The sequence below is a fragment of the Zhouia amylolytica AD3 genome, assembly GCF_000511935.2.
GTDB lineage: Bacteria > Bacteroidota > Bacteroidia > Flavobacteriales > Flavobacteriaceae > Zhouia > Zhouia amylolytica.
The window spans coordinates 1-57,671 of the sequence record NZ_AYXY01000020.1 but is presented as its reverse complement, the minus strand read 5'-3'; the positions used below and the strand labels follow the sequence as shown (position 1 = coordinate 57,671).

Sequence of the window (57,671 nt, the reverse complement as noted above, 5' to 3'; positions counted from 1 at the left end):
GTATGTAACTGAAGAGGATGCGATGGATTATGTAGCGGGATATGCCGTGCATAACGATTATAGTGAAAGAGCATACCAATTGGAACGTGAGGGGCAATGGGTGAAAGGAAAAAGTAATGACACGTTTGCTCCTATTGGTCCATTTTTAGCAACAAAGGAGGAGATTCAAGATCCACATAACTTGAATTTATGGTTGAAACTTAATGGGGAAGAAATGCAAAATAGTAATACTTCAGATTTTGTTTTCGATATTCCGAAGTTAGTAAGTTATATCAGTGAGTTTATGACCTTGTTGCCGGGCGACGTTATATCGACGGGAACCCCTTTTGGTGTTGGTCTTGGACTAGATCCGCAACGTTATTTAAAACCTGGCGATGTAGTTGAATTGGGAATAGAAGGATTAGGTTCAGCTAAACAAGTAGCTAAAGCTTATAAACAATAAATTTTTTAGAATGCAATTTAAAAGGAGAATAATATTGGCTAGTATGATCGTATTATCTTTTTCTTGTAAAAGGGAAAAGGCTATTGAAGAACGTTCGAAACCTAATATTATTTTCCTTTATACAGATGATCAAAGCTATAAAGATCTTCACGCACTTGGAAATACAGAGGTTATTACCCCTACCATGGATGCTTTGGTAGCTAAAGGGACTACCTTCACTAATGCTTATAATATGGGAGGCTGGAATGGCGCTATCTGTGTTGCTTCCCGGGCGATGATGATTAGTGGGAGAACTGTCTGGAATGCCCAACAGATCTCTAAAGAGTATAGTCAGAATAAAGCATTGGATAAAACCTGGCCCAGATTAATGGAAAAGGCAGGTTACGAGACTTACATGACTGGTAAATGGCATGTTCAGGCTCAGCCAGACTCCATTTTTAATCATGTAGGACATGTTTTAAGGGGAATGCCATTTGATACACCTGAAGGTTATAACCGACCTCAAAATGAAAATGACACCCTATGGCAACCCTGGAAAAAAGAGTTTGGTGGATATTGGAAGGGAGGAAAACACTGGAGTGAATTGGTAAAAGATGATGCCTTATCTTTTATAGACAGTGCTAGTGTTAAAGACAAACCATTCTTCATGTATATAGCATTTAATGCGCCTCACGATCCAAGACAATCACCTAAAAAATATGTAGATATGTATCCTTTGGATAGTATAGAGATACCTGAAAGTTTTTTGCCAGAGTATCCCTATAAAGAAACCATGGGAGCAGGAAAAAATTTAAGGGATGAAAAGTTAGCACCTTTTCCAAGAACCCCTTATGCTGTAAAGATTAATCGGCAGGAGTATTATGCAATAACAACACATCTGGATGATCAGTTTAAATTGATTTGGGACAAACTCAAGGATAGTGGTCTCGAAAAAGATACCTATATCTTTTTTACCTCAGATCATGGACTTTCTGTAGGAGAACACGGATTGATGGGGAAACAAAACATGTATGATCACAGTGTACGGGTGCCATTAGTTATTGTCGGACCGGATATACCTGAGGGCAAAAAAGTTGAGCACGATGTTTACTTACAAGATTTAATGGCTACAGCTATTGATATCGCAGCGGTTGAAAAGCCTAACTATATTGAATTTAGCAGCCTCCTGCCTTTTATTCAAAATGACAATAAAAAAGGAACTTACGAGGCGATTTACGGGTGCTATGAAAAGAGCTCTCAACGAATGATCAGAAAAAATGGATTCAAGCTAATAGTATATCCGCGATCGGAAGAAATATTATTGTACGATTTAGAAAAGGACCCATTAGAATTAACCAATATAGCAGAGATGCCTGAGCAGGAAGATCGTGTAAAGGTTCTATTTGAAGATTTAATAGGGCTACAGCAAGAAATGAACGACTCATTGAATCTGCAACCGATTCTCGATAAATGGACCAAGATATAATATCAATTATTTGAACTTAAAAAGGCAATATGAAAGCGTTTAGTAGTAATGTGATTTTCGATTTTAACAGGTCAGGCAAACCATTGGCTTTTGTTTCTCTTCTATTGATTTCCTTGTCGGTTAATGCTAAAATTTGGCTTCCATCCATATTGTCTGATCATATGGTATTGCAGCAAAACAGTAATGTAACCTTATGGGGGTGGACGACTCAAACGGCCGAAACAATTTCCATTTCAACTTCATGGAGTGATAGTGTGTATACGACCAAGGCTTATCAAGGAAAATGGGCACTTAGCATACCAACTCCTGAAGCAGGAGGGCCATTTAATATATCTATAAAGGGACATGAAACGATTACGCTAAAAGATATTTTAATAGGAGAAGTTTGGTTTTGCTCCGGACAATCTAATATGGAGTGGTCACCATTGAAAGGATTGGATAATGCAGAAAACGAAATTAAAGCAGCTGATTATCCGAAGATCAGATTTTTTTCGGTACGTAAGAAAAAGGCCGAATACAAACAAGATGATGCTGAGGGGTTATGGGAACTTTGTACCCCCGAAACGATGAAGGACTTCAGTTCTGTTGCCTATTTTTTTGGTCGTGAATTAAATACAAAACTTGATATACCGATTGGATTGATAAACTCTAGTTGGGGAGGAACTCCAGTAGAGGTTTGGATGGAAAAGCAAACAGTAGCATCAAATTCGGATTTGAAAAAGGCAGCCCAACAAATAAAAGATTATGTTTGGTGGCCAAATGACCCAGGGGTAACTTACAATAGTATGGTGTATCCTTTTTTGAACTTCACCATTGCTGGAACGATATGGTATCAGGGAGAATCTAACAGAGATATTGCGGATAGCTATTATAAATCGTTTCCGTTACTTATAGAAACCTGGCGCGATGCCTGGAAAAAGGACTTTCCATTTTACTTTGTACAGATAGCTCCATTTAAATACGGTGATTCTAAGACAAATCGAGAAGCCGCATTTGTAAGGGATGCTCAATTGAATACTTTGAAAACCGTTTCAAATACAGGCATGGCAGTCACAAATGATATTGGAGATCTTACCAATATTCATCCTACGAATAAACAAGACGTCGGTAAAAGATTAGCGCTATGGGCCTTGGCTAAAACCTATGGTGTTAAAGGTATCGATTATAGTGGACCTTTATATAGTGATTACGAGATCTACGGAAATAAAATTTTAGTGAGTTTTGACCATGTCGAAAAATTAATGACCAAACAACGACATATTAGCTGTTTTGAAATTGCAGGTGAGGATAAGGTTTTCTATCCTGCTAAAGCTAAGATTAAAGGAAATAAAGTACAGGTGTGGGCAAAAGAAGTGCCAAATCCTGTTGCTGTTCGATTTGGTTTCACCAACGAGGCTTTGCCAAGTTTATTTGATGAATCCGGTCTTCCTGCATCTGCCTTTAGAACAGATAATTGGTAATTGAAATAAGGTATATGAAACTTCAAATTGGACTTATGTATTTTAAAAAAGTATTTACCTCTGTGTTTATACTTTTTATGCTTATAAATGGATATGGCCAAATTTTCGTTGGCGAGCGCGTTAAAATTGCCTGTGTAGGTAATAGTATCACCTATGGAATGAATGTAGAAAACAGGAATCATAATTCTTATCCAGCTCAGTTACAGGCTATGTTGGGAGATAATTACCTCGTTGAGAATTTCGGTGTAAGCAGCAGAACCTTAACAAGAAAAGGGAATTATCCATATTGGAAGGAGGATGCTTTTAAAAAAGCGTTAGCTTTTAAGGCTGATATTGTGTTCATTAAATTAGGATCAAATGATGCCAAGGCTGTTAACAGGATTCATTTAGAGGATTATGAAAGTGATTATAAAGCATTGATAAATGAGTTTAAGGTTGCGAACCCTAAATCGCGTATCGTACTGATCTATCCATTGCCTTCTTTTCATTCAGACACCACCTATATATGGGAACCGGTTATTAGGGATCAGATCATTCCAAAAATTAAAAAGGTTGCCTACGATACCGGAGTAGAAACGGTAGATATGCATCAATTATTTATGGATAAATCCAGTTTGGTTCCCGACAAAATTCATCCAAATTCTTTAGGAGCAACCATAATGGCCAGGCGTTTGTATGAAGTTGTTAAGCAAAGTTCTGATGAAAAAATAAAGATAACGTCCTCTGAGGATGTAAAAGATATCCGCAGGTCTGATTTTCATGGTTATAACCAGTATGATTTTATATTTAAGGGAAATGCAGTAAAAATAGTTTTCCCAAAAAAGCCGGCAGTGGGTAAGCCATGGATCTGGAGAGCTCGTTTTTTTGGTCATGAACCTCAGACGGATATTGCCCTTTTGGAAAGAGGATTTTATGTGGTGTATAGTGATGTGGCCAATTTGTATGGATCGGATGAAGCCATACAACGATGGAATCGGTTTTATAAGTATTTACAGGAACAAGGCTTTGCGAAGAAGGGAGCTATAGAAGCCATGAGTAGAGGCGGACTCATCGCTTATAATTGGGCGGCTAAAAACCCGGATAAAGTAGCTTGTGTTTATGCAGATGCTCCCGTGTTAGATATTTTGAGTTGGCCAATAGGAAACGGGAAATACAAAGGAAGCTTAAAGGATACCGAACAACTTAAAAAAGTATATGGGTTAACCGCTGATGAGGACTTATATACATTCAAAGGAAGTCCAATTAACAAGGTGAAGAGAATAGTTCGTGGAAAGTATCCGATGTTGCATGTATGTGGAGCAGATGATGCAGTGGTTCCTCTCGATGAAAATACACAGCCTTTTACTCGGGATATCCGTAATTCAGGTGGCGATATTCGAACCATCTTTAAAGAGAACAACGGACATCATCCTCATAGTTTGAAGAATCCAACCGTTATTGTGAACTTTATACTGGAAGCTACAAACCAGAAGCTGAATCTCGCAGTTGTGCCAGCCCCGTCAGGCGAATTCAGGTCTGGAGCAGGCTGGACTAAAGGTACTGATTGGTGGAAACAGGCTGAAGACATAGATTCTATTTGTGCCAATACAGAGGACGCAGATATATTACTTATCGGAAATTCAATAACGCAGGGCTGGGGTAGTAATCGACCCCATGTGACTTATAAGCCGGGTAAGAGCGTACTCGATTCATTATTCCCAAATAAAAAAATAATCAATGCCGGTATTTCAGGCGACCGCACGCAAAATGTGCTTTACCGAATTAAGAACGGACACTATGAGAAGTGTCGTCCAAAGGTCGCAGTGATAACTATTGGAGTTAATAATTTCATTAATGATGATAATGCGGTTGAAATTGTAGCAGGTATTGAACGCATTGTGGAATTGGCAAGTTCAAAATTTTCATCTCAAACGAAAATTTTGCTTTTCGGACCGCTACCAACCGGTGTAGAATCAGACTCCGATCGCAGAATGAAATATAATTCCATTCATAATCATTTAAAAAAGCTATCGCTACCTGACAACGTCATTTACTGTAATCCGGTTGAGGAGCTAACTGATGCCAATGGAACGTTGAATTTGGATTTGTACAGTAATGACGGAATTCATCTGAAGCCGAAAGGATATAAGGTTTGGGGTGGATATATCGAAAATAGAATTAAAAATATTCAAACGAAATGAGACTAGATGCCCATCAACATTTTTGGAAGTTTGATCCGGTAAGAGATGCCTGGATTGATGAAACCATGGAGGTTATCAGAAAGGATTTTTTGCCAACTGACCTGGAGCCCATTTTACAAAAGAATAATATTGATGGTTGCATTGCAGTTCAAGCGGATCAATCTGAAACGGAGACGGCATTTTTATTGGATATAGCCCGGAACCATAATTTTGTTAAGGGGGTTGTAGGTTGGGTAGATCTTTTAGCTGATAATGTTGAGGACCGACTTGCACATTTTTCATCAAATAATAAATTGAAGGGTATTCGGCATATTGTACAAGCAGAACCCAACGACTTTATGTTGAGGTCTGATTTTCAAAATGGGATTAGCAAGCTAAGCCAGTTTGACCTTACCTATGACATATTGGTCTTTCCAAGGCAATTGCCGGCGGCCATTAAACTTGCGGAAAAATTTCCTGATCAAGCTTTCGTATTGGATCATATTGCTAAACCTGCAATCTCTTCAGGGATGGATAGAGAATGGCAGTCAGATATAAAGGAGCTTGCTACATGCGAAAATGTGTATTGTAAGGTATCAGGATTAGTTACCGAAACAAAAGATTTTCAATGGAGAGCGGAAGAGTTCACTCCTTTTCTGGATGTGGTTTTTGACAGCTTTGGAGCAGATCGATTATTATATGGCTCTGATTGGCCCGTATGTTTATTGTCTTCGCCATACGAGACTGTTTTGAAGATTATAGAAGATTATGTACCAAAAGAACACCATACCAAAATTTTTTACCAAAACACAGTTAATTTTTATAAACTAGATGAAAACTTATAAATATTTGATTTTTACCATGCTGGGTGCCTCCCTTTTTGGTTGCAAGAAAGAATCGATTACAGCTACTAATAACACACGCTTATGGTATGAGGAGCCGGCATCCAAGTGGATGGAGGCCTTACCGGTTGGGAACGGTAGATTAGGAGCAATGGTTTTTGGAGACACCAGGAATGAACATATTCAGCTCAACGAAGATTCCATGTGGTCCGGAGGACCTGATTGGGGTAATGCAAAAGGAAATAAAGAAGACCTTGAATACATCAGACAATTAATTCGTGACGGTAAAGTTCATGAGGCCGATAAAGAGATCATAAAGCGATTCTCTTATAAGTCCGTATTGCGTTCTCATCAAACCATGGGAGATTTGTACATCGACTTCCAAAATGAGGTTTCGGAAGCGGAAAACTATCAAAGGAGTTTAAGTTTAGATAGTGCTTTAGTGACAGTGAGTTATAAGTTGAATGGTAATAAGGTGGTAGAAAAGGTCTTTGCTTCTCGTCCTGATAATACCATGGTTGTTCATTTAGAAACGGATGCTGAAGAAGGTTTGGATTTTAATCTCAGACTTGACAGGCCAAAAGACAAGGGACGCCCAACGGTTACAGTATCTAATCCAGCCAACAATGAAATCAGTATGAAAGGGGTGGTTACCCAATTTGGCGGAAAAAAATTTTCTAATGCGTTTCCGATAGACTACGGGGTTAAGTTTGAAACGCGATTAAAGGTACTGAACGAGTCAGGATCTGTTAGTGCAGAAAACGGAAAGCTTAAATTAAAAGGGGTTCGTAAAGCCACGCTGTTTATCGTAGGAAATACTTCGTTTTACTCGGAAGATTACGCAAATGAAAATAATAATGACCTGGCAGCATTAGCGGGGAAATCGTTTGATGAATTACTGGAACGGCATGTAAATGACCATCAGTCACTATACAAGCGTGTAGCTTTCGAACTAGGAAATGATGCCCTGGATACCCTGCCAACAAATAAAAGATTAGCACGTTTAAAAGAAGGGCAATCAGACCCTGATTTGGCCGCAACCTTATTCCAATATGGGCGGTATTTGTTAATTGGTTCTTCCAGACCAGGAACTAATCCGGCTAATTTACAAGGCCTCTGGAATCAGCATATAGAAGCGCCGTGGAATGCAGATTATCATTTGAATATTAACCTTCAGATGAATTATTGGCCGTCTGGAGTTGCCAATCTGAGTGAATGTCAGGAGCCATTATTTGATTATGTTGACCGACTTATTGAGCGTGGTAAGATAACAGCCAAAGAGCAATACGGAATCAATAGAGGAGCCGTTGTTCATCATACCAGTGACTTATGGGCGGCACCTTGGATGAGGGCAGCAACGCCATTTTGGGGAGCATGGATTCATGGAGGTGGATGGATCGTACAACATTATTGGGAACATTACAGGTTTACTCAAGATGAACAATTTTTAAAAGAGCGCGGATATCCGGCTATGAAAGAGATTGCTTCTTTTTATTTAGATTGGTTGCAAAAGGATCCTGAATCAAATAAGTGGATTTCATATCCTGAAACTTCTCCTGAGAATTCTTATATCGCTGCTGACGGCAAATCTGCTGCAGTTTCTTATGGGGCTGCCATGGGTCATCAGATTATTGCAGAAGTTTTTGATAATGTGCTGGCATCGGCACAAATCTTAAATATTAATGACCCCTTCATAAAAGAAGTAGAGGAAAAAAGAACAGACTTATATCCGGGAGTAGTAGTCGGCAAAGAGGGTAGAATTCTCGAGTGGAATGAAGCCTATGAAGAACCAGAGAAAGGTCATAGACATATGTCTCACTTATATGCTTTACATCCGGGAGATGATATTACGGAAAATAATCCAGAGGCTTTTAAAGCAGCACAAAGAACGATTGATTATCGATTGGAACACGGAGGCGCGGGTACGGGCTGGAGTAGAGCCTGGATGATTAACTTTAACGCCCGATTACTGAATCCGGAAGCTGCTCAGGAAAATATTAAGAAGTTTTTTGAGATCTCTATTGCAGATAACTTATTTGATGAACACCCTCCTTTTCAAATTGACGGAAATTTTGGTTACACCGCTGGTGTTGCGGAATTATTGTTGCAATCTCATGAAGGATTTTTCAGGCTTCTACCTGCCCTGCCTTCAAATTGGAGCGAAGGTAAAATAAGTGGTATCAAAGCAAGAGGTAATGTGGAGGTGAGCATAGAGTGGAAACAAAATGCATTGACCTCGGTTGCATTAAAGGCTCCCGTGGATAAATTGATCACATTGAAATATAATAGCAAAAATATTGAGGTTGCTCTGGAGGCTAATAAAACACTGGTTTTAGACCAGAACTTAGAAATTATAAAATAAAAACATAATAAATGGTGAAAAGGTTACTGATACTGTTGTTGATTTTAGGGGTAACTCCTCTATCTGCCCAAAAAGCTAAAAAAGAAGAAGAGAATAAAATGCAATGGTTTAAAGATGCTAAGCTGGGTATCTTTATCCACTGGGGTTTATATGCGGTTAATGGAATTGATGAATCCTGGTCTTTTTTCAATGGTTACATTTCTCATCCTGATTATCTTAAACAAACCAATGGTTTTACAGCGAGTAATTACGATGCGGAACGATGGGTAAAATTAATTAAAAACAGCGGGGCAAAATATTCAGTGATTACGTCTAAACATCATGATGGTTTTGCCCTATGGGATTCGAAGTACGGTAGTTTTAATGCTGTAAAAAGTGCAGCAGCTAAAAAAGACGTACTTACTCCTTTCGTAGGTCAATTAAGAAAGAATGGATTAAAAGTAGGAATCTATTATTCACTACCGGATTGGTCTTATGATGATTACACTCATTTTAAACGCGATTCGTTGCGATATAAAATAGCTGAGGAACCAAAAAGATGGCAGAAATTCCTTGAATACTATCAAGGACAACTAAAAGAGTTATCGGATAATTATAATCCGGATCTTTATTGGTTCGATGGTGATTGGGAACATAATTCTGAAGAATGGCAGGCTCCAAAAGTGAGAAAGATGTTGCTTGACAGAAATCCAAACACCATTCTCAATTCAAGACTAAGAGAAGAAGGCGATTATGCTACCCCGGAACAAGGGATGCCTATTACCCGACCTGAGAGTAAATATTGGGAGCTATGCATTACGATGAATAATTCCTGGGGATTTCAAAAAAATGATCATGATTACAAGACAACAGATCAGATTATAGGAATTTTTTCTGATGTTATAGGTAATGGCGGTAATATGTTACTGGACATTGGTCCGAAGGCTGATGGTACCATTCCGGAGGAACAAGTTGAAATTTTAGAAGGATTGGGTCGATGGACAAACAAACACAAGGAGGCAATTTATGGTACGATAGCTGGAATTCCAAAGGAACACTATTACGGTGCCACTACTTTATCTAAGGACCGAAAGATCCTTTACCTTTTTGTAAAGGGAAATCCCGGAGGAGAGGTTGTTCTAAGAGGTTTAAAAAATAACATCAACCGAATCTGGGTGGTTGGGAATGGTACAAAATTATCGCATCAAGTGGTAGGTAAAGTTTATTGGAGTCATTATCCGGGGATTAAATATATAAAGGTACCCGAATATGTATTGGATGAGAATATGACGGTAATAGCTGTTCTGTTGGATGGGGAAGTGGATCTTTACCGTGAAGATGGAGCTGTAATAGAGAGCAATTAATTCATTTTAAAAGATAACTTGTTTTACATATATGAAAGGGAACTTGAAGATAGTTGTAGTATTAATTTTTTCAATCGTTATAGCTTGTAAAAAGCAGGATGAAAAAGTGGTAAAACCGGAACAACCAAATATTGTAATGTTTTTGGTTGACGATATGGGATGGCAAGATACTTCTGAACCATTTTGGGATCAGAAAACTCTTTTCAATGAAAGGTACCATACCCCGAATATGGAACGTCTTGCAAGAGAGGGTATGAAGTTTACCCAGGCCTATGCTACTCCCATTTGTTCTCCAACAAGGGTGAGCCTTATGACGGGAATGAATGCCGCCCGGCATAGGGTTACGAATTGGACTTTAAAGAAAAATGCGTCTAACGATGCTAATGATGATGTTTTGACATTTCCAGAGTGGAATGTGAATGGTGTGGCACCCATGCCAGGTATTGAACGAACGGTATATGCCACTCCTTTACCGCAGGTATTAAAGGATCATGGATACTTTACCATTCACGCTGGTAAGGCACATTTTGGCGCTATAGGTACTCCGGGCGCAGATCCATTGAACCTCGGATTTGATGTAAATATAGCTGGTCATGCGGCAGGAGCCCCTGAGAGTTATCTGGGTACCGAAAATTTTGGTAATGGTAAAAAAGGTAAAGAGGTTTGGGCAGTTCCCGGATTGGAAAAATATCATGGAGAGGATATCTTCTTAACCGAAGCACTTACGCTGGAGGCATTGACTTCTTTAGCTACTGCTCCGGAAAATAAGCCTTTCTTTTTATACATGTCTCATTATGCTGTGCATGCTCCTTTATATGGTGATAAAAGATTTATGCAAAAATATCTCGATAAAGGATTGGATGAAAAAGAAGCCAAATATGCAACAATGATAGAAGGGATGGATAAGAGTTTAGGAGATATTATGGACTATCTGGATAAAACAGGTCAAGCTGAAAATACCATTATTTTGTTTATGTCAGATAATGGAGGTTTGAGTGCGCATGCCAGAGGAGGGGAGCCAAATACACATAATAAGCCATTAGCGAGTGGAAAAGGATCAATGTATGAAGGAGGAATGAGAGAGCCAATGATCGTTAAATGGCCTGGTAAGGTAAAGCCTGGCACAGTGAGTAACGATAAGGTGATTATAGAAGACTTTTTCCCTACGATCATTGAAATGGCTGAAATAAACAACCCTCAGCTTGTTCAAGAGGTGGATGGAATTAGTTTTACACCAATTCTTTCGGGAGATAAAGAATGGAATGAAAATCGTCCATTAGTATGGCATTACCCTAACAAATGGGGTGGTTACGGGCCGGGTATCGGAACGGCAAGTGCAGTAAGAATGGGAGATTGGAAGTTAATTTACTTCTATAAAAACGAAACTTTTGAACTGTATAATATCGCAAACGATATAGGGGAACATACTAATTTAGCGAGTCAAAACCCGGAAAAGGTAAAGGCGTTGGCAGGAGTACTTTCTGATTTTTTGAGAGAGGTTGACGCACAGTTACCTTTAAGTAAGGAAACTCAAAAAGTAGTATCTTACCCTGACCAAAAATTAACCAAGTAAAACGTAATAATGAAGCTATTTATGAAGAAGTCTATCGTTGGTTTTAATTTAATATTATTGTTGTTTTTTTCATCGCTAATGTTTGCTCAAAACTCAACAGACGATTTAAGTTTTAGCGATCGGTTGGCACCAATAACTGAACAAAACTTCTTTAAATCATCAGATTATTATAACTGGGGTGTTTCCATTATAAAAGATGGTGACGGATTATATCATAATTTTTATGCTCGGTGGCCTAAAAAGTTTGGTTTTTACTCTTGGTTAACCCACTCAGAGGTTGCTCATGCCACCTCACCGAACCCTTGGGGTCCGTGGACATATAAGGAGACAGTTTTGAAATCGAATGGCCCCGGACATTGGGATGCGGTAACCGTTCATAATCCAAAAATAAAGTACTTCGAAGGAACATATTACCTGTACTACATATCAACTAATTTTGGCGATAAATCCTATACAGAGGACGAACTAATTGAAACTGCTAAAACGGGTTACAGGCATCCTAACTGGTCTGTTTTAAGAAATAACCAAAGAACTGGTCTGGCGGTAGGCAAAAGTATTGATGGCCCCTGGAAGAGGAGTTCGTCTGTATTGATTGAACCTTCGGGTCCAATAACAACGCTCACTGTAAATCCTGCTATTGCACAGGGTTCAGACGGTTTGTATTATATGGTGGTTAAAGGAGATAAACCCAATGAAAAACGATTTGTAAGAAATCAGGCTGTAGCGGTGAGTGAGAACCCTGCCGGACCTTTCGAAATTCAGGATAAACCCGTTATTGATTATCTGGATACGGAGGATGTTTCGATTTGGTTTGATAAATTAAGAAACCGATTTTATGGAATTTTTCATGCCCCTGAAGGTTTCATAGGGCTCATAACTTCTGAGGATGGTAAAAACTGGAATAAGGCCAAAAATTACCGGTTAATGCCCAAAGAACTAAAAATGAAAGATGGAAGTATCTTTAAGGCTGACAGGCTTGAACGTCCTTTTGTTTATACAGATAATAACGGTCAACCTGTGGTACTTTGTTTGGCGGCAAAAAAAGGCGATGATGCGTATTCGGTATTCATCCCAATAGATAAAGAATAACAGAAGATAAAAGCAATTAAAAATATTTATGAATTTAGAATTAAAAGATAAAATCATAATTGTAACCGGAGGATCCAAAGGGATAGGAAATGGTATTGTAAATGTTCTGGCAGCCGAGGGAGCATTTCCGGTTATAGTTGGCAGAAAAGAACCCGATGTTAAAAAAGCGGTTGAAGCAGTTGAAAAAAATGGAGGTAAAGCTGGCTATGTTTTGGCAGAATTAACGGACCCGGCACAATGTAAAAATGCCGTTGCAGAGATTATCGAAAAATACGGTCGTATAGACGGATTAGTAAATAATGCAGGGGTGAACGATGGAGTTGGATTAGAAAATGGCAATTATGAAGATTTCGTTCGTTCTATAAACAGAAACTTGACACATTATTATTTAATGGCCCATTATGCCCTTCCGGAGCTTAAGAAGCATAAAGGAGCCATCGTAAATATTGGATCTAAAACGGCTGAAACTGGTCAGGGAGGAACCTCAGGATACGCCGCAGCCAACGGAGGTAGGAATGCTGCTACACGCGAATGGGCCGTAGAATTATTGCCATATAAAATTCGGGTTAATGCAGTCATTGTGGCCGAATGCTATACGCCTCTGTACGATAGATGGATAAAGACTTTTGATAATCCTGAAGAAAAACTGAAGTCCATAACAAGTAAGATTCCTTTAGAGAACCGAATGACGACAGCTGAGGAAATTGCCAATATGGTCGCTTTTTTATTATCACCAAAATCCAGTCATACCACTGGTCAGCTAATCTACGTAGATGGCGGCTACACACATTTAGACAGATCTCTAACTTAAACTATACTTATGGAAGTTAATCAAACTACTCAAACAACTCAAACAAAGCAGGTGACTGAAAAAATACCTGTGGTTTCAAAAAAGGTTCTTGTTCCTTTTATACTTATTACATCATTATTTGCACTATGGGGGTTTGCCAACGCAGTTACCGATCCCATGGTTCAGGCGTTTAAAAAAGTTCTTGAATTATCAAACTCTCAGGCAGCATGGGTACAAATGGCATTCTATGGCGGATATTTTTGTATGGCATTACCAGCGGCTATGTTCATGCGTAAATATTCATATAAGGTTGGTGTCTTAATCGGTCTTGCCTTATATGCAACTGGAGCCTTACTTTTTTATCCTGCGGCACAAACAGAAAGTTTTGTGTTTTTCTGTGTAGGTCTTTATATATTAACATTTGGACTGGCCTTTTTAGAGACAGCGGCGAATCCGTACGCATTGGCAATGGGCGCCAGAGAGACCGCAACTCAACGTTTAAACCTGGCTCAGGCCTTTAACCCTGTTGGATTAATTGCCGGGCTTTTTGTAGCACAACAATTTGTATTGAAAAATCTGCAGTCAGATGATATAGAGGATTTTAGTGCGCTGGATGAGGCAGCAAGATCTTTGATCAGAACCACAGATCTTATGGTTATAAGAGATCCCTATGTGATTTTAGGGCTGACTTTAGTGGTTATATTTGTGATCTTTCTGGTTAGCAAAATGCCTCAGGCCAAAGATGAGAATGGGATGCCTAGTATTGGAAGTACTTTTGCAGCTCTTGGTAAGAACAGGAAATATGTTTTAGGTGTATTGGCTCAGATATTATATGTAGGTGCTCAAATTATGTGTTGGACTTATATCTATCAATATGCCGAAGCTATTAGTATAGACGGGGTAACCGCAGGGTACTATCAAATGGCTGCCTTTATAATATTTACAGTCGGTAGAGCTATAGGTACCTATTTACTTCGTTTCATAAGCTCTGGGCAATTACTGATGTCTTTTGCGATTCTGGCCATGGTATGTACCTTAGGTACAATCTGGATTCATGGAATTGTTGGCCTCTATTGTTTGGTGGGAGTTTCTTTCTTTATGTCTCTAATGTTCCCAACGATTTACGGTATTGCTTTAGGTGATTTAACAGAAGAGCAATCTAAGGTAGGTTCTGCTGGGTTAATCATGGCCATTGTGGGTGGTGCATTAATGCCTAAACTTCAGGGTATGATCATTGATCTGGGTGGTCATGGAGTAAATGACACTACGATTGCAGGTGTTTCTGAGGTTAATTTCTCATTTATACTGCCAAGTATATGTTTCTTGTTCATAGCGTTCTATGGAAGATTAGTTCATGTTAAATATAACGATTGATAATTATGAGTTCGAAAAGATATTGTTACGCACTTGACCTTATTAATGACGAAGAGTTAATTGCTGCTTATAAAAAATATCATGAAAATGTTTGGCCGGAAATTATTAAAGGCATAAAAGATTCAGGTATTACTTCAATGGAAATATATCATGTGGCCGATCGTTTGTTTATGATTATGGAAGTCAATGAATCCTTTTCATTTGAAAAGAAAGTGGAGATGGACGCCAATAACCCAAGAGAAAAAGAGTGGCAAGACCTGATGTGGAAGTATCAGAAAGCGCTACCCTGTGCAAAACCGGGTGAGAAATGGATTTTAATGGATCGAATATTTAAACTATAAAAGAGTTTTAGACTCAAGTACGAAAACAATGATATTATGAAAAAGTTAGCTGTTTTATTAATTACACTTGCCTTGACTTCGTGTGGAAATAAATATAAGGATACTAAAAACACAGCATCTGATTATCAGATAATACCCAAACCGGTTACTGTAACTCAAAAAGACGGAAGATTTTTGGTTGATAAGACCATTATAATGGGCGACGAAGCCTTGAGGAATGAAGCTGAATATCTTTCACAGTTGTTAACAATAGCAAGCGGTAAGAAAGTATCGTATGCTCCTGGTGGAACCAGATTAGGGAGCGTAATTCATTTAGGTATTGATGAAAGTATAGAAGGTGAAGAGGGGTATACATTAAAAGTAACTAATAAAGAGATTATTATTAGTGGTAAAACTTCTAAAGGAGTATTCTATGGTATTCAGACGCTTAGACAATTATTGCCTGCCAATTCAGAAAAACAATCAGTAGCAGAGTTAACCATACCTGCAGTTGAAATTCAGGATAATCCTAATTATCAATATCGCGGGATGCATCTTGATGTAGCACGCCATTTCTTTCCGGCAGATTTTATAAAAAAATATATAGACCTGTTAGCTATGCACAAAATGAATACATTTCACTGGCACCTAACAGAAGATCAAGGCTGGAGGATTGAAATTAAAAAATATCCGAAGCTAACCGAAATTGGAGCCTATCGAAATGGAACTATTGTGGGGCATTATCCTGGTACCGAGAACGACAATAAAAAATATGGAGGTTTTTATACTCAGGATGAAATAAAAGAAATTGTACAATATGCGGCCGACAGACACATAACAGTTATTCCTGAAATAGAACTTCCAGGTCATAGTTCTGCGGCGATTGCTGCATACCCTGAACTTAGTTGTTTTCCTGAAGAGCCTACCGAAGTACCTAATAATATGATGTCGGAGAAGAGTAAAGAATTGCAAGAAAACGGTATTAATAAAGTGGTACAGGAATCCTGGGGTGTTTATAATGATGTTTATTGTGCAGGAAAAGACGAAACTTTTGAATTTCTTCAAAATGTATTAGATGAGGTAATTCCTTTATTTCCGTCAAAATACATTCATATTGGAGGCGATGAATGTCCAAAAGCAAATTGGGAGCGTTGTCCTAATTGTCAAAAGCGAATTAACGATGAAGGTTTAGCCGATGAACACGAATTACAATCCTATTTTATTCAGCGAATTGAAAAATATTTAAATGCAAAAGGGAAGCGCATTATCGGCTGGGATGAAATTTTAGAAGGCGGGTTGGCTCCGAATGCTACCGTGATGTCCTGGAGAGGAGAAAAAGGTGGAATTGAATCGGCAAAACAACAACACGATGTAATTATGACGCCTAATCACTCGTGCTACTTTGACCACTATCAGGATAAAGATAAGGAAAATGAACCCCTTGCTATTGGAGGTTTAACAACGGTTGAGGATGTATATAATTACAATCCACATCCGGAAGAACTTTCTGCTGAAGAATCTAAATATATTTTAGGAGCTCAAGCGAATGTTTGGACTGAATATATAGGAACAACGGATTATGTTGAATATATGATTCTACCTCGAATGACTGCTTTATCGGAAGTGGTTTGGGTTGCTAACGACACTAAAAACTGGGATGATTTTAAGTCGAGGTTGTCAGCGATCAAAGACAGATATGATGCTCTTGGCTTAAATTACGCAAAGCATGTTTTTGAAGATAAACCTACAGAGGAAAAATCAACTTCAACGGAAGAATAGTATTAAAACTGAATTCTAAAGGTTGGTATTAGCACCAGTTAAATAGCATAGAATACCAACCTGTTTTTTGCAAAGATCATGGCAGGTAAAAAAGAAATTAAAATAGATACCCGTTATCCATCGGTTGATGATTTGAGAAATCGGGCTAAGCAAAAGATTCCAAAGTTTGCTTTTGAATATTTAGATGGAGGTTGTAATGAAGATGTGAATCTGCATAAGAATACCTCTGAAATAAGAGATGTGGAGCTGTCTCCTTATTATTTGAACAAGCATACCAGCTCTGATATGAAAACAGAGTTATTTGGTCATACCTACGATGCTCCCTTCGGAATTGCTCCGGTAGGATTACAAGGATTAATGTGGCCTAATGCACCTGAAATATTAGCAAAATCTGCCTTCGAACATAATATTCCGTTTATTCTGAGCACTGTAACAACAAGTAGTATTGAGCGCATCGGAGAAATTACAGAGGGAAGATCATGGTTTCAATTATACCATCCTGCTGAAAACAGGCTGAGAGACGATATTTTTAAGCGTCTGGAAGCTGCTGAATACCCTGTGCTGGTTATTTTATGTGATGTCCCAACCTTTGGATTTCGACCAAGAGATATAAGAAACGGACTGGCAATGCCTCCAAAAATGTCTGTTAAAAATATCCTGCAAATTTTACAGCGACCACATTGGGCCTATGAAACCCTTAAGCATGGACAGCCTAATTTTGAAACGTTAAAACCTTATATGCCTCCAGGTTTGGATTTAAAGCAGTTAGGGAAATTTATGGATCAAACTTTTTCAGGCAGGTTAAATGAAGAAAAAATTAAACCTATTCGCGATATGTGGAAGGGCAAATTGGTGATCAAAGGGGTCGCTAACGAAGAAGATGCAGAAAAGGCGATTAAGTTAGGTTTAGACGGTATTATTGTTTCTAACCATGGTGGTCGACAGTTAGATGCCGGTGAATCGACCATAAAACCTTTAACCAGGATAGCAGCAAAGTATAAAGACCAAATCAAGGTAATGATGGATAGTGGTCTAAGATCAGGACCGGATATTGCCAGAACGCTGGCCAGTGGTGCAGAATTCACTTTTCTTGGCCGTTCGTTCATGTATGGAGTTTCAGCTCTTGGTAAAAAAGGAGGAGATCATACGATTTCATTGTTGAAAACAGAATTACAACAGGTAATGGAACAGGTTTGCTGCGAAAATGTAGCGGATTTTCCTGACCATTTAATTAAATAAATAATTAATTCTATATGTTTAAGAATTCTATGAATAAACTAGTTACCGGAATAGCATTTTTATTTACGGTCGTATTGTTAAATGCGCAGCAAAGAACAGGTAATATTGTTGAGTATTTTGGTAAAGAGAAAATTAATGAAATTAATGAAGGTGAACTCATTCATGTTTTCAAGAAAGGCTTGGCATTACAGGTGCCTGGTTTCGGATTTAACTCATCATCATTCCCGGAAGATCCGGTCTATGACCATTTTTTAATGAATGACGATCTATTGGTGAGTGAAGGAGATGTGTTTAGTGTAGATTATCTCGGGAACGAAATGATATGGGAGAAAGTTGAAGTTGATAGTGCCAGTACTTTTTCAGATAGAAGTTTAAGATCTTCCTACGTCTATTTGGAATATAAATCGAACAAGGAGCAAATTGTACTTTTTGAAGCATCCGGACATTCATTAGTAACTATAAATGGGATGCCTCATGAAGGGGATCATTACGATTTCGGATATAACCTGATACCTACGAAGTTAAAAAAAGGAACCAATGTATTTGTACTTAAAGTAGGTCGCTTTCCTCGTGTAAGAGCTCGCATATTAAAACCGTACCAAGCGGTACAGTTTACAACTAGAGACCTTACCATGCCAGATTTATTGAAAGATGAAAATAAGGTTTATGATGGAGGTATCAGACTTATTAATGCCTCTGAAAACTGGGTGAAAGATCTTAAGGTTAGTGCGACTGTTCAGGGGAAAACGGAGACTGTTCAAGTATTAAAATTGCCGCCATTAAGCGTTTATAAAATTCCGGTTAAGATTCCTGGAGTGGATGGTACCACTGATGTTGATAAAGAAAAAGTGTCTCTGGTTTTAACGGATAAAAAGAATAATTCTGTAGCTACTCAGGATATAGAATTGAATGTTAAATCAAAGACAAAGCATCACAAGAAAACCTTTATAAGTAAGGTAGATGGGAGTGTTCAATATTATAGTGTAGCACCATCAACCAATAGTACAGATAACCAGGCATTATTTCTATCGGTGCACGGGGCTTCTGTTGAAGCGGTGAATCAGGCGAATGCCTATAAACAAAAAGATTGGGGAAATCTAATAGCGCCTACCAATAGACGCCCATTTGGTTTTGCATGGGAAGATTGGGGAAGGTTAGATGCTTTAGAAGTGTTAGAAGATGCTACACAAATTTACAGTCCTGACCCTCAGAGAATTTATTTGACCGGACATTCAATGGGTGGTCATGGTACCTGGTATCTTGGAGCCACTTACCCTGATCATTTTGCAGCCATAGCACCTTGTGCAGGCTACCCTGATCTTTTGGCATATCGCGATAGTTTTAAAGAACGAATGAAAGATCGAATTGATCCTAACGATGAACGCTTTAAACGCTTGTTCTTTGAGCCAACACCAACAGACGTTGAGCTAATGATAGCACGTGCGGGAACACCTAGCAGAACCCTTAAATTAATTCGCAATTATTTACATCACGGAGTTTATATATTACATGGTGAGATTGATAATGTGGTGCCAACCTTTATTGCCAGAGATATGAGATCTCGTCTTGGAAAATTTCACAATGATTTTACCTATTATGAATATCCTGATGGGACTCACTGGTATGGAAATCATAGTGTTGATTGGGACCCGATTTTTAATTTCTTTAAACGTCGAACTATTAAAAAAGCAGATGACTTGAAGCGTATTGATTTTAGTACGGGTTCTCCGGGAGTATCAGCAACTTCTCATTATGTTACCATCCATCAGCAAGTTACTCCATTTGAGGTAAGTAATTTTACTTTGGAAAAATCAGATAGCCTGGTTGTTACTACCGATAATGTTGCCTTGATAAGCTTTGATTTAAAACAACTGGACGGAAATGTTAGTAAATTGGTGTTAGATCAACAGGAGTTCGTACTTGCCAATAATGAAAAGTTGTATTATGGTAAAGATGATCAAGGTAAGTGGAATGTGGTAAGCAAGCCTTCATTAGAAGAAAAAGGACCGCATAGAAATGGAGGATTTAAGGATGCATTCAGAAATAATGTGGTGTTTGTTTATGCCACTAAAGGATCTGAAAAGGAAAATCAATGGTACCTCAATAAGGCTAGATTTGATGCTGAAACATTTTGGTATAAAGCCAATGGTAAAGTTGAATTAATACCTGATACCGAATTTAGTTTAAGTAAGTATAAAGATCGCAATGTAGTAGTTTACGGTAATAGAGATAATAACAGTGCCTGGAAGAAATTATTAGGCGATGCTCCAATACAAGTTTACAATGACAAAGTGGTTGTAGATGGTCGAGATTTAAGAGGCGAGCAATGGGGAAGCTATTATATAACTTCACGAAAAGACAGTGATATAGCTAGTATTGGTGTAGTAGCAGCAACAGGAGAGAAAGGAATGAAAGCGATCTACGAAAACCATTATATGGTAAATGGAACTACGTTTCCTGACGTTGTAATCTTCGATGATACGGTTTTAAAATATGGAACCAAGGGTATTAAATGTACCGGGTTTTTCGGAAATGACTGGTCGTTTAAAACGGGCGATTTTGAATGGAAATAGTAATAAAAAAACCGGAGTTTGATCTCCGGTTTTTTTTATTTAAATATTTCAGTTATTTAATTTCCACCTGTAATGGGGTGTTAGCTTTCTGAGCAAAACTTTCAATGTAATCTAACCATTCAGATTCATTTTCAAACTGCTTGCTTTTTTTCCACCCAAATCCGGCATAATAGGTAATGCTGTTATTCTTAACCTTTAAATGGCCATATAGGTTACTGGAATCTCTTGCTTCTGTAATAAATTCTTCGTAACCAACCAATTGGTTGTCAGGGATAACAATTCCCGTTCCTAATGCAGAGTCACCATGATCTTCCCAATAAGATAACCAACCCTCTTTTAGATTTGCAGTCACAGAGCCATCTTTTTCATGAAGTGTAAGGCCAACAGATAAAGTATCTGTTCCTTTAACCTTAATGGTATATTTTGACAAATTACTTCCCTTATCCAGGGAAATATGTTTCTCCTCCGATATTTGCTGACCATTGGCATCCCAATTTGCATACTTTAAAACGAAAGAAGTTCTGATCGGACCTGTGGTTATGGTTTTCCATTCAGTAAAATTTCTCGAAATAAAATAAGTGGTGTCTTTTTTAACAGCAACACCGCCAACACCTCTGCTGGCGCCTACATGAAAATTGTCAAGGCCTTCACCAGTATCCTGATGATAGGATCCATCGGTTTCCAGTTCTTTGTGGTACCATTTATTGATGATTGGATAATCTACCCGTTTTAACCAGGCATCAATTCCACTTGAAAGTGTTCCCCCGGGTATATTTTCTTCTATCATTTTTTGAGCTCTTGGACCATAGGTTCTAAAGGCTACCCGATCGTTTTCCCATGCGTAATCGTCAGTTCTTTCAGGAACAAAACGTGAGAAGCATGTTGGAATACTGTCATTAGCTGTGGAATTGGTAGAAGTAACTAATACATATTTTTTGCTACTATTGGCTTCCAAAATGGGTTGAAACAGTAATTGATCATTTTCTCCATCACCATCAATGTCTACATATTGTATCGTTAGCATTTGGCCACTTTTGAAATCTTTAATACCATAACTATCAATAGAAGCGTTCTTTAAGCCCAATTGAGCTTTGCTTAATGTTACCGTTTCATTTTGACGCTTAATATCCAGGGTGTTACTTACAACTATTACCGTGTCTTTGGTACAACTAATACTAAACAAGGCGGGAAGTAGGAGTCCGGCAATTAATTTGGTTTTTATCATATTAATCTTCATTTGCAGGTTTACCTATGGTGGCTAGTATACCACCGTCAACATATACGATTTGACCATTAACAAAGTTACTGGCTTTCGAGCTTAAAAAAATGGCCGTTCCCTGAAGATCATCTGGATCTCCCCAGCGCCCGGCAGGGGTTCTGCCAACTATAAAATCGTTAAAAGGATGGCCATCTACCCGAATTGGAGCCGTTTGACTCGTGGCAAAGTAACCTGGGCCGATCCCATTCACCTGAATGTTGTGTTTTGCCCATTCTGTTGCCATATTTTTAGTAAGCATTTTCAATCCTCCCTTAGCTGCCGCATAGGCTCCAACAGTGTTTCTGCCAAGCTCACTCATCATAGAGCACATATTAATAATTTTACCCTCACCACGAGTTATCATGCCTTTAACAACATGTTTTGCCATAATGAAAGGAGCAACCAGGTCTATTTTTAGAACTTGTTCGAAATCTGCAACCTCCATATCAACCATTGGAGTGCGTTTAATAATACCCGCATTGTTAACCAGGATATCTATTGGTGCAATGTCGCTTTCTATTTGATTTAAAGCCGCAACAACTTCTTTTTCTGATGACACATCAAACTTATATCCATAAGCTTTAATGCCTTGTTCATTATAAAAAGCTACAGCCTTATCTATTTTTTCTTGAGATGAATTACCATTAATAATAAGGGTTGCTCCGGCTTTGCCAATTCCTGTGGCTATGGCCATTCCAAGCCCATGGGTGCCACCAGTAATAAGAGCGGTCTTTCCGGTTAAACTAAATAATTCCATAGTTTTTATTTTAAATCTTTTATGGCAGCCATATCCATATCGCCATAATCTAAATTTTCACCCGCCATACCCCAAATAAAAGTATAGCTACTAGTCCCTGAGCCGGCATGAATAGACCATGGAGGAGAAATAACTGCTTCATTATTTTGGAGCCATAGGTGTCTTGTCTCATCAGGTTGTCCCATAAAATGACAAACAGACTGCTCTTTGGGTACTTCGAAATAGAAATAAACTTCCATTCTTCGATCATGTACATGGGCAGGCATGGTATTCCATACACTTCCTGTTTTTAATTCGGTCATACCCATTTGAAGTTGGCATGTTTGAACGACACTCTGAACAATTAATTTATTGATGGTTCGTGCATTTGAAGTTTCGAGAGCACCCAATTCAACAATTTCAGCATTTTCTTTGGTGATCTTTTTAGTGGGATATTCTTTATGTGCCGGAGCTGAATTTAAATAAAATAACGCCGGTTTCTTGGGATCATCACTTTTAAAAATAATGTCCTTGTTCCCTCTCCCTACATATAAAGCCTCTTTATAGTCGAGGGTAAAGATTTCTCCATCAACCTCGACGGTTCCGCTTCCACCAACGTTAATTACACCGAGCTCACGTCTCTCTAAAAAATAAGAGGCTTTAAGAGGATCAATAGCCTCCAGCTTTAATGATTTGTTTGCAGGCACAGCTCCACCGGCTATATATCTGTCAAAATGAGTATAAGTCAGATTAATTTCATCATTTTGCATTAAGTTTTGGATTAAAAACTCTTCCCTTAATTCTTTGGTGTCCAATTTTTTTACCTCTTTAGGTGAAGAGGCGTATCTGGTTTCATAATTGATACTCATAATTGTCTTTAAATAAATTTATGTGCATATAATAATTGTAAAATTACAAAATTTTATACAATCGATTGTATTTTAAGTGGATTTTTTTATATTTGTAACTGGTTAGTTAAAGCAAAATGACAAAAAGTTAGTTTGGTTGACTTCAAAGGGTTACTCTTGTGGTAGCCCTTTTTAAGTCCTTTGATTAACTTAGACGTGAATTTGATATCCTTTTAAAAATAATCGACTGTAAACATGAAAATGAAAACTAAGTTACCATTGTTTCTATTCTGTGCTATTTTAGTAAGCGCTTGTAAAAAGAAAGTAGAAAAAGAAGAAGTTAAATATTCAACAATAGAGTTGGCTACCATGCAGTATGATTCTGCGTATAATAACGTAGTATCTCATATTGATAGTAAAAAGTTTATTCCAAGAACAACAAAGAATGATACCTTAAGATTGGTTGGAGCTTATGATTGGACGAGTGGATTTTATCCGGGTACCTTGTGGAATCTTTATGCTTTAACCAAAGATCAGAAATGGAAAGACCGTGCGAGCTTGTATACCGAAAAATTGGATACAATTCAATACTGGGAAGGCAACCATGATGTTGGATTTATGATTGAATGTAGTTATGGAAACGGATTAAAGTATATGAATTCTTTTCAATACGATTCTGTTATTGTACAAACAGCAAGATCCCTTTCAAAGCGATTTAAACCTAACGCAGGGGTAATTCAATCATGGGAGTGGAGTAAAAAATGGGATTGCCCTGTAATTATTGATAATATGATGAATTTGGAATTGTTGTTCCATGCTACCCGAATTACTGGTGATTCTACTTTTTATAACATAGCGACGACTCACGCTAATACAACGATAAAGAATCATTTCAGAGAAGACAACAGTTCGTACCACGTGGTAGATTATAATAAAGAAACAGGTGAGATCATACAAAAAAACACCCATCAGGGATTAAGTGATGACTCAGCGTGGTCCAGAGGTCAGGCTTGGGGTCTGTATGGTTATACGTTGTGTTTCAGAGAAACTAAAGATCAGGCATATTTGGATCAAGCCAATAAGATAGCCGCGTTTATAAAAAATCATCCAAATCTTCCTGAAGATAAAGTGCCATACTGGGATTATAATGCGCCTGCAGGTGAGGAAACCCCTAGAGATGCTTCGGCCGCTGCTATTGCAGCTTCTGCACTTTATGAATTAAGTCAGTTTGTTGAGGGTGAAATGAAAACAGAATACATTAATTTTGCGAACCAGATTGTGGAAAGTTTAAGCGCTCCTAAATACCTGGCAGAAATTGGATCAAATGGAGGATTTATATTGAAACATTCTGTTGGTAGTAAACCGCATGGAGTAGAGGTAGATGTACCTCTGAATTATGCAGATTACTACTTTCTAGAAGCCCTGATAAGAAAAGATAAACTAAATTAGTAAAAGATCAGTTTGATTAGCTTCGCAAGTAATTAAATCAGGCATTTGAAAGTTCGTAATTATCCTGTATAGTATTTATGGGTATAATTACGGACTTTTTTATTACTTTGAGCAACTGATGAATTTTACGACTTAAGACATAAATGAAAAAAGGAAAGGCGACAATACACGAAATTGCAAAAGCCCTTGGAATTGATAGTTCTACGGTTTCCAGAGCCTTAAATAATAGTGATCGTGTAACACAGAAAACTAAAGATAAGGTTTTAGCAAAAGCAAAGGAGTTAGGGTATCAAAGAAATTTAATTGCATCTAATCTAAGACGCAATAAATCAAATACCATAGGTGTCATTGTGCCTAGAATTTCAAGACACTTCTTTTCTTCAGCAATTGCCGGAATTGAGGAAGCAGCATTTTTAGCGGGTTATAATGTAATTATAAGTCAATCCATGGAAAAGCTGGATCGCGAAAAGAGTAGTCTGAATAATTTATGGTCAAACAGAGTCGATGGAATTTTAATTTCCGTTTCTATGGAAACCGAAATCTGCGATCATTTAAAATTTCTCAGGGATAATGATGTTCCATTGGTTTTCTTTGACAGGCATTGCCCGGATATGGAGCAAAGCAGCAAGGTACTTATCGATGATTCCAGAGCCTCATATGAAGCGGTAACCCATTTAATAGAGAAAGGATGCAAGAAGATTGTTCATTTTTCTGGTCCTCAATCACTTGAAATCTATAAAAACCGATTAAAAGGATATAGAAGAGCCCTGGATGAACATGGAATTCCATTTAACAAAGATTTGGTCATTACTTCGACACTAATGGAAGTAGATGGTAAAGACATGATCAAGGAGCTCATGGATAAGCATAAAGATATAGATGGCATTTTCTCAGCCAATGATGTAGCTGCGATTGGCGCAATGAAGTATTTGAAAAAACAGGGTGTTCGAATACCTGAAGATATTGCTATTGTAGGATTTAGTAATGAACCCATTGCTGAAGCTATAGAACCCTCACTTACAACCATCGATCAGTCTGGTTTTGAATTGGGTAGAACTGCATGTAACCTCCTAATTGAAAATATAAATTCTAAAGAAAAAGTACTCGATCGGACACTAATTTTGAATCCAACTCTAATCAAAAGAGAATCCACAAACAGAAAATAGTAGTACTGAATTTATTTGAAAGGGCTTGTAATCATGGGGTTATAAGTCTTTTTCATTTCCTTGCGATTCATTAGGACAATAGCACTAAAAAAATAAACAAATGATAAAAATAACTTTCGATAAATATCATTTTATTATTTTTTTTAAATCCAAACGATTGTATTTTTAAACTATATTTTTTAATATTGTCAAGTGATTAACCATTTTTTAACTTAATAATTAAATAATTATGAACAAACTGTATAGTTTTAGAGTAAAACCTACTATAAGTAGTAGTATTTTGCTCTTCTTTTGTCTTATATCTGTAAGTGTTCAGGCGAATTCTTCTTTTAAAGATGAAATACAATCGATTGTAAAAGGTCAGGTAACCGATGAAAGTGGTGCGCCAATTCCCGGGGTAAACGTCCTTCTGGAAGGAACAAGCACTGGTGTGGCTACAGATTTTGATGGTATGTATGAAATTAATATTAGCGGAAATAACCCGGTTCTTACATTCAGTTACGTTGGATTTATAAAACAATCTGTTCCCGTTGCCGGTCAAAATACGGTGAACGTTAGCCTTAAAGAAGATGTTTCACAACTAGATGAGGTGGTTGTCGTAGGTTATGGTACCCAGAAAAAAGCCTCCATGACTTCTGCGGTTTCTACGGTCGATTCGAAAGCTATAGCGGACAGACCTGTTACCAATGCCATTAACGCCCTTCAGGGTACAGCAGCTGGTCTTAATGTAACCAGAACCTCTGGTCAACCGGGTGATGAGAACTTAAGTATCCAGGTTAGAGGGGTTTCTTCAGCGAACGGGGCCGTTGACCCTCTATTGGTCGTTGATGGAGTATCAATGTCTTCCCTGGCACCTTTACAACGTATGAATCCTGATGATATTGAATCGATTACCATCCTGAAGGATGCAGCAGCTGCGGCCATTTATGGTGCAAGAGCTGCCGGAGGGGTTATTTTAGTGACTACAAAGACAGGAACCGAGGGTAAATTTACGGTAGATTATAACGGTAGAATATCGGCACAATGGGCATTAAATGTTCCTGAGCGGTTATCATTGTTAGAAGAGGCTGAGTATTCAAACCTTGCTCGAACGAATGCTGGTGTTGGTTTGGAATACAGCGATTTTGATTTGGAGAATATTCGAAACGGTGTTGAGTTTGTTGTCGATCCGAACAATCCAAATAAGTATCGTACTTACAATCAGAAAAGTATAAGAGATCAAATATTGCGCGACCAATACTTTATGCAATCTCATAACTTGAATGTTAGTGGAGGTTCAGAAAAAATTAAATATCTTTTTTCTTTAGGTCATCTAGACCAGGAGGGTGTGTTTAAAGTTGGGCCGGATGCCTATAGAAGATGGAACCTGCGTTCAAATGTAAATGCTGAAATTTCAGACCATGTTAGTTTTGATTCGAAAATCAGTTATTCTACAGAATCAAAAGACAGACCTGCTGTAGGAGTAAGTGGCTATGGATTATTACAACAAGTCTATCAGGCCAGACTTAGATTTCCAATCCATACACCGGACGGAAAATTGTTCGGAGGAGCAGGAACCTCGGGTAATAATACATATGCATATTTAACCGAAGGAGGATATCAGGATGATAATTATGATGAGTTAAACGGTACGTTTACCCTTACCATCAAAGACATCGTTAAAGGTTTAAAACTTAGAACAATTTATGGTCGTCAGATCGATAGAAAAGATTTCAGGTCTTTTAGAAGAACGGTTGAATTATGGGATTTAGATGATTCTAAACCCGTTTACTACCTAAACAGACCAAACAATTACTACAGGTATTCCAGAAAAAGAACAACCGATAACTTCCAGTTTTTAGCAGATTACGATCTTACCATTGCCGAAAAGCATAAATTTCATGCCTTGGTTGGTTATCAATGGGAAGATTATTCATCATCTTCATTCGGAGCCTCTGTAAAGAATTTGGTGAGTAATGATTTACCGACTCTGGAATTAGCAGAGGAAGGATCAGAAGCCGTTGAAGAAGGCCTTGTAGAGTATGCGAATCAATCTCTTTTAGGTAGGATAAATTATAATTATGATGATAAATACTTGATTGAGGCAACCATTCGATCTGATGAAAGTTCAAGGTTGGCTCCAGGAGAAAGAACAAAGTGGTTCTATTCCGTATCAGCCGGATGGAATATGCATAGAGAAGGATGGTTTAAAAATACATTGCCATTTATTTCACAATTTAAGCCTAGGTTCTCTTGGGGACAATTAGGAAATGCTAACGCAAATATTATAGGGTATTATGATTATTTACCGCTTATCAGCAATGGTAGTGGTATGGTTTTCGGAGAAGCTGAAGACCGTGCGATGTACTTTTACCAAGGTTCAATTCCATCATCAAGTTTAGGTTGGGAGACCCTCGAAACTACAGATTATGGATTTGATTTTGGGATTCTTAAAAACAAGATAACCGGAAGTTTCGATTATTATAAGAAAACAAATAACAACATGCTGGTACAGGTAAGAAGACCTGCAACACTGGGGGTTGGAGCTCCACGTACCAATGAAGGTGAATTAAAGAGTTGGGGATGGGAAGCCGCATTATCCTATCGCGATCAAATTGGAGATGATTTCAATTTTACTTTAGGATTTAACATCTCTGATAATCAAAATGAATTGATAAATTACGGTGAAGGATATAATCTTGTTGGTGGTGGCGTTAATGGTAAAATAACAGGATTACCGCTGAATACCATCTGGGGTTATGAAACAGTTTCGGGGTATATAGAAACTCAGGAACAACTGGATAATGCTCCTTTCTATAGCAGTAGAACAGGTCTAGGTGATATTGAATATGTTGATCAAAATGGAGATGGCAGGATTAACAACGGTGGAGGTACTGTTGAAGATCATGGAGATTTGGTGAAATTAGGAAGTACCCAACAGCGATACATCTATGGGATCAATTTAAATACCAATTGGAAGGCTTTAGATTTTAGTATTTTCTTACAAGGAGTAGGGAAGAGAAATATAATTCCTTCCAGGTATGTGTCTCAACCTTTAATTTATTCATGGATACAGCCAATGTCAATACACACAGATTACTATACACCTGATAATCCGGATGCTGCATTTCCAAGGCCTTTTATTGGTGGGCATCATAATTTCGCAACCTCAGACAGGTGGGTTCTTAATGCTGCTTACTTAAGAATAAAGAATATGCAGCTTGGATATTCTATTCCGGAACAATACATAAATAAAATGAATTTATCTCGTGTTCGACTTTATTTGTCTGCAGAGAATGTAGCTACATTTTCTAAACTAGGCGTTTTTGATGGCGTGTTAGATCCTGAGCAAAGAAATAATGCCCATGCAGATTATCCGTTAAGTGGTTCTTTAGCTATAGGTGTACATGTATCATTTTAATGATTAAAAAGATAATTATGAAAATAAGTAAAAGTATAAAAGCAATATTGTTTGGTGTATTTGCAATAGGCACCATTTCATGTGATGTAGATCGAATTCCGGAAACAGTAATCACAGATCCTGCATTTTGGAATAATGAAGGAGATTTAAAAGCAGCAGCTAATGTATTGTATTTTGCATTACCTGGGTTACCGGAAACTGGCGATGTATGGTCGGATGATGCTTACGGTACCGGACCTAATTCTATTAGTGACGGAACCAGACTGACCCCGTCTTCTGATGGAAATTATGGTAGTCAGTATACCGCTATTCGACGAGCAAATAATATTATAGAAAAATCTCAGAGAGTTCTGGAGGCAGGAGTAAGTTCGGATATTGTAGACATATATGTGGCTGAAGCAAGGTTTTTTAGAGCATGGAGTTATTTTAATTTATTAAAAAGGTATGGAGGAGTACCACTTATTCTAAAAACCTTAGAAGAAAATGCTCCTGAACTTCAAGAACCGAAAGCTTCAAGAGAGGAAATTTTAACAGTTATATATGAAGATTTGGATTTTGCGGCTTCAAAATTACATGCACCAGGCGAATTGAGTTCTTCAGATTATGGGCGTATAACAAGTACGGCTGCTCTTGCGTTTAAATCTCGGGTGGCACTTTTTGAAGGAACGCGTTCAAAGTTTCATAGCTATGGAGATGCTCAAAAACACTTGCGAATTGCCAGACAATCTGCCAAGGCAGTAATGGATAGCGGAGAGCATGATATTTATCCTGAATATTTTGACCTCTATCAATATGAAGGAGAAGGGCCTGATAATCCTGAAAATATCATTGTGAGACAATACGGAAAGAATATTGATGAATCCATTACCTCTCATGTTACACAAAGGAATTTAGAAACAGGTGCAGCAAATCCAACCAAAGCCCTGGCAGATGCCTATGTAATGACGGATGGATTACCATTAGATAAATCACCTTTGTATACGGAACCTACTACCACAGTAGAAGTTTTTGAAAACAGAGATCCGCGTATGCTTGCTACTTTCTTCAAAGAAGGTGATGAATATATAGGAACAAAACCAGTTTTTACCGTACCTGATCTGAATTTTCAACGTACCGGATTTGCAAACAGAAGATATGCACATATTGATGACTGGCAAAATTCAAGATCTTATATAGACAGAGCCGTATTGAGGTATGCTGAGGTGCTTTTAAATTATGCGGAAGCTACCTATGAACTTGATGATGCAATTAGCGATGGCGATTTGAATATTTCAATTAATAAGCTTAGAGCAAGAGCAAGTGTAGCACTACCATCGTTAACGAATTCATTCGTTACTACCAATGGTTTGAGTATGCGAGATGAAATTAGAAGAGAACGAAGGGTAGAATTAGCACTTGAAGGTTTTAGGTATTGGGATCTCATGAGGTGGAAAACCGCAGAAACAGAACTTCCAAAATCGATATTAGGAAATAAATTGTTTGAAGATTTTAATTTGTCTGATACAGAAAAAAATGGAATCACTTTAGACAATGATGGAAATATAATTCTTCAGGATGCCAGTTTGAGAGAATTTGACGCTTCCAAAGATTACCTGTTTCCATTTCCAACGGATCAAATTGGATTGAATCCAAACCTGGAACAAAATCCTGGTTGGTAGGTTAGTAAAATAATTTCCCTGTCAAAAGCAAAATTTTTGACAGGGGATTATAATGCCCAATAACACAAAAAAGACTTTTAAAAAATTAATAGTATTGATAAGTTGAGGCTTACAAGGTATTCTTTTTTAAAGACCCCATCAACCTGTTCATCTTATGATACATCAACGTTTCAGTTAGTAGTGAGATCAGGGAGGATGGTAAATAAAATTGGTCGAATGGTACGTAAATGTCAACATAGGTTTGAGCTTAGACCCTATTTCATTTATATTAATTTGGTTATGATAAGGCAGTGGATTCTATTCACTGCTTTATTTTTATGTAAACAATTCGTTGTCTGTAACTTTATGTGTCGGGATTCCGGGTTATTGGAAACCGGATCATCAAATTCCAATATTTTATTTTTAAATTTCAGCTGTTATAACCCTTAGTTTTATGAAAAGAGTTTTCCCTATTCTGTTTGTATTTATTTCATCATTCGTATTGAATGCTCAACAGCCAAAATTTTCAACAGCCGGATTCTTTCCCATTGAAAACTCGGGGAGAAAGGTGATGTCTATGAATGTAGCCTGGCGATTATACAAAGGAGATTTGAAAGATGGTGCCGAAAAAAATTTCAATGACTCACAATGGCCTGTTGTGAATTTACCTGATGGAATCGAATACGTGCCTGAAGAAGCTAGTGGGGGTGTGAATTATCAGGGAACAGTATGGTACAGAAAACATTTTATTCCCCTAAATGACCTAAAAGGAAAGAAACATTTTTTGCATTTCGAAGGTATCATGGGGAAATCCAAAATTTGGATAAATGGAGTTCTGGTAAAAGAACATTTTGGTGGTTATCTTCCTGTTGTTGTTGATATAACAGATCATTTAAGTTTTAATCAGGATAATGTTATTGCAGTAAAGGCCGATAACAGCAATGATCCACTGTTCCCACCAGGAAAGGAACAAAGCGTTCTTGATTTTACTTATTTTGGAGGTATCTACAGAGATTGCTGGTTGGTAACTCATAATGAAACTTACATTACCAACGAGAACTACGAAAATAAAAAAGCAGGAGGAGGATTTTTGATAGCATATGACGATGTAAGTGATGAAAGTGCTAAACTGATACTTCAACTCCATCTGCGAAATGAAACCGGAAAAAGATTCACCGGAAAGATAAGATATCGTATTATCAACGAAGAAGGAGCAACACTTAGGCACTTAGAAAAGAATATTAACCTTACAATAAAAAGTGAAGGAACCTTTCAAACAGAATCTACACTAGAGTATCCAAACTTATGGTCTCCGGAAAATCCATATCTGTATAAGGTCAAGGTAGAACTTATTGATAAAAATGGTAAGGTTGTCGATGGATATTATAAACGAGTTGGAATAAGAAGTATTGAGTTTAAAGGGGATAAAGGACTTTATCTAAACGGAAAACCTTATCGACAACCGTTAATAGGAGCGAATAGACACCAAGACTTCGCCGTTGTCGGTAATGCCGTGTCCAATAATTTACATTGGCGGGATGCTAAAAAGTTACGTGACATAGGGTTAAAAGTGATCAGAAATGCTCACTATCCCCAAGACCCGGCGTTTATGGATGCGTGCGATGAATTGGGTCTTTTTGTAATTGTTAATACCCCGGGATGGCAATTTTGGAATAAAGATCCAATATTTGAAAAAAGAGTTTATAGTGATATCCGTAACATGGTTCGAAGGGATAGAAATAGAGCCTCCTTATTTCTTTGGGAGCCTATTTTAAATGAAACATGGTATCCGGATTATTTTGCAAAAAAAGCCAAAGAAATTGTTTGGGAAGAGTTTCCCTATAAAAATTCGTATGCCGCTTGTGATAATCATGCCAAAGGGAGTGAGTATTATCAGGTACAGTTTGCCCATCCAAATTCAGGTAACGTAGGATGGGAAGCAAAAAATTTAGACAAAACAAAAACCTATTTTACCCGAGAATGGGGAGATAATGTCGATGATTGGAGCTCCCATAATTCTACTAGCAGAGTGCACAGAGGATGGGGAGAAAGACCTATGCTGATTCAAGCTGCGCATTATGCAAACCCCTCATACCCTTTTACTTCTTATAATGTTTTGTACAAAACCAAAAGACAGCATGTTGGAGGGGCCTTATGGCATTCCTTTGACCATCAGAGAGGTTATCATCCGGATCCGTTTTATGGTGGGTTAATGGATGCATACAGACAGCCCAAATACGCTTATTATATGTTTATGGCACAAAGAAGTCCTGAGGTTAAAACCAGTCTTTTCGAAACCGGACCAATGGTTTTCATAGCCAACGAAATGACTCCCTTTTCAGAAGGAGATGTAACGGTGTATTCCAACTGCGATGAAGTTAGATTAAAGGCTTTTAAAGATGGAGAAACGAAAATATATCATAAAAAGCCTGATGTTGAGGGCATGCCTTCACCTCCAATTGTATTTGAAGATGTTTATAATTTTATGGAGATCAAAGAAAGAACCCGAAAGAAAAGACATGATGAGGTATATTTGTTAGCAGAAGGTTTTATAGATGGTAAAAAGGTAGCTGTCGATACCGTTTATCCGGCCTATCGCCCATCTAAAATAAAACTGTGGCTGGATAACGAAAATACAAATCTGGTGGCGAACGGATCTGATTTAGTAACGGTAGTCGCAGCGGTGACGGATAAAAATGGAACTGTAAAAAGATTGAATAACAGCCTCGTACAGTTTGAAGTTGAAGGCGAGGCCGAATTAATGGGCGATGACCCGTTAATTCAAAATCCTCATAAACTATCCTGGGGGACGGCTCCTGTTTTAATTCGTTCCACGACCAAGGCAGGAGAGATTACCGTACGGGCTTACATAACCCCCAAAGGTGAACAAAGACCAATAGCAGGAGAACTTACGTTTTGGAGTGTTCCTGCTCATGAAACCATGCTTTTTTCCGAGGAGGAATTATTGGCGTATGATCAAAATAAAAAACAAGAGAAAACCAATGTAGCTTCAGATAAGAAACTACAAATAGAAATTCAAGCACTGCGTAAAGAATTAAATCAATTAAAGTTAAAGGAAGTTGAGAGGCAACAAGAAGAGTTCGGAGAAAAACAAAATAAATAATCAAGCATATGAATAAAGTAAGAATGTATCCTTTTAGTTTGGGTATCCTCATGATAGTGATATTCTCTTTCAATTTGAGTGCACAAACCAGTCAATCGGGCAAAATGGAGGGTAAACCCAATGTAATAATAATTCTTGTCGATGATCTCGGATATAATGACGTCGGATTTAATGGATGCCAGGATATTCCAACACCAAATATTGATCGCATTGCTTCCAATGGAGTTAAATTCACTGAAGGCTATGTAAGCAATCCGGTATGCGGTCCAAGCCGTGCAGGTTTAATTACAGGCAGGTATCAGGATCGATTTGGTTTTGGAAGAAACCCGCTATTTGCCCCTAACGACATTAATCAAGGGCTTCCACTATCAGAAGAAACGTTGGCTACCGTGCTTAAGCGAGAAGGTTATCATGGGATGGCGATTGGAAAATGGCATTTAGGAGGTCATAAAGATCTAAGGCCATTAAAGCGCGGGTTTGATGAATTTTTTGGCTTTTTGACAGGAGGACATTATTATTTTCCGGAAGATTGGGTGCTGAACGATTTGTCGGAGTTAACACATCAATACTCGGCGTACAAAACCAAACTTTTAAAAAATGATTCAAGGATAGACGAAACTGAATATCTTACAGATGCTCTTTCCAGAGAAGCGGTTAATTTTGTAAGCAACAAAAGAGAAGAGCCTTTTTTTCTCTATCTGGCTTATAATGCTCCACATACACCATTACAAGCTACGGAAAAATACTTAAAGCGATTTAGTCATATTGAGAATAAAAAAAGACGAACCTATGCAGCCATGGTAAGTGCAGTAGATGATGGAGTAGGACAGATCCTGGATGCTTTGGAAAATTACGATTTGGCAGAAAATACCATGGTTTATTTTCTTTCGGATAATGGGGGGCCTGAGAAGCATAACGGATCAGATAACGGAGTTTTACGCGAAGGCAAAGGTTGGTTGTATGAAGGGGGAATTAGGGTACCTTTTGCAATGCAATGGAAAGGGATGATCCCAGCGGGAGTTGCATATCATAAACCGGTGATCTCACTTGATATTTTTGCAACGGTATCAGCGGCGGCCAAAGCAAAGCCTAAAAATAAATTAGACGGAGTGAACTTATTGCCTTTTTTAGCAGGAACCAATAATGCAACGCCTCATAAAACGCTTTATTGGAGACAGTTTGACAAGGAAAGTTACGCCGTTCGTATTGGTGATTTGAAATTGGTTAATGCCGATGGAAACCTGGAGGAATTGTTTAACTTAAGCAAAGATACTGGAGAGCTTACTAACCTAATTAATGACAATCCTAAAATTAAAAAAAAGTACTCCAGGCTCATGGAAGCATGGATCAAAGAATTGAAGGATCCGTTATTTCTGGGGCTTTCTCACGATAAACAGTATAATAGTGCCCACCCTAACAGGTATCAAATTGAAAAGTACTAATGGAAATAGCCGTTCATCTGTTATAAATAATACATTAATAGGCTTTTTTAGGGCATTTGTATAAAAAAATGACAAACGATTGGATAAAGCATACTTTTTTAGTACTATTGTTACATAAGTAAAATAGCAACCGAGGTTGGTAAAGATGTAATATTAGTTTATAGAGTCGCTCTATAAATATGTTAAGATAGTTATGTTTTGTTTTGAGTTTTTAATTAAAAAAGAGGCTGGTTTAACTGGTCTCTTTTTTTTAAAATTCCATTCATAATGATGATTAAATTAAAACCACAATACTTACTAATAGGATTACTCTTGTTTATTTGTTCTTGCATTTCTAAATCAAAGGAACAGCAACAGGAAAAAAAGCCGAACATCCTTTTTATTGCTATTGACGACTTAAGACCCGAATTGGGTTGCTACGGAAATCAAATCATTCAAACCCCAAATATAGATAGGTTGGCTAATGATGGGGTCCTTTTTTCTAATCACTATGTTACGGTTCCCACCTGTGGAGCATCCCGTTATGGACTCCTTACGGGCAAACTGCCTGCGGCTGTTGAGGATTTGAATAATAATGTGATGGTACATAAAATTACCAAAAACAAGGAAAACAAATCTCCGGAAACATTTATTCACCACTTGAGAAATCATGGGTATTACACCGTTGGGATTGGTAAAATAAGTCACCATCCCGATGGCTTGGTCTATGGATATCAGGAAAAATCAGATAATGCTCCCTTAGAGCTCCCCTACAGTTGGGATGAAATGTTACTGAACCCGGGTAAGTGGAAGACAGGAAATAATGCGTTTTTTGGATATGCCGATGGTTCGAATCGAAATAGCTTGAATAAAAAAGTGAAGCCATACGAACAAATAGCAGAGTCAGATGATGATTATGTCGATGGGTTGTCAGCCAATTTAGCCACACAAAAATTAAAGGAATTTAAAAAACATAATAAACCTTTCTTTTTAGGAGTAGGCTTTTTTAAACCTCATTTACCTTTTAATGCACCCAAAAAATATTGGGACTTGTATGAAAGAGACAGTATTCCCCTTTCCACGGGGGCTGAATTACCGGAAAATGTTCATATGGCAAGTATGAATAATAATGGAGAGCTGAATCAATACCTGTTGGGAGATGAAAAACCTACTTTGAAAGAACCGGCTACTGATGCATATGCACGTAAATTAAAACATGCTTACTATGCCAGTGTCAGTTATATTGATGCCCAGGTTGGTAAAGTTTTAAAAGCCTTAAAAGACCAAGGCCTGTATGAGAACACGATAGTAGTATTGTGGGGTGACCATGGGTGGCAGTTAGGTGATCATCATATGTGGGGTAAACATGCATGTTTTGAAAAGGCATTGCATAGCCCTTTAATTATTAAAATGCCAGGTTCAATGAACGAGGGACAGTCTGTAAATTCCAATATAGTGAGTACGATTGATATTTATCCAACAATAATGGATATGGCGGGTCTCGAAATGCCTTATGAAACAAAGGGGAGAAGTTTGGAACCACTGTTGACAGCTACTCAGGATGAAAATTGGGAGAATGTGGCCTTTAGTTATTACCGAAAAGGAATCTCGCTGCGAACTAAAAAGTATCGGTTAACAAAGTATTTTAGAAAACAAAAGCCTGTAATAGAATTATTTAACTATGAAGACGATCCTGATGAATTACATAACATTGCAGCAGGCAGACATAAGCTAATCGATAGTTTAACCCCATTGTGGGAAGCAGGAAATACCGGTTTATACCAAAACTAATTTAACCATCGACATCAATAACTTTAAGATTAAAGATGAAAAAAAATATGAAGATTTTATACCATTTAACTCAGATACAACTCCTGATAGTTTTCTTTATACTAGGCGTGGGTTACGGACAAAGTGATGAAAAAAGAACTAATATTACTTTAAAGTATGGAGCCGAGCGCATAGGAAAAAGAACCGATCAACCAATGCAAGATTGGCGAAACTATGGCTTGGGCCAATTCATACATTGGGGAGTTTATGCGATTCCCGGTGGGCATTGGAATGGGAAATATTATGCCGGCGCAGCCGAATGGATACGGTCATGGGAAGGAATGCCTAATGAAGCCTATGATAATTTATATAAAGAATTCAATCCCAAAAATTTCAATGCTAACGCCTGGGCAAAACAGGCCAAAGAATTAGGAGCCAAATACGTTATTATTACAACCAAGCATCACGATGGATTTTGTTTGTGGCCTAGTGAGTATACCGATTATACCATCGCCAATACGCCATATAAAAAAGATATAATCGGTGCATTGGTAGAAGCCTACGATAAACAAGGAATCGATGTGTATTTATATTTTTCTATTATAGACTGGAATCACTTCGGATATAAATCGAAATTGGTGACTGATAAAGATCGTACAGATTATGAGGTGTTTAAAGAATTTACACGAAATCAATTAATAGAATTATTAACCAGATATCCTGAAACCAAGGGATTGTGGTTTGATGGTACGTGGGATGCGGCCTGGAAAGAACAAGCTTCTTATGTATATGATCTGGATAAAGAATTAAGAGAAATGATTCCGGGCTTAATTATTGGAAGCCGTTTTAGGCCTGATGACTACGGTAACAGGCATTTTGATGCCAATGGAAATATGATGGGTGATTATGAACAAGGTTGGGAACGAAAAATGCCAAATACCATCGAGGAAGTACATGGCAACGACTGGGATTGTGTAATGACAATTCCTGAAAATCAATGGGGATACCATTCCGATTGGCGTGGACATGTAAAGACAAGTAATGAGCTTATCGAAATGTTGGTAAAAGCAGTTGCTTTGGATGGCAATTTTGTATTGAATTTCGGTCCTGATGGCTTAGGAACTATTCGAAAAGAGGAAACAAAATTAGCCAAACAGGTAGGAGAATGGATGAAGGTAAACAGTACCGCTATTTATAATTGCGGTTACCTTGACTGGGAAAAACAAGACTGGGGATATTTCACAACCAATCGTATTACCCAGGAAAAATATATGGTTGTATTTAATCAACCGATATCGGGAGTATACACCGTTAAAACCAAAAAAGGAGTTTCCATCGAAAAGGCATATCTATTGGATAACCCTGGCTTGGAACTGTCCATTGAAAAGACCTACAACAATGAATTTTTAATACAGTATAATCCTGAGAATCATCCGGAAGAACCATTTGTAATGGTAATTGAAACCAACAAAGATCAAAATAACTCCGATAATCAGTATCTTCAACCTAAAATTTAGCCATTTCCATGAGAACGAAATTAAGTTATTTCTTATTCTTTTTAGCATTAATAGCTATGAGCTTCCCAAGTTGTTCAACCCAAACTAAAGAAGCAAAAACACCGAGTCGTCCTAATATTGTTTTTATAATGACCGACGATCATTCTTATCAGACTTTGAGTGCCTATGACGATCGATATATACAAACGCCTAACCTGGATAGGATTGCCAATGAAGGAGTGATATTTAACAATAGTTTTGTTTCAAACTCTATTTGTGCTCCCAGTAGAGCAGTTATGTTAACAGGGAAGCATAGTCATATCAATGGTCAGATAGACAATTTTACAACCTTTGATAACACACAACCAAATTTTGCCAAATATCTTCAACAGGCAGGATATCAAACATCATTGATTGGGAAATGGCATTTGAGAAGTGATCCAACAGGTTTCGATAATTGGGAAATACTTATCGGACAGGGAAATTATTACAATTCTACTTTTATTGAAAATGGCGAAAAAACCCCATCCAAGGGTTATGTGACAGATGTAATTACCGACAAGGCCATGCAATGGCTTGACGGCCGAAAAAAAGATCAACCTTTCTGTTTATTAGTACATCATAAGGCAGCACATCGTATTTGGCAACCAAACATAACCATGCTTGATTCCCTGAGTGAAAAGGAATATAAGGTACCGGCTAATTTTTTTGATAATTATGAAGGAAGGAAAGCGGCGAAGCTCAATAAGATGAGTATTATTAAGGATATGGATTTGGTTTATGACCTTAAAATGAATGACGATGCGCTGCCTAGTAAATATAGGAACGCTTACAAAAATATGTATAACCTAATGACTCCTGAACAAAAGGAAATATGGGATGCCTATTACACGCCTATCCTGGAACAGTTTAAGGAAGCAGGTTTAACAGATGACGAATTAGCGATCTGGAAATATCAGCGATATATGAACGATTATTTAAAAGTTATCAGGTCGCTGGATGATAACGTGGGAAGGCTATTGGATTATCTCGACCAAAATAACCTTAAAGAAAATACCTTGGTTGTTTATACTTCAGATCAAGGATTTTATATGGGTGAACATGGTTGGTTTGATAAGAGATATATGTATGAACAATCTTTACGTACCCCTTTATTGATGAGATACCCTGAGGGAATTAAAAATAAAGGTGCCATAGAAGAATTGGTGCAGAATATAGATTATGCTCCTACTTTTCTGGACTTTGCAGGAGTTGACATTCCCGAAGATATGCAGGGTGCATCCTTAAAACCACTTTTGAATAATGAAAAAGTAGATTGGAGAGAGGCTATTTATTACCATTACTATGAATCGCCGAATGAACATGGGGTTAAAAAACATTACGGAATCCGAACAGACCGTTATAAATTAATTCACTTCTACGAAGATATGGATGAATGGGAATTATACGATCTGCAAAAAGATCCGGAAGAAATGCATAACTTGTTTCACGATGAGCAATATTCATCCTTGATTAAAGAATTGAAAAGTAAATTAGAGGAATTACAAAAACAATATAAGGTGACAACCTACTAAATTTGCCAGAGGAAATCCTGAAACACAAAAAGAGGGAATTGTAAAATGAGAATATACCCATTCTCCATTAAAGAGTACTAAATAAAACACCAGTATAATGAAAAATCCATTGTTGTTTGCCTTCATCCTATTTATAAGTTTGTTGAATGTTAACTGTAAGCAAGCTGATAAAAAAGAAAAGGCCGATCAAAGTGTGAGCAATCAAAAGCCTAACATTTTGTTTATTCTTTCCGATGACCATACCTCTAAAGCCTGGGGTATTTATGGCGGGCAACTGCAAGATTATGTAAAGAACGATAATATCAAGCGTTTGGCCAATGAAGGAGTAGTGCTCAACAATGCCTTCTGTACCAATTCGATTTGTTCCCCTAGCCGGGCAACCATTTTAACCGGACAATACAGTCATCTAAATCAGGTTTACACCTTAAGAGAACCATTGCCTCAGGGACATCCTAATATTGCGAGAACACTTGGTGAAAATGGTTATCAAACGGCCATAATCGGAAAGTGGCACTTAGATAAACAGCCGGAAGGTTTTGATTATTTTAATGTATTACCAGGACAGGGACGCTACTGGGATCCGATTCTTAAAACAAAAGAAACCTGGACGGATGGGGCTGATGGTAGTAAAGGGAAAGTCTATAAAGGATTTTCAACAGATGTGATTGCCGATCTAACGGTAGAACACCTTAAACAAAGAGATACCACCAAGCCATTTTTTATGTTGTGTAGCTTTAAAGCAACCCATGAACCTTTTGATTATCCCGAAAGATTTAAGGATCTCTATACCGATCTGGAAATTCCTGAGCCGGAATCATTATTAGATTTTGGTAAAGGAAACGGAGGCAGAACCTTTGTTGGACAAAAACTGGAAAAACTGGCTGCCAGATGGAAAGAGGCTACAGAGCATCCTGAGACATTCTGGACCGATTACCCGGGTTTGCCTTATCCGCTTGAAGGGTTAGACAGTATAGAACTTCGTAAAAAGATTTATCAAAAGTTAGTGAAGGACTTTATGCGCAGTGGAGCTGCTATCGATGATAATATCGGTAAGTTACTCGATTACCTGGAAGCGGAAGGAATAGCCGATAATACCATTGTGATTTATACGGCCGATCAAGGATATTTTCTCGGAGAGCATGGATTTTTTGATAAAAGGCTCATCTATGAAGAGTCTTTACGAATGCCTTTTGTTATCAGATATCCAAAGGAGATTAAAGGAGGAAAGCGTATAGATGATATCATTCTAAATATTGATTTTGCTGCACTGATGGCCGATTATGCGGGAATTGAAAAGCCAGCATATATTCAGGGAGAAAGCTTTAGAGAAAACTTAGGTGGCAAAACACCCGAAAGCTGGAGAGATGCCATGTATTACAGGTATTGGCTGCACCATCCCGACAGGCCGGCACACTTTGGTATAAGAGTTGATAAGTATAAACTGGCATTCTTTTATGGTCAAGGTTTAGGGAAATACGGTTCTAAAGAAGATGAACCTTCAGAACCAACCTGGGAATTTTATGATTTGGAAAAAGATCCTAAAGAATTAAATAATGCTATCAACCAGCCACAATATGCAGAAAGAATAGCCCAAATGAAAGAAGAATTATTGAAACTAAGAGCGCAATATGGTGATACAGATGAAAGTTATCCGATCATGCAAACAATAATGGATAATAACGGGCTTGAATAGCCTTATAAACTTATGTTAAAGTAATATGGAGCGCTTTTAATTTTTCTAAAACTATATACATTTATCAAATAATCTAAAATGAGCGTAATGAAGAAATTAGTTGTTGTATTATTGTTTTTTGCTGCGGCAGTGACGAAGGCCCAAATACTAGAACCCGTTAAATGGTCTACTTCCGTAGAAAAAATTAGTAAAACAGAAGCCTATTTGGTGGCTACGGCTACTATTGACGAAGGATGGCATTTGTATTCACAGGATGTTCCGGAGGGAGGTCCGGTAGCGACCACTTTTACTTATGACGATTCCTCTAAGAAATTTAAATTAGTCGAAGGTACGGTAGAAGAGGATGGTCATGTAGTTGACGATAAGATCTTTGAAATGAAGATTAAATACTTTGATACTAAGGCAGTTTTTAAACAAAAAATAAGGTTGGCACCAAATCAAAAGTTCACCATTAAAGGAAGTGTTGAATTTATGGTCTGTGACGATTCGAGATGTTTACCGCCAACAACAGAAGAACTGCAATTTGAATTATAAATAAAAATTTTATTAAATTCATGAACCTTGAATGATATTCAAGGTTTTTTTGTACCATAAATATAAATACAATCGTTTGTATTATTTAAATATTAATAGTATTATTGAAGAAATATTTAATATCATCTTGAAATGAAAAAGAATACATTACTGCTCTTGTTCACGCTTTTTATAGGGATTACTTCTTTTGCTCAAAACACCCTTGTATTTGAAATGTTGGACTATAATAATCCTGCACTGTCAAAAGTGAAAGAATTTTATGAGTCGAATGATCTTAAAAATGCAAGAAAAGCCTTGTTGGATTTTTATAGAGAAAAGGAAAATATCTATCTAAAAGTAAATAAAGATGATGTATCTTATATAAAAGACACTTTTAAAGATGAGGTGGAAACCTCTATTCGCGTGGCGGATGAAGTAAAAAGAAAATATTTCTTGTTCGAATATGAATGGGATATGGAGAAAACTACCGTTCCCTATGTGTTTAAAGGAGAAATTGATTGGCAGGTAAATCCTTTTGGTGATGAGGAATGGACTTTTATGCTCAGCAGACATCGATTTTGGTTAGATCTTGGAAAAGCATACTTGCTTACCGGAAAAGAAAAATATGCAAAGGAATTTGTAGACCAGGCTACTCATTGGATCGATAACAATGTCATAGATAAAAAGACAAAATGGACTACATGGAGACGAATTGAGGCGGGTATTCGCATGGAAAACTGGGTAAAAAGTTTTGAATACATGAAAGATTCAAAACATGTAACTCCAGAATTTTTAGAAAAATTCTTAGGTAGTATCGCTGAACATGCAACCTACTTAAATAGTCATTTTAGCGGACATTCAAGAACTAGTAATTGGGGGGTTATTGAATTTAGTGGTTTGTTTAGTGCTGCAGTTTTCCTTACAGATTTTAAAAAAGGAGAAGAATGGCAAACCAGTTCCGTTGAAAAATTGCACGAATGTATACAGAACCAGATTCTGGAAGATGGAACGCAATGGGAGCAATCTCCGATGTATCATAATGAAGTAATGCATTGCTTTATGAATACGGTTCTTTTAGCAAAAAGAGCCAATATTAAGCTTACAGACAGGTTGATGAATAAAACATTACAAATGGGCCATGCGAATCTCGATTGGCAAAAACCAAATTATAATGAACCCTTATTAGGAGATAGCGATGATAATGACTTAAGAGATATGCTTACTACCGCTTCGGTATTATTTAAGGACGAGGTTTTAAAATCGAGAGCCTACGATGAATTAAACTATGAGAACTATTTTCTGTTTGGCAAAGAGGTAAACAACTCTTATAAAGAACTCGGCGAAAAATTACCTGACTTTTTATCCGCATACCAATTTAATGCCGGCGATCTGTATTCACGATCTTCCTGGAATGAGGATGCCTTTTACAGTAGTTTCCACATGCGAAGAATAGGTGGTGGGCACTCTCATGATAACATCCTTCATTTTACTTTATTCGCACACGGACGAGATTACCTGGTAGATACCGGAAGATATACCTATGTATACAATAATTGGCGCCAATACTTCAAAGAAAATACAGCTCACAACACTTTGGGAGTGGATAACCTTACTAACTCTATATACAATGGTTCCTGGAGTAATAAGTTTGAAGCGAAGTCTGAAGGAGCTTATGCCTTGATCGAAGATGGATTTGATTATGCCGAGGCAATAAATAAAGCGTATCTTAGACTGGAAGATCCGGTATTAATGAAACGTAGAATGCTTTACTTAAAGCCTGATGTATGGCTGTTAATCGATAGCTTTGAAGCCAACGAAGAACATACCTATTCTCAATATTTTAACTTTGCTGATCAACAAGTCGAAATAGTGGAAGGAGGACTTTCAACAACCCGTGAAAAAAATAATCTAAGAATACAACCACTGAAACCAGTGGATGCTAAATTAATTGATGCATGGTACTCTCCGGATTATAATTACAAGGAAGAAATTAAAAGAGCCGAATTGTCTATAAAGGCAGAAGGTTTTAATTCCTTTATAACACTATTGTATTTTCCGGAGGATAATCAAATTACTTATGAAAGAATTCCGGTTTTTAACAGAGGTGGAAAAGAATTACCAGATAATCAGGCAGAAGCGATTAAACTGAATATAGACGATAAAGAATACATCATCATGGTCTCTCACGATATTTCAAAATCATTGGTTTCGCATAAGATAGTCGATGATCAGGTTCTTATCGGTGAAGTCGTTATGATAGAACGAATTAACGGAAAGCAAAATATTAAAGTTTTAAAATAAATGAATACGAAACATCCCAAAATAATTACATTCGGTGAGATCATGATGAGGTTGTCTACCTCAAATCATTATCGATTATCTCAAATTACATCCTTAGATGTTAATTATGGTGGGAGTGAAGCCAATGTTGCAGTCTCACTTGCGAATTTTGGGGTAGATGTTTCATTTGTATCCAGAATTCCGGAAAATGAGTTATCCGGGAGTATTGTTCAAATCCTTAAAAAACTCAATGTGAATGTTTCCCAGATGGTGTATGGAGGTGATAGGTTGGGGACTTATTATCTCGAAGTGGGAGTGTCTAATAGAAATAGTAAAGTAATATACGATAGAAAATACTCCTCTTTTTATGAAATTGAGGAAGAGCATATCGATTGGGATGAGGTTTTTAAAAATGCCACCTGGTTTCATTGGTCCGGTGTCACTCCTGCGATTTCTAAGAATGCAGCAAGGGTGTGCCGAAGAGCCATTTTAGAAGCATCAAAGAAAGGACTGACCATTTCCACAGATTTAAATATGCGTCATAAACTATGGAATTGGGGGAAGCTGCCTTCCCAGGTAATGCCGGAACTCGTCGCTTATACCCATGTACTGTTCGGCGATATGGCTGCCTTTAAAACAATGCTTGAACTGCACGCAAATTATGTAGAATTAACCACAGAAGGTATCGAGGTTCATCAAACTTCAGATACCATAACCAAATTAAAAGCGCGTTTTCCAAAACTTGAAAAGATCATTCTTAGTTTTAGAAATACCGAAAACACCAATGAAAATTTATATGCAGCTCAATTGTTCTCGGATGATCATGTCAGTCAAAGTTCAGTATATAAAATAACGAATATTGTAGATAGAATTGGTACCGGAGATGCATTTGTTGGAGGTGTAATTTATGGTCTTAATAGTTTTGATGATGACGCCAAAAGCCTTGAGTTTGGAGTGGCCGCCGCTTCATTAAAGCATAGCATCAGAGGTGATTTTAACCTGGTAACCAAAGAAGAAGTTTTTCAGAGCATGAACACGAATAAAAGAACTAATGTTTCAAGATAATTCATATGAGTATAAAAGTTGATACAATCATAAAAATAAAGGAATCTAAAATTGTCCCAGTTTTTTATCATTCCGATCTGGAAGTTTGTAAACAAGTGGTTAAAGCATGTTATGAAGCAGGACTTAAAGTTTTTGAATTTACCAACAGAGGTACTTTTGCTCATGAAACTTTTGCCGCTCTTAACCGCTATGTGTTAGAAGAATTACCCGGATTTGAATTGGGAGCAGGGTCTATTGTTGATGCACCAACGGCCGCTTTGTACATTCAGAATGGAGCATCTTTCATTGTATCACCACTCCTGAATGCTGAAATTGGGAAAATATGTAACCGAAGAAAAATTGTATGGATTCCCGGATGTGCAACGGTTACTGAAATTGGAAACGCCCATGAATTGGGAGCAGACATAATAAAAATATTTCCAGCAGCTCAACTTGGAGGACCTGAATTTGTTAAAGCCGTTAAAGCCCCTTGTCCATGGACCGATATCATGGTTACTGGTGGGGTACAGCCTACAGAAGAAAATCTTCGCTCGTGGTTCGATGCAGGGGTGTGTAGTGTAGGTATCGGATCTGCACTTTTCAAAAAAGAATGGCTTGAAGCGGGAGACTATAAAAAAATTAAAACAGCAATCAGTGAGGCAATGGCCTTTATCAAATAATTAAAAATGTTTCATAGATTAATAGTTGTTGTTTTAAGTTGTTTTTGTCTGATTACCTATGGTTGCAAAGAGCAATCAAATCAAAAAGTGCTTAAATGTGCTCATGGATTAGACGTAACGCATCCCGTACATGAAGCCATGGAGTTTATGGCAAAACGGCTGGAAGAAAAATCCAATGGAAAACTTACGATAGAAATTTATTCTAACCAGCAATTAGGATCTGAAAGGGAATGTCTGGAATTAATTCAGATAGGTGGTTTAGATATGACTAAAGTCTCAGCTGCAGTATTGGCTAACTTTGCTCCGCAATATAAAGTTTTTGGATTACCCTATATTTTTAAAAATAAAGAACATCAATTCAGAGTTCTGGACGGTGAAGTAGGACAGGAAATCTTATCCTCCAGCGATCAGTCCTTGTTGCATGGCTTAGCTTTTTACGACTCTGGGAGCAGAAGTTTTTACACCAAAGATCATCCCATAGAAAAACCCGAAGACTTAAAGGGTAAGAAGATCAGAACCATGGAAAGTCCAATGGCCATGAGTATGATTTCGGCCATGGGTGGTGCCGCAACCCCTATTTCTGCCGGCGAATTGTACACGGCTTTACAAGCAGGAGTTGTAGATGGTGCAGAGAATAATCCACCGGTTTTTTACTTGTCAAGACAATATGAAGTATGTAAATACTTCTCCATAGATGAACATACGGCTATCCCGGATGTATTATTAATCGGAACCCAAACCCTGAATAAATTAAATGAAAATGAAAAAGCATGGCTGAAAGAAGCGGTTCAGGAATCTGTGGTATATCAAAGAAAACTGTGGAAAGAGGCAGAAGAAGAAGCTATCCAGGGTTTAAAAGAGGTTGGGGTTACGATTGTTTACCCAGATAAAGAACCTTTTGCCAATAGTGTAAAAGAACTGTATGAAGAAGCATCACAAGAAGAAGTGATTGCAGAAATGATTAAAGCCATAAAATCTCAAGAATAATGAAGCGAGTGCTAGACAATATATTGGAAAAAGTGTTAATCGCTTTAATGGCGATCATGACCTTAAATGTATTATGGCAAGTGTTCTCAAGATATGTGCTGAATGCACCCAGCTCTTTTACTGATGAATTGGCCAGATATCTTTTGATATGGATTGGTATGTTGGGAGCAGCCTATGCTACCGGAAAAAGAATGCATCTTGCAATCTCATTGATCCCGTCAAAATGGATGAATTTATACCGCGAGCGTATTCTAGGTAAAGTTGCTGCCTTTCTCGTGGGCTTATTCGCCTTACTCGTTTTAGTTATTGGCGGTGGTAGACTGGTATATCTAACCTATTACCTGGAGCAAAAATCGCCTGCATTAGAAATTTCGTTGGCATATATATATATGGTTTTACCGATAAGTGGAGTTTTGATCATCATTTATAGTATAAGTCATTTTAAAAATGTAGTCAGTCATACAGAGTATAGCATTAAATAAAAGTTCATGGAAATTTATATCCTCATTATAAGTTTTGTTGTGTTTTTAATGTTGCGTGTTCCCATTGCCTATAGTATTGGGTTATCAGCATTAATCACTCTATGTTTTAGTATTCCTTCTTTGGCAACCTTTACCGTGGTAGCCCAAAGAATGGCAACAGGTCTGGACAGCTTCTCCCTCATTGCCATTCCGTTTTTCATATTCGCAGGAGAATTAATGAATAAAGGTGGAATTGCTAAACGCTTGATTGATTTTGCAAAGTCGCTGGTAGGAAGTTTTCCGGGCGGACTTGCCTATGTTAATATAGTTGCATGTATGCTTTTTGGTGCGGTTTCCGGGTCTGCGGTGGCTGCAGCTTCCGCTATCGGAGGCGTAATGGGTAAAAGAATGAAAAAAGAAGGATATGATGAAGCATATAGTGCAGCTGTGAATATTACTTCTTCGACCACAGGTTTGTTAATTCCCCCGAGTAATGTATTGATTGTTTATTCACTGGCAAGTGGAGGAACTTCAATAGCAGCTTTGTTTATAGCAGGGTATGTGCCTGGTTTTCTCATCGGATTTTTATTGATGTTGGTGGCAGGTATTTATGCTTATAAGAAAAAATATCCGATAGGATTAAAGGCCAAATGGTATGAAATCTTCAAGTATTTCTTGAGAGCGTTACCAAGTTTATTTTTATTGGTTGTGGTGGTTGGTGGTATTGTAGCCGGTATTTTTACTGCTACCGAAGCATCTGCGATTGCAGTACTTTATGCCTTAATTCTTTCACTGATCTATAAGGAAATTACCATAAATGAACTCCCTGAAATCATTTTAAAATCTGCAGGAACCACTGCTATCGTTATGTTATTGGTAGCGGCTTCCATGTCTATGAGCTGGACCATGTCGTATGAAAACCTGCCACAAGCAGTAACAGAACTCCTGATGAATGTATCAGATAACAAATTTGTAGTGCTGTTGGTTATCAATTTAATCCTTTTAGGGGTTGGAATATTTATGGATATAACCCCGGCAGTACTCATATTCACACCCATATTTTTACCCATTGTTACTGCCCTGGGTATCGATCCCGTTCATTTCGGAATTATAATGATATTGAATTTAAGTATTGGTTTGTGTACACCACCCGTAGGTTCTGTCCTCTTTGTAGGTTGTAGTGTGGCGAATCTCAGTATTTCAAAAGTGGTAAAACCATTAATGCCATTGTTCCTTGTGATGATCTTCGGGTTATTGCTGATTACCTATATACCGGAAATAACAATGTTATTGCCAAAATGGTTTGGTTTTTAATTTAATTATTCTTGAAAGTCTAAAACAAAATACGAATGCAAAGAAGAAAATTTATTGGTTCGGCCTCAATAGCTGGAATCATTACCGCAATGCTCCCTGGTAGTCTGGTTGCTTCAAACCAGGAAAGTTCTAATCATCTATTGGATGCCAAAAAACCAAACGATCGTGCCTATTGGACTGGCATGTTGTATAGAATGATGAATCCTGTATTTTCGAATCTGGCTAATGGAACCTTGGTGAAAAACATGCCTTTTGAAGTCTCACCATCTTATGACGGAAGAAAGAATGTTACGTATTTGGAAGCGGTGGGTAGAGCAGCAGCTGGAATGGCACCCTGGTTAGCATTACCCGACGATGACACCAAGGAAGGACAAATGCGTAAAGATTTAAAAGCAAAGTTTCTTAAGGGGATAGCCAACGGAGTTGATCCGTCTAATCCCGATTATTTGAATTTCACCAAAGAATATCAGCCAATAGTGGATGCAGCATATTTAGCCCATGCTTTTTTAAGAGCTCCTAAAGCATTATGGGAGCCATTAGATGATACCACCAAAAAGAGAGTAGTCAAAGAATTCAAAGCACTTAGAACCAGAAAACCTTGGAACAATAATTGGCAACTCTTTACTGCAATAACTGAAGCTTTCCTCCTGGAAATAGGAGAGGAGTGGGATAAAGAAGCTGTAGATCGTGCATTGAATAAATTTAAAGATTGGTATGTAGGTGATGGCTGGTATAGTGATGGTCCGAATTTTTCATTTGATTATTACAATTCTTTCGTAATTCATCCGATGCTGGTAGATACCTTAAAAGTATTATCAGATCATGGAAAGGTACCAGTAGCAGATTATGAACTTGCTTTAAAAAGGATGTTAAGATATGTGGTGCATTTAGAGCGGATGATTTCTCCTGAAGGAACCTATCCGGTTATAGGTAGATCTATTACCTATAGGAATGGTGCATTTCAGGCGCTGGCCCAAGTGGCATTAATAAAGAAATTACCTGAAGATATAAGTCCGGCACAGGTGAGGAGTGCACTTACCGCCGTTAAAAAGAACATCTTTCAAAAAGGAACCTTTGATAAGAATGATTGGCTTACGCTAGGCTTCTGCGGACATCACCCCGACGTGGCCGATTATTATTCGTCTACCGGAAGTATGTATATGGCCTCTTTAAGTTTTCTACCCTTAGGTTTACCTGCCGATGATGAATTTTGGACTTCGGATCCTGAAGAATGGACCTCGAAAAAAGCATGGAGCGGTAAAAGCTTTAAAAAAGATTATCATGTAGACTATTAAAAAAAGAGCCCTTAAACAATATTGTTTAAGGGCTCTTTAGGAAATAGTTGGTTTGGGTTAGATTTAAGTTAGTTGCTAGAATTGTATTATTTCCTATTTCGTTAAAAACTCATCTCAAAAGTGATTTAAGAATTAAAATCTGCTGCTGAGATGAGTTCCTCCTCATTTTTTATCCATTGTGATTATTACAGTTTTCAATAATCTTCTGGAGTATATGGTCAACTTGTTCAATTTCATTATCAGTTATTCCTTTTAAAGCCATGCTTCGATTTTGTTTGATGAGTTCTTGCATTTCATCAAGAGTGCGACCTCCAAATACCGTAACGCTTAAATGATATCGACGCTTATCCGAAGGGTTTAAAGATTTCTCCAAATAGCCGTTTCTAGTCATTAAATCAATAGTTCTGTTAACCGAAGCAGCATCCTTAAAAACCAATTTGGCCAATTCTTTTTGAGAAAGCTTAGGATACTTCTTTAAAAAGATCAGTACCATAGCTTGATCAATGGTGATTTTAGGTATGCTTTTGCTTATGCGTTTCTGAGCCATTCTTCTATATTCCTTAATAGCTCGTTCTATGGCATAAAAAATGGTTTCATTAGGAAGCTTCACCAATGCTAATTTTAATTAATATAAATATAATTGATATATCAATTAAAAACAATGTTTTTTGTCATTTATTTATATTTTTAAGGCTTAAAATTCATTTAACGGATTTAAATTAACATGAGAATTTTTCAAAAGGAGATAAAAATTGAATCCTATCCAAGAGGTTTTCACCTAATAACAAATAAGATACTTGATGCCATCCCAGAGATAACTACGCTGACTGTAGGGCAATTACAGGTGTTTATTAAACATACCTCGGCGAGTTTGACAATCAATGAGAATGCAGATCCCACGGTAAGAACGGACTTTGAATCGCATTTCAATAAAATGGTAGCAGAAAATGAACCCTATTATATTCATACGTATGAAGGTCCCGACGATATGCCAGCGCATATAAAAGCATCGCTTTTAGGGTCGTCCGTTACTATACCCATAACTGATGGTCAGTTAAATTTGGGTACCTGGCAAGGAATTTATCTATGCGAGCACCGAAATAATGGGGGGACAAGAAAATTAGTGATTACAGCTTTTGGTTCCTCGAAGCGATAAGTTGCTCCAGGATCTGAACCACTCCATCTTCATTATTACTGGTGGTTCTAAAGCGAGCCGCTTGTTTTATGTTAGGATGAGCATTATCCATGGCGTAACTAAAATAAGCCTCCTGCATCATTTCCAAATCATTATTATAATCTCCGAATACCATTGTTTCTTCTTTGGTAACGCCCAGTTGATTCTGAAGAAATCTTAAGGCGACTCCCTTATTGGCATCAGGGTGAGACAGATCTAACCAGTTTTGCCCGGATACTTTTACCTGCATCTCATCTTCCAAATGTTTTACAGCCGGATATATATGCGCCTCGGAACTTTCGTAATGAAACACAGCTATTTTTAAGATGTCCTTAGAATCAACCTTGGTGAGATCTTCAACAATCTCATAAGCTGCATAGTACTCATTAAAAAGATCGATAAATTCAACCTCTCTGGTTTCTATATACGATTTGTTTTTTCCGCAAAGTACCACATATACACCCTCGAGATCCCTTAGAAGTCCAACAAGGTAATCGATCTTTTCTTTGGGTAAATGAGTTACCAAAAGTTCTTTGTCATGCTGCTTGGCAATTCCACCATTCTCAGCTATGATGGTAATTTCATTAGCAATCTTGTTCAGCTTATCGGTAATACTGTGATATTGACGACCACTGGCTGCTGCAAAATGTATATTGTATTTTTTTAATTCTTCGTATAACTGAAAAAAACGGTCACTCACTTTCCCTTCAGAATTAAGCAAGGTCCCATCCATATCACTAACGACAAGTCTAACTTTAGATAGATCCATTTAAATAGATTTAAGGTGCAAAAGTAAGGTAGAATCAAGTAATTAGATGTTAATTGCACGTTATTTTACTGAGACATCATAAAATAAAAAATCCGGTTCTTAGAACCGGATTTATAAACGAGATAATATATTGTTAGACGTTTATTTTACTTTTTCAACGATTGCTTTGAAAGCTTCCGGGTGATTCATAGCTAAGTCTGCAAGAACTTTTCTGTTAAGTTCGATGTTGTTAGCTTTAACCTGTCCCATAAACTGAGAATAAGACATACCGTGTAGTCTGGCTCCAGCGTTAATACGCGTAATCCATAATGCACGGAAAGTTCTTTTCTTATTTCTACGGTCTCTGTAAGCATATTGCATTGCTTTGTCAACCGCATTCTTAGCAACAGTCCAAACGTTTTTACGTCTTCCGTAGTAACCTTTGGCTTGTTTTAAAACCTTTTTTCTTCGAGCTCTTTTAGCTACTGAATTTACTGATCTTGGCATAATTTTAAATTTTTTGTAGTAGGCGGTCAGAAACTGACACTTTTTTTGAGCCTAACTCCAGGGTTATACAATTTATTGAACCGAAGGAACGATTACTTTAAACGTAGTTGTTCCTTAATGCTATTCTCATCCGACTTGTCAACAAGCGTTGAATGAGTAAGCGCTAGCTTACGCTTTTTAGATTTTTTTGTCAAAATGTGACTCTTAAAAGCGTGCTTTCTTTTGATTTTACCAGTACCTGTAAGCTTAAAACGCTTCTTAGCACTAGATTTTGTTTTTTGTTTAGGCATTTCTCCTAGTATTTACTTAATTATCTCGCTTATCTTATTTAGTCTTTTTAGGAGCGATAAACATAGTCATTCGCTTCCCTTCAAGTTTAGGCATTTGTTCTACTTTACCAAGCTCTTCCAATTCAGAAGCTAAACGTAAAAGTAAAATCTCACCTTGGTCTTTATATACAATAGAACGTCCTTTAAAGAAAACGTATGCTTTTAATTTGGCACCGTCTTTTAAGAACTTCTCTGCGTGTTTCTTTTTAAATTCGTAGTCGTGGTCATCAGTTTGCGGACCAAAACGAATCTCTTTAACGACAACTTTACTAGCTTTCGCCTTTAGAGCCTTTTCGCGTTTCTTTTGTTCGTAAAGAAACTTTTTGTAATCCATTATTTTACAAACGGGAGGTTTTGCATTTGGAGAGATCTCTACCAAATCTAATTCCATTTCCTGAGCCTTTGAAAAAGCTTCTCTGGTTGGGTAAACTCCCATTTCTACATTATCGCCTACCAATCTCACTTCAGGTACACGAATTTTTTCGTTGATCCTGTGTTGTTCTTGAGTTTGTCTCTGTTGTGGACGACGATTATTTCTTCTAATAGCTATGACTTATAATTTTTTAGTTAAACTTTATTTTACTTAAACGGTTTTAAGTTACTACTGATTTCTTTATTAACCAAATCTGTAAATGATTTTACAGACATGCTTCCTAAATCTCCCTCACCATGTTTTCTTACTGAAACCGTTGCTTCCTTTTCTTCATTTTCTCCGACAATCAGCATGAATGGTATTTTATTCATCTCTGCTTCACGGATCTTCTTCCCTATGGTTTCGTTGCGGTTGTCAACGAGGGCGCGAATTTCGTCATTTTCCAATAAATTTAAAACTTTTTCCGCATATTTTTCATATTTCTCACTGAGAGAGAGTATGATAGCCTGTTCTGGCATCAACCATAAAGGGAAATTACCACCTGTATGCTCGAGTAAAATAGCTACAAAACGCTCCATACTTCCAAAAGGAGCCCGGTGAATCATTACAGGTCTGTGAAGTTTGTCGTCACTACCCTTATAGCTAAGATCAAAACGCTCCGGTAGGTTATAATCTACCTGGATCGTTCCCAATTGCCATTTCCTTCCCAATGCATCCTTCACCATAAAATCAAGCTTAGGGCCATAGAAAGCTGCCTCGCCGGTTTCTATAACATAATTTAAGCCTTTCTCATTGGCAGCATTGATAATAGCATTTTCAGCTTTTTCCCAGTTTTCAGTACTTCCAATGTATTTATCAGGATTTTCAGGGTCTCTTAACGATACCTGAGCGGTAAAGTTTTCAAAACCTAAAGAGCCAAATACATAAAGAACAAGGTCTATTACATTCTTGAATTCCTCATCCAATTGTTCCGGAGTACAGAATATGTGAGCATCATCTTGCGTAAAACCTCTAACTCGGGTTAGTCCATGCAATTCTCCACTCTGTTCATACCTGTAAACCGTTCCAAATTCCGCATAACGCTTCGGAAGATCTTTATAACTCCAAGGTTTGGCGTTATAAATCTCACAGTGATGCGGACAATTCATCGGTTTTAATAAGAACTCCTCATCTTCCTTAGGAGTATGAATAGGTTGAAAGCTATCCTCTCCATATTTAGCATAATGTCCGGAAGTTACATAAAGTTCTTTTTGTCCGATATGAGGCGAAACCACTTGCTCATATCCTGCTTTTTGTTGTGCTTTTTTCAAAAACTGTTCTAAACGCTCGCGCAATGCAGCGCCTTTTGGTAACCATAATGGTAAGCCCTGACCAACCTTAGCTGAAAACGTAAACAACTCTAATTCTTTCCCTAATTTACGGTGATCTCTCTTTTTGGCTTCTTCCAAAAGAGCCAGATATTCTTTAAGCTCTTTTTGTTTAGGAAAGGAGATACCATATACACGGGTAAGCTGTTTGTTTTTTTCATCACCTCTCCAGTAGGCACCGGCCGCAGATAAAAGTTTTACAGCTTTAATATATCCTGTATTTGGAATATGACCTCCGCGACATAAATCCGTAAAAGTGGCATGGTCACAAAAGGTGATAGTTCCATCTTCCAAATTCTCTATAAGTTCTACCTTAAACTCGTTGCCCTGATCTTTATAATATGATAAGGCATCAGCCTTACTAACAGAACGCATATTGAATTCGTGCTTGCCACGGGCAATCTCTAACATCTTATTTTCGATGGCAGGAAAATCTTTTTCTGAAACAGCCTGGTCACCAAAATCCACATCGTAATAAAATCCATTATCGATGGCCGGACCAATTGTTAGTTTAACGCCAGGATACAATTCCTCTAAAGCCTGAGCTAACACGTGAGCGCTGGAATGCCAAAAAGCTTTTTTCCCTTCGTCATTATTCCAGGTATAAAGAACAAGATTACCATCGGTGGTTAAAGGGGTTACCGTTTCAACCGTTTCACCATTAAAACTTGCCGAAATAACGTTTCTAGCCAAGCCTTCACTGATACTCTTGGCAACATCCATTGGAGTCGAATTTTTCTCAAACTCCTTTACCGAACCATCTGGTAATGTAATCTTGATCATTAATAAGTTTTTTAAATACAGTGTGCAAAGATAATAGGAAGTTATAAAGCATACAATATTATAAGACCTTTATATAATAAGATGTTTTAAAGAATATCTTGCCATTCAGAATGTTTGTCTAGGGTGGCTTTCGCAAATGGACAAAGCGGAATGATCTTAATTCCTTTTTCCCTGGCAAACAGAACCGCAGCTTCCACAAGACGTAACCCAATACCCTGACCTTTTAATATAGGGTTTACATCAGTATGGTCTATGATAAACTTATCGGTTCCTGCCCATGTGTACGTCATGTACGCCAAATCTTTACCGTTTTCCGCAATGTGAAACTTTCCGTGTTTCCCGTCATCCTGTTGAAGTACCTCTGTCATGGTTATATAAAGTCTGATGATCTTTTAAAGATAAAGATAATATTTCTTCATGAGTTGTGAGCCGGATATAGGTAAATGAATATAGATAATATGATTTGTTTAATGATGACTTAATAACAGGGTTAAGGTTTGGTTCCTCGTGTATATAGAGGAAGCAGCGCCAGTTCATTATTTTATTAGGAACACGCGAATTCTGACGTCTGTTTATTGTCCTATTTATAAAGAGGCGAATCCCATCGGTGTTTCACAGGTTGCATAAAGTGTTTTACAGTTGTCCAGGCCCGGTGCAAAGCCGTAGATAAGTCCTGGATAAGCCCTGTGTAACCCCTTGATAAAGGATAGATGAGCCAAAGTCAATACAGGGATGAGTAAAAAGAGTACTATCTATATAATATGAGTTCGATCTTTATAACTATTGTCCTGATCTATCTCTAACCTTACTTCTGATACATTACTAAGTACTAAAAGAAGACTTACAACTCGTTTAAAGGTGTCCAGGCCCGGTGCAACAGTATGGATACAGTATAGATAGAGTATGGATAAGGTATGGTTGCCTTAAGGATGTTCCTTATGTATTATATATGAGTCCAACTTCATTTCTAAGGTCCTTATTCATTTTACGCAAACCATTTGATGAGTTTATAGGTGCTAAAAGAAGATTTACAACTCGTTTAAAGGTGTCCAGGCCCGGTGCAACAGTATGGATACAGTATAGATAGAGTATGGATAAGGTATGGTTGCCTTAAGAGTGTTTAGTATATAATATATATGAGTTCGTCTTTGTTTTTAAGGTCATTGTTCGTTTCCAACCTTCCACCTGATACCTTAATAGGTGCTAAAAGAAGATTTACAACTCGTTTAAAGGTGTCCAGGCCCGGTGCAACAGTGTGGATACAGTATATATACAGAGTGTGTAAACTATGAATAGGGTAGGTGTGGTGTATGCGGTGATATATATAAGAGTGCCTTTTAAGGGTTGTCAATGATAATTTCAAAAATAATTTTGGATGTAAAGAGCTAGAAATAAACCGGGTATAAATTACTTTGAAAAAACTTTGGTTTTGAG

Annotated in this window: 44 protein-coding genes (1 of these 44 running past the window's edge); 34 read left to right on the top strand and 10 right to left on the bottom strand. The window is 37.6% G+C overall.

Going from position 1 to position 57,671, the window contains the following annotated elements:
• The 15 genes from P278_RS09210 to P278_RS09140 form a co-directional block, all read left to right on the top strand.
• A protein-coding gene (locus tag P278_RS09210; protein ID WP_038265691.1) for a fumarylacetoacetate hydrolase family protein crosses the window boundary here: on the top strand, positions 1-442 show its 3' portion. Its footprint begins 413 nt before the window's first position; only the last 442 of its 855 coding nucleotides appear in the window; its start codon lies off the left edge, out of view; the stop codon is at positions 440-442.
• 43 nt (positions 443-485) lie between these two features.
• Entirely contained in the window at positions 486-1,907 is a 1,422-nt protein-coding gene (locus tag P278_RS09205) for a sulfatase-like hydrolase/transferase (RefSeq protein WP_235444272.1), read from the top strand.
• A 29-nt stretch (positions 1,908-1,936) separates the two neighbouring features.
• Positions 1,937-3,367, top strand: coding sequence for a sialate O-acetylesterase (locus tag P278_RS09200; protein ID WP_051413498.1), 1,431 nt, complete (start codon positions 1,937-1,939; stop codon positions 3,365-3,367).
• 14 nt (positions 3,368-3,381) lie between these two features.
• Positions 3,382-5,547: a GDSL-type esterase/lipase family protein gene (locus tag P278_RS09195; RefSeq protein ID WP_051413497.1), complete on the top strand. Its 2,166-nt coding sequence runs from the start codon at positions 3,382-3,384 to the stop codon at positions 5,545-5,547.
• Entirely contained in the window at positions 5,544-6,371 is an 828-nt protein-coding gene (locus tag P278_RS09190) for an amidohydrolase family protein (RefSeq protein WP_038265687.1), read from the top strand. Before P278_RS09195 ends, P278_RS09190 begins: the two co-directional genes overlap by 4 nt.
• A complete protein-coding gene (locus tag P278_RS09185) occupies positions 6,358-8,730 on the top strand; it encodes a glycoside hydrolase family 95 protein (protein WP_038265683.1) in 2,373 nt (790 codons plus the stop codon). The genes P278_RS09190 and P278_RS09185 overlap by 14 nt, the downstream gene beginning before the upstream one ends.
• 11 nt (positions 8,731-8,741) lie before the next feature.
• Complete coding sequence (locus P278_RS09180; RefSeq protein ID WP_038265680.1) at positions 8,742-10,073, top strand: alpha-L-fucosidase; 1,332 nt, start codon at positions 8,742-8,744, stop codon at positions 10,071-10,073.
• A gap of 31 nt (positions 10,074-10,104) precedes the next feature.
• A complete protein-coding gene (locus P278_RS09175; protein WP_038265677.1) occupies positions 10,105-11,646 on the top strand; it encodes a sulfatase in 1,542 nt (513 codons plus the stop codon).
• Positions 11,647-11,667: 21 nt separating this feature from the next.
• Positions 11,668-12,735 carry a glycoside hydrolase family protein gene (locus tag P278_RS09170; protein WP_038265675.1) on the top strand — a complete coding sequence of 356 codons (1,068 nt, stop codon included), beginning with the start codon at positions 11,668-11,670 and terminating at the stop codon, positions 12,733-12,735.
• Between the two features lie 28 nt (positions 12,736-12,763).
• Positions 12,764-13,546, top strand: a complete 783-nt coding sequence (locus P278_RS09165) for an L-fucose dehydrogenase (protein ID WP_038265672.1) — start codon at positions 12,764-12,766, stop codon at positions 13,544-13,546.
• Positions 13,547-13,555: 9 nt separating this feature from the next.
• Entirely contained in the window at positions 13,556-14,899 is a 1,344-nt protein-coding gene (gene fucP / locus P278_RS09160) for an L-fucose:H+ symporter permease (RefSeq protein WP_051413496.1), read from the top strand.
• 5 nt (positions 14,900-14,904) lie between these two features.
• A complete protein-coding gene (locus P278_RS09155; RefSeq protein WP_038265669.1) occupies positions 14,905-15,240 on the top strand; it encodes an L-rhamnose mutarotase in 336 nt (111 codons plus the stop codon).
• 36 nt (positions 15,241-15,276) lie between these two features.
• Complete coding sequence (locus P278_RS09150; RefSeq protein ID WP_038265665.1) at positions 15,277-16,998, top strand: beta-N-acetylhexosaminidase; 1,722 nt, start codon at positions 15,277-15,279, stop codon at positions 16,996-16,998.
• A 78-nt stretch (positions 16,999-17,076) separates the two neighbouring features.
• Positions 17,077-18,237 carry an alpha-hydroxy acid oxidase gene (locus P278_RS09145; protein WP_038265661.1) on the top strand — a complete coding sequence of 387 codons (1,161 nt, stop codon included), beginning with the start codon at positions 17,077-17,079 and terminating at the stop codon, positions 18,235-18,237.
• A 14-nt stretch (positions 18,238-18,251) separates the two neighbouring features.
• Positions 18,252-20,810, top strand: coding sequence for a carboxylesterase family protein (locus P278_RS09140; protein ID WP_235444271.1), 2,559 nt, complete (start codon positions 18,252-18,254; stop codon positions 20,808-20,810).
• 52 nt (positions 20,811-20,862) lie between these two features.
• On the opposite strand, the gene P278_RS09135 is transcribed toward P278_RS09140, so the two are convergent.
• From P278_RS09135 to kduI, 3 genes are read right to left on the bottom strand one after another with little or no spacing between them, the layout of a single operon-like run.
• Positions 20,863-22,035: a DUF4861 domain-containing protein gene (locus P278_RS09135; RefSeq protein WP_038265932.1), complete on the bottom strand. Its 1,173-nt coding sequence runs from the start codon at positions 22,033-22,035 to the stop codon at positions 20,863-20,865.
• 1 nt (position 22,036) lies between these two features.
• Positions 22,037-22,825 carry a gluconate 5-dehydrogenase gene (locus P278_RS09130; RefSeq protein WP_038265660.1) on the bottom strand — a complete coding sequence of 263 codons (789 nt, stop codon included), beginning with the start codon at positions 22,823-22,825 and terminating at the stop codon, positions 22,037-22,039.
• A 5-nt stretch (positions 22,826-22,830) separates the two neighbouring features.
• Entirely contained in the window at positions 22,831-23,673 is an 843-nt protein-coding gene (gene kduI, locus P278_RS09125; protein ID WP_038265657.1) for a 5-dehydro-4-deoxy-D-glucuronate isomerase, read from the bottom strand.
• A 240-nt stretch (positions 23,674-23,913) separates the two neighbouring features.
• On the opposite strand from kduI, the gene P278_RS09120 reads away from it, so the two are divergent.
• The 18 genes from P278_RS09120 (at position 23,914) to P278_RS09035 (ending at position 50,956) form a co-directional block, all read left to right on the top strand.
• Positions 23,914-25,101, top strand: coding sequence for a glycoside hydrolase family 88 protein (locus tag P278_RS09120; protein WP_038265931.1), 1,188 nt, complete (start codon positions 23,914-23,916; stop codon positions 25,099-25,101).
• A gap of 143 nt (positions 25,102-25,244) precedes the next feature.
• Positions 25,245-26,267 carry a LacI family DNA-binding transcriptional regulator gene (locus P278_RS09115; RefSeq protein ID WP_038265655.1) on the top strand — a complete coding sequence of 341 codons (1,023 nt, stop codon included), beginning with the start codon at positions 25,245-25,247 and terminating at the stop codon, positions 26,265-26,267.
• Positions 26,268-26,496: 229 nt separating this feature from the next.
• Positions 26,497-29,667: a SusC/RagA family TonB-linked outer membrane protein gene (locus P278_RS09110; RefSeq protein ID WP_051413495.1), complete on the top strand. Its 3,171-nt coding sequence runs from the start codon at positions 26,497-26,499 to the stop codon at positions 29,665-29,667.
• Between the two features lie 17 nt (positions 29,668-29,684).
• Positions 29,685-31,325 carry a RagB/SusD family nutrient uptake outer membrane protein gene (locus P278_RS09105; RefSeq protein ID WP_051413506.1) on the top strand — a complete coding sequence of 547 codons (1,641 nt, stop codon included), beginning with the start codon at positions 29,685-29,687 and terminating at the stop codon, positions 31,323-31,325.
• 433 nt (positions 31,326-31,758) lie between these two features.
• Positions 31,759-34,428, top strand: coding sequence for a glycoside hydrolase family 2 protein (locus P278_RS09100; RefSeq protein WP_038265652.1), 2,670 nt, complete (start codon positions 31,759-31,761; stop codon positions 34,426-34,428).
• Positions 34,429-34,436: 8 nt separating this feature from the next.
• Complete coding sequence (locus P278_RS09095; protein ID WP_082436123.1) at positions 34,437-35,870, top strand: sulfatase-like hydrolase/transferase; 1,434 nt, start codon at positions 34,437-34,439, stop codon at positions 35,868-35,870.
• A gap of 267 nt (positions 35,871-36,137) precedes the next feature.
• A complete protein-coding gene (locus P278_RS09090; protein WP_051413493.1) occupies positions 36,138-37,640 on the top strand; it encodes a sulfatase in 1,503 nt (500 codons plus the stop codon).
• Positions 37,641-37,687: 47 nt separating this feature from the next.
• Positions 37,688-39,136, top strand: coding sequence for an alpha-L-fucosidase (locus P278_RS09085; protein ID WP_200909612.1), 1,449 nt, complete (start codon positions 37,688-37,690; stop codon positions 39,134-39,136).
• A gap of 8 nt (positions 39,137-39,144) precedes the next feature.
• Entirely contained in the window at positions 39,145-40,689 is a 1,545-nt protein-coding gene (locus tag P278_RS09080; protein ID WP_038265640.1) for a sulfatase family protein, read from the top strand.
• A gap of 97 nt (positions 40,690-40,786) precedes the next feature.
• Complete coding sequence (locus tag P278_RS09075) at positions 40,787-42,382, top strand: sulfatase family protein (protein WP_038265637.1); 1,596 nt, start codon at positions 40,787-40,789, stop codon at positions 42,380-42,382.
• A gap of 87 nt (positions 42,383-42,469) precedes the next feature.
• A complete protein-coding gene (locus tag P278_RS09070) occupies positions 42,470-42,916 on the top strand; it encodes a protein-disulfide reductase DsbD domain-containing protein (protein ID WP_235444270.1) in 447 nt (148 codons plus the stop codon).
• A 132-nt stretch (positions 42,917-43,048) separates the two neighbouring features.
• Positions 43,049-45,196, top strand: a complete 2,148-nt coding sequence (locus P278_RS09065) for an alginate lyase family protein (RefSeq protein ID WP_038265632.1) — start codon at positions 43,049-43,051, stop codon at positions 45,194-45,196.
• Positions 45,197-46,240: a sugar kinase gene (locus P278_RS09060; RefSeq protein WP_038265630.1), complete on the top strand. Its 1,044-nt coding sequence runs from the start codon at positions 45,197-45,199 to the stop codon at positions 46,238-46,240.
• Positions 46,241-46,245: 5 nt separating this feature from the next.
• On the top strand, positions 46,246-46,899 hold the full coding sequence (locus P278_RS09055) for a bifunctional 4-hydroxy-2-oxoglutarate aldolase/2-dehydro-3-deoxy-phosphogluconate aldolase (protein ID WP_038265627.1): 654 nt from the start codon (positions 46,246-46,248) through the stop codon (positions 46,897-46,899).
• 6 nt (positions 46,900-46,905) lie between these two features.
• On the top strand, positions 46,906-47,886 hold the full coding sequence (locus P278_RS09050; protein WP_038265624.1) for a TRAP transporter substrate-binding protein: 981 nt from the start codon (positions 46,906-46,908) through the stop codon (positions 47,884-47,886).
• A complete protein-coding gene (locus tag P278_RS09045; protein ID WP_038265621.1) occupies positions 47,886-48,368 on the top strand; it encodes a TRAP transporter small permease in 483 nt (160 codons plus the stop codon). The genes P278_RS09050 and P278_RS09045 overlap by 1 nt, the downstream gene beginning before the upstream one ends.
• Before the next feature lie 6 nt (positions 48,369-48,374).
• On the top strand, positions 48,375-49,661 hold the full coding sequence (locus P278_RS09040) for a TRAP transporter large permease (RefSeq protein WP_038265618.1): 1,287 nt from the start codon (positions 48,375-48,377) through the stop codon (positions 49,659-49,661).
• Positions 49,662-49,696: 35 nt separating this feature from the next.
• On the top strand, positions 49,697-50,956 hold the full coding sequence (locus P278_RS09035; RefSeq protein WP_038265616.1) for a DUF2264 domain-containing protein: 1,260 nt from the start codon (positions 49,697-49,699) through the stop codon (positions 50,954-50,956).
• Positions 50,957-51,125: 169 nt separating this feature from the next.
• On the opposite strand, the gene P278_RS09030 is transcribed toward P278_RS09035, so the two are convergent.
• On the bottom strand, positions 51,126-51,566 hold the full coding sequence (locus P278_RS09030; RefSeq protein WP_038265613.1) for a MarR family winged helix-turn-helix transcriptional regulator: 441 nt from the start codon (positions 51,564-51,566) through the stop codon (positions 51,126-51,128).
• Positions 51,567-51,680: 114 nt separating this feature from the next.
• On the opposite strand from P278_RS09030, the gene P278_RS09025 reads away from it, so the two are divergent.
• Positions 51,681-52,112 (top strand): secondary thiamine-phosphate synthase enzyme YjbQ, encoded by a 432-nt coding sequence (locus tag P278_RS09025; protein ID WP_038265610.1) that lies wholly within the window; start codon positions 51,681-51,683, stop codon positions 52,110-52,112.
• Here P278_RS09025 and P278_RS09020 read toward each other — a convergent pair.
• The 6 genes from P278_RS09020 to P278_RS08995 all read right to left on the bottom strand — a co-directional run bounded on the left by P278_RS09020 (position 52,084) and on the right by P278_RS08995 (position 56,605).
• The gene (locus P278_RS09020) at positions 52,084-52,899 is read right to left on the bottom strand and encodes a Cof-type HAD-IIB family hydrolase (protein WP_038265607.1); all 816 of its coding nucleotides are present in this window, start codon (positions 52,897-52,899) and stop codon (positions 52,084-52,086) included. The two genes, P278_RS09025 and P278_RS09020, sit on opposite strands and share 29 nt — an antisense overlap.
• A 141-nt stretch (positions 52,900-53,040) precedes the next feature.
• On the bottom strand, positions 53,041-53,385 hold the full coding sequence (gene rplT, locus P278_RS09015; RefSeq protein ID WP_038265605.1) for a 50S ribosomal protein L20: 345 nt from the start codon (positions 53,383-53,385) through the stop codon (positions 53,041-53,043).
• 92 nt (positions 53,386-53,477) lie between these two features.
• Entirely contained in the window at positions 53,478-53,675 is a 198-nt protein-coding gene (gene rpmI, locus P278_RS09010; protein ID WP_038265602.1) for a 50S ribosomal protein L35, read from the bottom strand.
• A 34-nt stretch (positions 53,676-53,709) separates the two neighbouring features.
• Positions 53,710-54,258 carry a translation initiation factor IF-3 gene (gene infC, locus P278_RS09005; protein ID WP_200909614.1) on the bottom strand — a complete coding sequence of 183 codons (549 nt, stop codon included), beginning with the start codon at positions 54,256-54,258 and terminating at the stop codon, positions 53,710-53,712.
• A gap of 35 nt (positions 54,259-54,293) precedes the next feature.
• Positions 54,294-56,237: a threonine--tRNA ligase gene (thrS, locus tag P278_RS09000; RefSeq protein WP_038265598.1), complete on the bottom strand. Its 1,944-nt coding sequence runs from the start codon at positions 56,235-56,237 to the stop codon at positions 54,294-54,296.
• Positions 56,238-56,323: 86 nt separating this feature from the next.
• Positions 56,324-56,605: a GNAT family N-acetyltransferase gene (locus tag P278_RS08995; RefSeq protein WP_038265596.1), complete on the bottom strand. Its 282-nt coding sequence runs from the start codon at positions 56,603-56,605 to the stop codon at positions 56,324-56,326.
• Positions 56,606-57,671 lie beyond the last annotated feature (1,066 nt).

What these genes read in the sequence shown, in the direction of transcription:
- P278_RS09205 (WP_235444272.1), top strand. Translation starts at nt 486, where the DNA reads ATGATCGTATTATCTTTTTCTTGTAAAAGGGAAAAGGCTATTGAAGAA.
- P278_RS09200 (WP_051413498.1), top strand. Translation starts at nt 1,937, where the DNA reads ATGAAAGCGTTTAGTAGTAATGTGATTTTCGATTTTAACAGGTCAGGC.
- P278_RS09195 (WP_051413497.1), top strand. Translation starts at nt 3,382, where the DNA reads ATGAAACTTCAAATTGGACTTATGTATTTTAAAAAAGTATTTACCTCT.
- P278_RS09190 (WP_038265687.1), top strand. Translation starts at nt 5,544, where the DNA reads ATGAGACTAGATGCCCATCAACATTTTTGGAAGTTTGATCCGGTAAGA.
- P278_RS09185 (WP_038265683.1), top strand. Translation starts at nt 6,358, where the DNA reads ATGAAAACTTATAAATATTTGATTTTTACCATGCTGGGTGCCTCCCTT.
- P278_RS09180 (WP_038265680.1), top strand. Translation starts at nt 8,742, where the DNA reads ATGGTGAAAAGGTTACTGATACTGTTGTTGATTTTAGGGGTAACTCCT.
- P278_RS09175 (WP_038265677.1), top strand. Translation starts at nt 10,105, where the DNA reads ATGAAAGGGAACTTGAAGATAGTTGTAGTATTAATTTTTTCAATCGTT.
- P278_RS09170 (WP_038265675.1), top strand. Translation starts at nt 11,668, where the DNA reads ATGAAGAAGTCTATCGTTGGTTTTAATTTAATATTATTGTTGTTTTTT.
- P278_RS09165 (WP_038265672.1), top strand. Translation starts at nt 12,764, where the DNA reads ATGAATTTAGAATTAAAAGATAAAATCATAATTGTAACCGGAGGATCC.
- fucP (WP_051413496.1), top strand. Translation starts at nt 13,556, where the DNA reads ATGGAAGTTAATCAAACTACTCAAACAACTCAAACAAAGCAGGTGACT.
- P278_RS09155 (WP_038265669.1), top strand. Translation starts at nt 14,905, where the DNA reads ATGAGTTCGAAAAGATATTGTTACGCACTTGACCTTATTAATGACGAA.
- P278_RS09150 (WP_038265665.1), top strand. Translation starts at nt 15,277, where the DNA reads ATGAAAAAGTTAGCTGTTTTATTAATTACACTTGCCTTGACTTCGTGT.
- P278_RS09145 (WP_038265661.1), top strand. Translation starts at nt 17,077, where the DNA reads ATGGCAGGTAAAAAAGAAATTAAAATAGATACCCGTTATCCATCGGTT.
- P278_RS09140 (WP_235444271.1), top strand. Translation starts at nt 18,252, where the DNA reads ATGTTTAAGAATTCTATGAATAAACTAGTTACCGGAATAGCATTTTTA.
- P278_RS09135 (WP_038265932.1), bottom strand. Translation starts at nt 22,035, where the DNA reads ATGATAAAAACCAAATTAATTGCCGGACTCCTACTTCCCGCCTTGTTT.
- P278_RS09130 (WP_038265660.1), bottom strand. Translation starts at nt 22,825, where the DNA reads ATGGAATTATTTAGTTTAACCGGAAAGACCGCTCTTATTACTGGTGGC.
- kduI (WP_038265657.1), bottom strand. Translation starts at nt 23,673, where the DNA reads ATGAGTATCAATTATGAAACCAGATACGCCTCTTCACCTAAAGAGGTA.
- P278_RS09120 (WP_038265931.1), top strand. Translation starts at nt 23,914, where the DNA reads ATGAAAACTAAGTTACCATTGTTTCTATTCTGTGCTATTTTAGTAAGC.
- P278_RS09115 (WP_038265655.1), top strand. Translation starts at nt 25,245, where the DNA reads ATGAAAAAAGGAAAGGCGACAATACACGAAATTGCAAAAGCCCTTGGA.
- P278_RS09110 (WP_051413495.1), top strand. Translation starts at nt 26,497, where the DNA reads ATGAACAAACTGTATAGTTTTAGAGTAAAACCTACTATAAGTAGTAGT.
- P278_RS09105 (WP_051413506.1), top strand. Translation starts at nt 29,685, where the DNA reads ATGAAAATAAGTAAAAGTATAAAAGCAATATTGTTTGGTGTATTTGCA.
- P278_RS09100 (WP_038265652.1), top strand. Translation starts at nt 31,759, where the DNA reads ATGAAAAGAGTTTTCCCTATTCTGTTTGTATTTATTTCATCATTCGTA.
- P278_RS09095 (WP_082436123.1), top strand. Translation starts at nt 34,437, where the DNA reads ATGAATAAAGTAAGAATGTATCCTTTTAGTTTGGGTATCCTCATGATA.
- P278_RS09090 (WP_051413493.1), top strand. Translation starts at nt 36,138, where the DNA reads ATGATGATTAAATTAAAACCACAATACTTACTAATAGGATTACTCTTG.
- P278_RS09085 (WP_200909612.1), top strand. Translation starts at nt 37,688, where the DNA reads ATGAAGATTTTATACCATTTAACTCAGATACAACTCCTGATAGTTTTC.
- P278_RS09080 (WP_038265640.1), top strand. Translation starts at nt 39,145, where the DNA reads ATGAGAACGAAATTAAGTTATTTCTTATTCTTTTTAGCATTAATAGCT.
- P278_RS09075 (WP_038265637.1), top strand. Translation starts at nt 40,787, where the DNA reads ATGAAAAATCCATTGTTGTTTGCCTTCATCCTATTTATAAGTTTGTTG.
- P278_RS09070 (WP_235444270.1), top strand. Translation starts at nt 42,470, where the DNA reads ATGAAGAAATTAGTTGTTGTATTATTGTTTTTTGCTGCGGCAGTGACG.
- P278_RS09065 (WP_038265632.1), top strand. Translation starts at nt 43,049, where the DNA reads ATGAAAAAGAATACATTACTGCTCTTGTTCACGCTTTTTATAGGGATT.
- P278_RS09060 (WP_038265630.1), top strand. Translation starts at nt 45,197, where the DNA reads ATGAATACGAAACATCCCAAAATAATTACATTCGGTGAGATCATGATG.
- P278_RS09055 (WP_038265627.1), top strand. Translation starts at nt 46,246, where the DNA reads ATGAGTATAAAAGTTGATACAATCATAAAAATAAAGGAATCTAAAATT.
- P278_RS09050 (WP_038265624.1), top strand. Translation starts at nt 46,906, where the DNA reads ATGTTTCATAGATTAATAGTTGTTGTTTTAAGTTGTTTTTGTCTGATT.
- P278_RS09045 (WP_038265621.1), top strand. Translation starts at nt 47,886, where the DNA reads ATGAAGCGAGTGCTAGACAATATATTGGAAAAAGTGTTAATCGCTTTA.
- P278_RS09040 (WP_038265618.1), top strand. Translation starts at nt 48,375, where the DNA reads ATGGAAATTTATATCCTCATTATAAGTTTTGTTGTGTTTTTAATGTTG.
- P278_RS09035 (WP_038265616.1), top strand. Translation starts at nt 49,697, where the DNA reads ATGCAAAGAAGAAAATTTATTGGTTCGGCCTCAATAGCTGGAATCATT.
- P278_RS09025 (WP_038265610.1), top strand. Translation starts at nt 51,681, where the DNA reads ATGAGAATTTTTCAAAAGGAGATAAAAATTGAATCCTATCCAAGAGGT.
- P278_RS09020 (WP_038265607.1), bottom strand. Translation starts at nt 52,899, where the DNA reads ATGGATCTATCTAAAGTTAGACTTGTCGTTAGTGATATGGATGGGACC.
- rplT (WP_038265605.1), bottom strand. Translation starts at nt 53,385, where the DNA reads ATGCCAAGATCAGTAAATTCAGTAGCTAAAAGAGCTCGAAGAAAAAAG.
- rpmI (WP_038265602.1), bottom strand. Translation starts at nt 53,675, where the DNA reads ATGCCTAAACAAAAAACAAAATCTAGTGCTAAGAAGCGTTTTAAGCTT.
- thrS (WP_038265598.1), bottom strand. Translation starts at nt 56,237, where the DNA reads ATGATCAAGATTACATTACCAGATGGTTCGGTAAAGGAGTTTGAGAAA.
- P278_RS08995 (WP_038265596.1), bottom strand. Translation starts at nt 56,605, where the DNA reads ATGACAGAGGTACTTCAACAGGATGACGGGAAACACGGAAAGTTTCAC.